The 55,726-nt window shown below is 66.9% G+C and carries 55 protein-coding genes and 1 pseudogene (2 of these 56 cut by a window edge); 34 read left to right on the top strand and 22 right to left on the bottom strand.

What is annotated here, in order from left to right:
* From QE389_RS06745 to QE389_RS06735, 3 genes are all read right to left on the bottom strand, one after another.
* A protein-coding gene (locus tag QE389_RS06745) for a pilus assembly protein (RefSeq protein WP_307365673.1) crosses the window boundary here: on the bottom strand, nt 1-2 show a 2-nt sliver of it. It extends 1,429 nt beyond the left edge of the window; only 2 of the gene's 1,431 nt are visible here; the start codon is cut by the window's left edge — 2 of its three bases fall inside, at nt 1-2; its stop codon lies off the left edge, out of view.
* Between the two features lie 79 nt (nt 3-81).
* Entirely contained in the window at nt 82-1,245 is a 1,164-nt protein-coding gene (locus QE389_RS06740) for a glycosyltransferase family 4 protein (RefSeq protein ID WP_307365671.1), read from the bottom strand.
* A gap of 137 nt (nt 1,246-1,382) precedes the next feature.
* Nucleotides 1,383-2,477 carry a site-specific DNA-methyltransferase gene (locus tag QE389_RS06735; RefSeq protein ID WP_307365669.1) on the bottom strand — a complete coding sequence of 365 codons (1,095 nt, stop codon included), beginning with the start codon at nt 2,475-2,477 and terminating at the stop codon, nt 1,383-1,385.
* A gap of 210 nt (nt 2,478-2,687) precedes the next feature.
* Here QE389_RS06735 and murC point away from each other — a divergent pair, with 210 nt between their 5' ends.
* The 6 genes from murC to ftsA all read left to right on the top strand — a co-directional run bounded on the left by murC (nt 2,688) and on the right by ftsA (nt 9,618).
* Nucleotides 2,688-4,100: a UDP-N-acetylmuramate--L-alanine ligase gene (murC, locus tag QE389_RS06730; protein WP_307365666.1), complete on the top strand. Its 1,413-nt coding sequence runs from the start codon at nt 2,688-2,690 to the stop codon at nt 4,098-4,100.
* Nucleotides 4,097-5,002: a UDP-N-acetylmuramate dehydrogenase gene (gene murB / locus QE389_RS06725; RefSeq protein WP_307365664.1), complete on the top strand. Its 906-nt coding sequence runs from the start codon at nt 4,097-4,099 to the stop codon at nt 5,000-5,002. The genes murC and murB overlap by 4 nt, the downstream gene beginning before the upstream one ends.
* A 65-nt stretch (nt 5,003-5,067) precedes the next feature.
* Nucleotides 5,068-6,378, top strand: a complete 1,311-nt coding sequence (locus QE389_RS06720; protein WP_307365662.1) for a hypothetical protein — start codon at nt 5,068-5,070, stop codon at nt 6,376-6,378.
* A gap of 69 nt (nt 6,379-6,447) precedes the next feature.
* Nucleotides 6,448-7,389, top strand: a complete 942-nt coding sequence (locus tag QE389_RS06715; protein WP_307365661.1) for a D-alanine--D-alanine ligase — start codon at nt 6,448-6,450, stop codon at nt 7,387-7,389.
* Entirely contained in the window at nt 7,377-8,267 is an 891-nt protein-coding gene (locus QE389_RS06710; protein WP_307365659.1) for a cell division protein FtsQ/DivIB, read from the top strand. The genes QE389_RS06715 and QE389_RS06710 overlap by 13 nt, the downstream gene beginning before the upstream one ends.
* Nucleotides 8,268-8,280: 13 nt before the next feature.
* Nucleotides 8,281-9,618 carry a cell division protein FtsA gene (gene ftsA / locus QE389_RS06705; protein WP_307365658.1) on the top strand — a complete coding sequence of 446 codons (1,338 nt, stop codon included), beginning with the start codon at nt 8,281-8,283 and terminating at the stop codon, nt 9,616-9,618.
* A gap of 168 nt (nt 9,619-9,786) precedes the next feature.
* Here the strand turns inward: ftsA and QE389_RS06700 are convergent, their stop codons facing one another.
* Entirely contained in the window at nt 9,787-10,572 is a 786-nt protein-coding gene (locus tag QE389_RS06700) for a TonB-dependent receptor (RefSeq protein ID WP_307368956.1), read from the bottom strand.
* Nucleotides 10,573-10,657: 85 nt separating this feature from the next.
* On the bottom strand, nt 10,658-12,823 hold the full coding sequence (locus QE389_RS06695) for a TonB-dependent receptor domain-containing protein (RefSeq protein ID WP_307365656.1): 2,166 nt from the start codon (nt 12,821-12,823) through the stop codon (nt 10,658-10,660).
* A 266-nt stretch (nt 12,824-13,089) separates the two neighbouring features.
* On the opposite strand from QE389_RS06695, the gene QE389_RS06690 reads away from it, so the two are divergent.
* The 3 genes from QE389_RS06690 (at nt 13,090) to lpxC (ending at nt 18,063) form a co-directional block, all read left to right on the top strand.
* Nucleotides 13,090-15,159, top strand: a complete 2,070-nt coding sequence (locus QE389_RS06690; RefSeq protein ID WP_307365654.1) for a S9 family peptidase — start codon at nt 13,090-13,092, stop codon at nt 15,157-15,159.
* Nucleotides 15,160-15,386: 227 nt separating this feature from the next.
* On the top strand, nt 15,387-16,973 hold the full coding sequence (gene ftsZ, locus QE389_RS06685; RefSeq protein WP_307365652.1) for a cell division protein FtsZ: 1,587 nt from the start codon (nt 15,387-15,389) through the stop codon (nt 16,971-16,973).
* 190 nt (nt 16,974-17,163) lie between these two features.
* On the top strand, nt 17,164-18,063 hold the full coding sequence (gene lpxC / locus QE389_RS06680) for a UDP-3-O-acyl-N-acetylglucosamine deacetylase (protein ID WP_307368953.1): 900 nt from the start codon (nt 17,164-17,166) through the stop codon (nt 18,061-18,063).
* Between the two features lie 23 nt (nt 18,064-18,086).
* Here lpxC and pgeF read toward each other — a convergent pair whose 3' ends face one another.
* From pgeF to lgt, 3 genes are read right to left on the bottom strand one after another with little or no spacing between them, the layout of a single operon-like run.
* Complete coding sequence (gene pgeF, locus QE389_RS06675) at nt 18,087-18,857, bottom strand: peptidoglycan editing factor PgeF (protein WP_307365650.1); 771 nt, start codon at nt 18,855-18,857, stop codon at nt 18,087-18,089.
* Between the two features lie 8 nt (nt 18,858-18,865).
* Nucleotides 18,866-19,978, bottom strand: a complete 1,113-nt coding sequence (locus tag QE389_RS06670; RefSeq protein ID WP_307365647.1) for a class I SAM-dependent methyltransferase — start codon at nt 19,976-19,978, stop codon at nt 18,866-18,868.
* Nucleotides 19,975-20,877: a prolipoprotein diacylglyceryl transferase gene (gene lgt / locus QE389_RS06665; protein WP_307365645.1), complete on the bottom strand. Its 903-nt coding sequence runs from the start codon at nt 20,875-20,877 to the stop codon at nt 19,975-19,977. The genes QE389_RS06670 and lgt overlap by 4 nt, the downstream gene beginning before the upstream one ends.
* A 175-nt stretch (nt 20,878-21,052) precedes the next feature.
* On the opposite strand from lgt, the gene QE389_RS06660 reads away from it, so the two are divergent.
* The 3 genes from QE389_RS06660 (at nt 21,053) to QE389_RS06650 (ending at nt 22,741) form a co-directional block, all read left to right on the top strand.
* Complete coding sequence (locus QE389_RS06660; RefSeq protein WP_307365643.1) at nt 21,053-21,352, top strand: accessory factor UbiK family protein; 300 nt, start codon at nt 21,053-21,055, stop codon at nt 21,350-21,352.
* A 76-nt stretch (nt 21,353-21,428) separates the two neighbouring features.
* Nucleotides 21,429-21,932 (top strand): YbjN domain-containing protein, encoded by a 504-nt coding sequence (locus tag QE389_RS06655; RefSeq protein WP_307365641.1) that lies wholly within the window; start codon nt 21,429-21,431, stop codon nt 21,930-21,932.
* Nucleotides 21,932-22,741, top strand: a complete 810-nt coding sequence (locus QE389_RS06650) for a pyrroline-5-carboxylate reductase (RefSeq protein ID WP_307365639.1) — start codon at nt 21,932-21,934, stop codon at nt 22,739-22,741. Before QE389_RS06655 ends, QE389_RS06650 begins: the two co-directional genes overlap by 1 nt.
* Nucleotides 22,742-22,747: 6 nt before the next feature.
* Here the strand turns inward: QE389_RS06650 and QE389_RS06645 are convergent, their stop codons facing one another.
* The 3 genes from QE389_RS06645 to QE389_RS06635 form a co-directional block, all read right to left on the bottom strand.
* Complete coding sequence (locus tag QE389_RS06645) at nt 22,748-23,221, bottom strand: hypothetical protein (RefSeq protein ID WP_307365637.1); 474 nt, start codon at nt 23,219-23,221, stop codon at nt 22,748-22,750.
* Nucleotides 23,222-23,298: 77 nt separating this feature from the next.
* Complete coding sequence (locus QE389_RS06640; RefSeq protein ID WP_307365635.1) at nt 23,299-24,681, bottom strand: ATP-binding protein; 1,383 nt, start codon at nt 24,679-24,681, stop codon at nt 23,299-23,301.
* A gap of 16 nt (nt 24,682-24,697) precedes the next feature.
* Nucleotides 24,698-25,429 carry a response regulator gene (locus QE389_RS06635; RefSeq protein WP_373458340.1) on the bottom strand — a complete coding sequence of 244 codons (732 nt, stop codon included), beginning with the start codon at nt 25,427-25,429 and terminating at the stop codon, nt 24,698-24,700.
* A gap of 88 nt (nt 25,430-25,517) precedes the next feature.
* Between QE389_RS06635 and QE389_RS06630 the strand changes: the two genes are divergently transcribed.
* The 3 genes from QE389_RS06630 to QE389_RS06620 all read left to right on the top strand — a co-directional run bounded on the left by QE389_RS06630 (nt 25,518) and on the right by QE389_RS06620 (nt 28,886).
* A complete protein-coding gene (locus tag QE389_RS06630; protein WP_307365631.1) occupies nt 25,518-26,396 on the top strand; it encodes a branched-chain amino acid aminotransferase in 879 nt (292 codons plus the stop codon).
* A gap of 558 nt (nt 26,397-26,954) precedes the next feature.
* The gene (locus tag QE389_RS06625) at nt 26,955-28,229 is read left to right on the top strand and encodes a NupC/NupG family nucleoside CNT transporter (protein ID WP_307365629.1); all 1,275 of its coding nucleotides are present in this window, start codon (nt 26,955-26,957) and stop codon (nt 28,227-28,229) included.
* An 18-nt stretch (nt 28,230-28,247) separates the two neighbouring features.
* On the top strand, nt 28,248-28,886 hold the full coding sequence (locus QE389_RS06620; RefSeq protein ID WP_307365627.1) for a YoaK family protein: 639 nt from the start codon (nt 28,248-28,250) through the stop codon (nt 28,884-28,886).
* Here the strand turns inward: QE389_RS06620 and QE389_RS06615 are convergent.
* Nucleotides 28,870-29,304: a PaaI family thioesterase gene (locus tag QE389_RS06615; protein ID WP_307365625.1), complete on the bottom strand. Its 435-nt coding sequence runs from the start codon at nt 29,302-29,304 to the stop codon at nt 28,870-28,872. The genes QE389_RS06620 and QE389_RS06615 overlap by 17 nt on opposite strands.
* Before the next feature lie 47 nt (nt 29,305-29,351).
* On the opposite strand from QE389_RS06615, the gene QE389_RS06610 reads away from it, so the two are divergent.
* The 14 genes from QE389_RS06610 (at nt 29,352) to QE389_RS06545 (ending at nt 42,644) form a co-directional block, all read left to right on the top strand.
* On the top strand, nt 29,352-29,657 hold the full coding sequence (locus tag QE389_RS06610; protein ID WP_307365623.1) for a DUF3253 domain-containing protein: 306 nt from the start codon (nt 29,352-29,354) through the stop codon (nt 29,655-29,657).
* A gap of 97 nt (nt 29,658-29,754) precedes the next feature.
* Nucleotides 29,755-30,363: a uracil-DNA glycosylase family protein gene (locus QE389_RS06605; RefSeq protein ID WP_307365622.1), complete on the top strand. Its 609-nt coding sequence runs from the start codon at nt 29,755-29,757 to the stop codon at nt 30,361-30,363.
* Nucleotides 30,360-31,448: an alpha/beta fold hydrolase gene (locus QE389_RS06600; RefSeq protein WP_307365619.1), complete on the top strand. Its 1,089-nt coding sequence runs from the start codon at nt 30,360-30,362 to the stop codon at nt 31,446-31,448. The genes QE389_RS06605 and QE389_RS06600 overlap by 4 nt, the downstream gene beginning before the upstream one ends.
* 77 nt (nt 31,449-31,525) lie before the next feature.
* Nucleotides 31,526-33,160, top strand: a complete 1,635-nt coding sequence (fliF, locus tag QE389_RS06595) for a flagellar basal-body MS-ring/collar protein FliF (RefSeq protein WP_307365618.1) — start codon at nt 31,526-31,528, stop codon at nt 33,158-33,160.
* On the top strand, nt 33,160-34,194 hold the full coding sequence (fliG, locus tag QE389_RS06590; protein ID WP_307365616.1) for a flagellar motor switch protein FliG: 1,035 nt from the start codon (nt 33,160-33,162) through the stop codon (nt 34,192-34,194). The genes fliF and fliG overlap by 1 nt, the downstream gene beginning before the upstream one ends.
* 1 nt (nt 34,195) lies before the next feature.
* The gene (locus QE389_RS06585; protein ID WP_307365614.1) at nt 34,196-34,858 is read left to right on the top strand and encodes a flagellar assembly protein FlbE; all 663 of its coding nucleotides are present in this window, start codon (nt 34,196-34,198) and stop codon (nt 34,856-34,858) included.
* A complete protein-coding gene (gene fliN, locus QE389_RS06580; RefSeq protein ID WP_307365612.1) occupies nt 34,858-35,190 on the top strand; it encodes a flagellar motor switch protein FliN in 333 nt (110 codons plus the stop codon). The genes QE389_RS06585 and fliN overlap by 1 nt, the downstream gene beginning before the upstream one ends.
* 74 nt (nt 35,191-35,264) lie before the next feature.
* Nucleotides 35,265-36,683: a sigma-54-dependent Fis family transcriptional regulator gene (locus QE389_RS06575; RefSeq protein ID WP_307365610.1), complete on the top strand. Its 1,419-nt coding sequence runs from the start codon at nt 35,265-35,267 to the stop codon at nt 36,681-36,683.
* 95 nt (nt 36,684-36,778) lie between these two features.
* Entirely contained in the window at nt 36,779-38,869 is a 2,091-nt protein-coding gene (gene flhA / locus QE389_RS06570) for a flagellar biosynthesis protein FlhA (protein WP_307368949.1), read from the top strand.
* A 62-nt stretch (nt 38,870-38,931) separates the two neighbouring features.
* The gene (locus tag QE389_RS06565; protein ID WP_307365608.1) at nt 38,932-40,455 is read left to right on the top strand and encodes a CHASE3 domain-containing protein; all 1,524 of its coding nucleotides are present in this window, start codon (nt 38,932-38,934) and stop codon (nt 40,453-40,455) included.
* The gene (locus QE389_RS06560; RefSeq protein ID WP_307365606.1) at nt 40,452-40,877 is read left to right on the top strand and encodes a response regulator; all 426 of its coding nucleotides are present in this window, start codon (nt 40,452-40,454) and stop codon (nt 40,875-40,877) included. The genes QE389_RS06565 and QE389_RS06560 overlap by 4 nt, the downstream gene beginning before the upstream one ends.
* Nucleotides 40,874-41,914, top strand: coding sequence for a sensor histidine kinase (locus tag QE389_RS06555; protein ID WP_307365603.1), 1,041 nt, complete (start codon nt 40,874-40,876; stop codon nt 41,912-41,914). The genes QE389_RS06560 and QE389_RS06555 overlap by 4 nt, the downstream gene beginning before the upstream one ends.
* 11 nt (nt 41,915-41,925) lie before the next feature.
* A complete protein-coding gene (locus tag QE389_RS06550; protein WP_307365601.1) occupies nt 41,926-42,369 on the top strand; it encodes an NUDIX domain-containing protein in 444 nt (147 codons plus the stop codon).
* Between the two features lie 95 nt (nt 42,370-42,464).
* Nucleotides 42,465-42,644, top strand: coding sequence for a CsbD family protein (locus QE389_RS06545; RefSeq protein WP_307365599.1), 180 nt, complete (start codon nt 42,465-42,467; stop codon nt 42,642-42,644).
* 58 nt (nt 42,645-42,702) lie between these two features.
* Here the strand turns inward: QE389_RS06545 and QE389_RS06540 are convergent.
* From QE389_RS06540 to QE389_RS06530, 3 genes and pseudogenes are all read right to left on the bottom strand, one after another.
* Nucleotides 42,703-43,882: pseudogene (locus QE389_RS06540) on the bottom strand (VWA domain-containing protein).
* Nucleotides 43,882-44,562: a hypothetical protein gene (locus tag QE389_RS06535; protein WP_307365598.1), complete on the bottom strand. Its 681-nt coding sequence runs from the start codon at nt 44,560-44,562 to the stop codon at nt 43,882-43,884. The pseudogene QE389_RS06540 and the gene QE389_RS06535 overlap by 1 nt, the downstream one beginning before the upstream one ends.
* A gap of 62 nt (nt 44,563-44,624) precedes the next feature.
* The gene (locus QE389_RS06530) at nt 44,625-45,152 is read right to left on the bottom strand and encodes a GNAT family N-acetyltransferase (protein ID WP_307365597.1); all 528 of its coding nucleotides are present in this window, start codon (nt 45,150-45,152) and stop codon (nt 44,625-44,627) included.
* Between the two features lie 185 nt (nt 45,153-45,337).
* Between QE389_RS06530 and QE389_RS06525 the strand changes: the two genes are divergently transcribed.
* The 4 genes from QE389_RS06525 (at nt 45,338) to dxs (ending at nt 49,275) form a co-directional block, all read left to right on the top strand.
* Nucleotides 45,338-46,012: a histidine phosphatase family protein gene (locus QE389_RS06525; RefSeq protein WP_307365595.1), complete on the top strand. Its 675-nt coding sequence runs from the start codon at nt 45,338-45,340 to the stop codon at nt 46,010-46,012.
* A gap of 48 nt (nt 46,013-46,060) precedes the next feature.
* Nucleotides 46,061-46,312 carry an exodeoxyribonuclease VII small subunit gene (locus QE389_RS06520; RefSeq protein ID WP_054766482.1) on the top strand — a complete coding sequence of 84 codons (252 nt, stop codon included), beginning with the start codon at nt 46,061-46,063 and terminating at the stop codon, nt 46,310-46,312.
* A gap of 79 nt (nt 46,313-46,391) precedes the next feature.
* Nucleotides 46,392-47,267 (top strand): polyprenyl synthetase family protein, encoded by an 876-nt coding sequence (locus QE389_RS06515; protein WP_307368947.1) that lies wholly within the window; start codon nt 46,392-46,394, stop codon nt 47,265-47,267.
* 97 nt (nt 47,268-47,364) lie between these two features.
* Complete coding sequence (dxs, locus tag QE389_RS06510) at nt 47,365-49,275, top strand: 1-deoxy-D-xylulose-5-phosphate synthase (protein WP_307365593.1); 1,911 nt, start codon at nt 47,365-47,367, stop codon at nt 49,273-49,275.
* A gap of 10 nt (nt 49,276-49,285) precedes the next feature.
* Here dxs and QE389_RS06505 read toward each other — a convergent pair whose 3' ends face one another.
* Both QE389_RS06505 and gcvA read right to left on the bottom strand, forming a co-directional pair.
* A complete protein-coding gene (locus tag QE389_RS06505; RefSeq protein WP_307365591.1) occupies nt 49,286-50,020 on the bottom strand; it encodes an NYN domain-containing protein in 735 nt (244 codons plus the stop codon).
* 20 nt (nt 50,021-50,040) lie between these two features.
* A complete protein-coding gene (gene gcvA / locus QE389_RS06500) occupies nt 50,041-50,970 on the bottom strand; it encodes a transcriptional regulator GcvA (RefSeq protein ID WP_307365589.1) in 930 nt (309 codons plus the stop codon).
* A gap of 119 nt (nt 50,971-51,089) precedes the next feature.
* Here gcvA and QE389_RS06495 point away from each other — a divergent pair, with 119 nt between their 5' ends.
* Entirely contained in the window at nt 51,090-52,088 is a 999-nt protein-coding gene (locus tag QE389_RS06495) for a cysteine synthase A (RefSeq protein WP_307365587.1), read from the top strand.
* Between the two features lie 3 nt (nt 52,089-52,091).
* Here QE389_RS06495 and QE389_RS06490 read toward each other — a convergent pair whose 3' ends face one another.
* From QE389_RS06490 to flgH, 5 genes are all read right to left on the bottom strand, one after another.
* Nucleotides 52,092-53,216 (bottom strand): DUF885 family protein, encoded by a 1,125-nt coding sequence (locus tag QE389_RS06490; RefSeq protein WP_307365585.1) that lies wholly within the window; start codon nt 53,214-53,216, stop codon nt 52,092-52,094.
* On the bottom strand, nt 53,188-53,886 hold the full coding sequence (locus QE389_RS06485) for a DUF885 family protein (protein WP_307365583.1): 699 nt from the start codon (nt 53,884-53,886) through the stop codon (nt 53,188-53,190). Before QE389_RS06485 ends, QE389_RS06490 begins: the two co-directional genes overlap by 29 nt.
* Nucleotides 53,887-53,942: 56 nt before the next feature.
* Nucleotides 53,943-54,467, bottom strand: coding sequence for a hypothetical protein (locus tag QE389_RS06480; protein ID WP_307365581.1), 525 nt, complete (start codon nt 54,465-54,467; stop codon nt 53,943-53,945).
* Nucleotides 54,468-54,477: 10 nt separating this feature from the next.
* Entirely contained in the window at nt 54,478-54,921 is a 444-nt protein-coding gene (locus QE389_RS06475) for a hypothetical protein (RefSeq protein ID WP_307365579.1), read from the bottom strand.
* Nucleotides 54,922-55,024: 103 nt separating this feature from the next.
* A protein-coding gene (gene flgH, locus QE389_RS06470; RefSeq protein ID WP_307365577.1) for a flagellar basal body L-ring protein FlgH crosses the window boundary here: on the bottom strand, nt 55,025-55,726 show its 3' portion. It continues 27 nt past the right edge of the window; 702 of the gene's 729 nt are visible here — the last part of the coding sequence; its start codon lies off the right edge, out of view; its stop codon occupies nt 55,025-55,027.

Below are 55,726 nucleotides of genomic sequence, written 5' to 3'. Positions count from 1 at the left end.
ATCGCCGTCCATGCTCCCCGCGAGGAGATTAGACGACAGAGTTAACCAACCCGTGAATTCCTGGACCCGGACATCGATCGATCAGGCGCCCAAACCAAGGCCCCGGCCCGAGCCCAGGCCCGAACCCACGCCCGAACCCAGGGCGAAGCTGCGGTGTTCGTCCATCGGTCGCAGGGGCGTGACGCGGTCGGGCAGGGGGCTTTCGGCGAACGGGCGGCGGACCAGCAGGTCGCCATAGACGTCCAGATAGCGCCGGGCCATGGCCGTGGCCGAGAAGCGCAGATCGAATCTGTCGCGGATGGCGGCCCGGTCCAGAAGGCGCGCCCGGCCGGCGGCGGCGACGGCCTGTTCCAGCGTATCGACCAGGAAGCCGGTGGCGCCGTCCTCGACCACCTCGGGGGTCGAGCCGCAGCGGAAGGCGACGACCGGCGTGCCGCAGGCCATGGCCTCGATCATCACAAGGCCGAAAGGCTCGGGCCAATCGATGGGGAACAGCAGAGCTTCGGCGCCGCCCAGGAAGGCGGATTTCTGATGGTCGCCGATCTCGCCGATGAACTCGACCAGCGGATTGGCCTCGACCATCGGACGGATGGTTTCCTCCCAATAGATCTTGTCCGCTGCATCGACCTTGGCCGCCATCTTCAGCGGCTTGCCCAGCTTGGTGGCGATTTCGATGGCGCGGTCGGGGCGTTTCTCGGGCGAGATGCGGCCCAGGAAGGCCAGATAGCCCTGCGACCGGGGCGAGAAGACATACTGGTCGCCCCGCATCCCGTGATGCACCGTCGCCTTCCAGTTGGCGAAGGGCAGGGCCGTGCGCTGATCGTCGGAGATCGACACGAGGCCGAATTCGGTCCAGCGCGCATAGACCTGAGGCAGGTCCTTCATGTCCAGCCGGCCGTGCAGGGTGGTGATGGTCTTGTCCGCCAACCGCCGGAACATGGGGAAATGGATCATGTCGGTGTGGAAGTGGATCACGTCGAACTCTTCGGCGCGGTCCAGCACCTCGCCCAGCAGGGTCAGGTGGGCGGCCAGGTCGGACTTCAGGGGCGCGGGGTCCAGGCGGATCGCCTGGTCGCGCACGGGGGCCAGACGCGCCTTGGTCTGGGCGTCGGCGCTGGCGAACAGGGTCACGTCATGGCCCAGATCGACCAGGGCGTCGGTCAAATGGGCGACCACACGCTCGGTCCCGCCATACAGCCTGGGCGGCACGGCTTCATACAGCGGGGTGACTTGGGCGATTTTCATGGGGCGCGGCTCCGACCCCGGGGGAGGGTCAGAGGCGTTAATGGACGCCCCGCGCCGAAGTTCCGCGAGCGGTGGTTTTTGCCTAGGTTTTCGGTCGCTTAAGGCGAAGCTGAGACGATTTTAGAGTACGAATCCGCTCATTGCATGCCGGCGCGGATTTCGGCGCGCAGGGCGTCGATGGACTTCAGCCCCTGGTCGGTCTTGAAGCGCCAGTAGGTCCAGCCGTTGCAGGCGGGGGCGTTCTCCAGGAGGGCGCCCAGTTTGTGGATCGAGCCGGTCAGGGCGCCCGACACCAGGGAGCCGTCGGCGCGGACGCGGGCCTCGCGCTCGCCCTTGGGGCAATAGAGGCGGTCGCCGGGGTTCAGCAGGCCGGCCTCCACCAGGGCGCCGAACGGCACCTTGGGCTCGGCGCGCTTGGAGCCCATGACGGCCAGGTCTTCCGGATTGGCGGGAATGACGGCGGCGATGCGGGTCTCGGCGACCTGGGCATAGGTCTCGTCACGCTCGATACCGATGTAATGGCGACCCAGACGCTTGGCGGCGGCGCCCGTGGTTCCGGTGCCGAAGAAAGGGTCCAGGATCACGTCGCCGGGTCGGGTCGCCGACAGTAGCACGCGGTGCAGCAGGGCCTCGGGCTTTTGCGTCGGATGGGCCTTCCTGCCCTCGGCGTCCTTGATCCGCTCCTCGCCAGTGCACAGGGCGAAGGTCCAGTCCGAACGCATCTGGGTGTCTTCGTTGAACGCCTTCAGGGCGTCGTAGTTGAAGGTGTAGCGCTTCTGATCGCGGCTGCGCGCGGCCCAGATCAGGGTCTCGTGGGCGTTGGTGAAGCGGGTGCCCTTGAAGTTCGGCATCGGGTTGGACTTGCGCCAGATGATGTCGTTCAGCACCCAGAAACCCAGGTCCTGGATCGCCGCGCCCAGGCGGAAGACGTTGTGATAGGAGCCGATCACCCAGATCGAGCCTTCCGGCTTCAGCACGCGGCGGCATTCGGCAAGCCAGGCGCGGGTGAAGGCGTCGTATTCGGCGAAACTGCCGAACTTGTCCCAGTCGTCGTCGACCGCGTCGACCTTGGAGTTGTCCGGCCGCAGCAGGTCTCCGCCCAGCTGCAGATTATAGGGGGGATCGGCGAAGACCATGTCCACCGAGGCGTCGGGCAGGGACCGCAGCACTTCGATGCAGTCGCCGCGATGGACGACGTCCTTGGAGAGGATAGGGGTCTTCAGATCGGACATGGAAGCGCGGCCCCGAAACAGTGAGAAGGCCGATGGTGAATCCTTGTGGTTAAGGCAGTGTTGAAATCGGCCGCGTCGCGTCATCCCCGCCGGACGGGCGAGAAGACGGAAGATCAATAGGGAAGTCGCGCAGAGGGGGCGGCGCAGAAAAGTTCGCTCCGTAGGCGGCGCGCCCTTCGCAGGACGCGAGGCGGCGTTTATGACGCGACGATGATCGCACGCCTTCGCCCCGTTCCGTTCGACCTCGGTCCCGTCCATTTCGTCGGCATAGGCGGCATCGGCATGAGCGGCATCGCCGAGATCATGCTGAAGATCGGCTATTCGGTGCAGGGCTCGGACGCCAAGGCCAGCGCCAATACCGAACGGCTGGAGCAACTGGGCGCCAGGATCTTCATCGGCCATGACGCCGCCCATGTGGGCGAAGGGGTCTCGGCCGTGGTCTATTCGACGGCGGTGAAGGCCGAGAACCCCGAGATGAAGACGGCGCGGGAACGGCGCATCCCGCTGGTGCGGCGGGCCGAAATGCTGGCCGAGCTGATGCGGCTGCAGTTCTCGATCGCTGTGGGCGGCACCCACGGCAAGACGACGACGACCTCGATGGTGGCGGCCCTGCTGGATGCGGCGGGCCTGGACCCCACGGTGGTCAACGGCGGCATCATCAACGCCTATGGCACCAACGCCAAGGTCGGCGACGGCGACTGGATCGTGGTCGAGGCGGACGAGTCGGACGGCAGCTTCCTGCGCCTGAAATCGACGGTGGCCATCGTCACCAACATCGACCCCGAGCACCTGGACCATTACGGCGACTTCGACGGGGTGCGGAAGGCCTTCGTGGACTTCGTCGAGAACATTCCCTTCTACGGCTTCGCCGCCGTCTGTCTGGACCACCCCGAGGTGCAGAAGCTGGTCGCCGCCATCGATAACCGACGGCTGGTGACATACGGCGTCAATCCGCAGGCCATGGTGCGGGCCGACAATGTCGAGATGGGGCCGGACGGATGCCGGTTCGACGTGGTCATCCAGAATGGCGAAACCCATGTGATCGCGGGCGTCCACCTGCCCATGGCGGGCTGGCACAATGTGTCGAACGCCCTGGCCGCCATCGCCGTGGCGCGCGAACTGGACGTCTCGGACGAGGCGATCCGGACGGGTCTGGCAGGCTTCGGCGGGGTCAAGCGCCGGTTCACCACCACGGGCGTGGTGAACGGGGTGCGGATCGTCGACGACTATGGCCACCATCCGGTCGAGATCGCCGCCGTGCTGAAGGCCGCGCGCCAGGTGACGGACGGACGGGTGATCGCCGTGGTCCAGCCGCACCGCTACACCCGACTGCGCGACCTGATGGACGAGTTCTCGACCTGCTTCTCCGACGCCGACAGCGTGATCGTGGCCGACGTCTATCCGGCGGGCGAACAGCCGATCGAGGGCGTGGACAAGCACGCCCTGGCCGACGGGGTGCGCCGATACGGCCACCGCCATGTCCAGGCGCTGGAAAACGCCGCCGTCCTGCCGTGCCTGATCAAGGACGAGGCCAAATCCGGCGACGTGGTCGTGCTTCTGGGCGCCGGCGACATCACCAGCTGGGCCTATGGCCTGCCGGCGCAGCTGGAGACGCTGTCGTGATCGCTCTGCCCGAAGTGCGTGGCAAGCTGCTGCGCGACGAGCCGCTGGCCCCCTACACCTGGTTTCGCGTCGGCGGGTCGGCGGACGCCCTGTTCATTCCGGCCGACGCGGATGATCTGGCCGACTTCCTGAAGGCGCTGGACCCTGCGGTTCCGGTTACGGTGCTGGGCGTCGGCTCCAACGTCATCGTGCGCGACGGCGGGGTCGAGGGGGTGGTGATCCGCCTGGCCGGACGGCCCTGGGCGCAGATCGCGGCCGACGGCGACACGATCACGGCCGGCGCGGGCGCGCTGGATTCCATGGTCGCCAAGGCCAGCGCCAAGGCGGGGATCGCCGGGCTGGAATTCTACGCCGGCATTCCGGGCACGATCGGCGGCGCCCTGACCATGAACGCCGGCTGCTATGGATCCGAGACAAAGGACGTGCTGGTCTCGGCCTGGGGGCTGAACCGTCGGGGCGAACGGGTGGATTATGCGCTGGCCGACTTCGGCTACACCTATCGCCATTCCCGGGCGCCGGCGGACATCATCTGGGTCGAGGCGACGTATCGCGGGGCGCCCGATGCGCCGGACGCCGTCGCCGCCCGGATCGCCGAGATCACCCGCCGCCGCGAAACGACCCAGCCGATCCGCGAGAAGACCGGCGGCTCCACCTTCAAGAACCCGCCCGGCCATTCGTCGTGGAAGCTGGTGGATGAGGCCGGCTGGCGCGGCAAGCTGCACGCAGAAACCGGCGGCGGGGCCATGTTCAGCGAGTTGCATTCCAACTTCATGATCAACCCCGGCGGGGCGACAGCCGCCGACATCGAAGGGTTGGGCGAGGCGGTGCGCGTCGATGTCCTGGACAAGACCGGCGTTCAGCTGGAGTGGGAGATCAAGCGGATCGGACGGGCGTTGTCATAAATCCGAGGTTGCCGTCCTTCTTGGCGGCGGCTAGGGCCAGGATTCTCTTGGGGAAGAGTTCCGTCATGAAACACCGCATCGTCGCGCTGGCGGGCCTGATGGCCCTGGGCGTCCAGCCCTTTCAGGCTCAGGCTCAGGCTCAGGCGGCCACGGCTTCAGGGGCTGCGGAGGCGGTCGCGCCGATCCGGGTCGATCTGACGCGGTCCAGCGCCGGCTACAACTATTTCAACCGGCCGGGCGCCAGCCTGGATCAGCACGATGCGGCGGTGCGCGCCTGCCTGGCCGAGGCCCGCAAGATGAGCCAGCCCGACGACAACGGCGCGGCCGCCGCCGGCGCGGCGGGCGGTCTGCTGGGCGCCCTGGTGGTCGGCGTGATCCAGGGCGCCGTGAACGGCATGCAGGAACGGCGAGGCGTCACGGCCAATCTGGAGAACTGCATGGTCGTGGAGGGTTGGCGCGTGGTTCGGCTGGACGAGGCCGAGGGCAAGCTCCTGGACGCCCTGGAACAGGCCGAACTGCGCGCCGCCCTGGCCGACAAGGTCGGGGTCGAGACGCCGGCCGGCCAGGTGGTTCGCGTGTTCGACAACGACGCGGCGCGCGGAGATACGGTGGTGATCGGCCGGGCCGGCGACCTGGACAAGGTGTCGCTGAGCCTGCAGGCCCTGCCTGAAACCGACGCCAAGCCCGAGCCGGCCCGCAAGGGGCCGCAGCCGCCCCGCACCGCCCGTCCGCCGCGTGCGCTGAAACCCGAAGAGGTCGCCGTGAACCCGGGCGACGCCCTGATCACGGTGCGTCTGACCGGCATGGCCGAACAGGGCGGCCAGTCCCTGATCTTCACCCGGCAGGGGCCTGCGCCGGACATCCAGCCGTGGGAAAGCGACGGCCGCCCGGCCCTTTTCGCCGTCACCCTGCCGACGCGCGGCGCGGCGCGGGGCGACCGGACGCGGGCCGTGACCCAGACCTTCGCCGTTCCGCCCGGCCGCTGGCGGCTCAGCGCGATCAACGCAGGCCCTTACTTCACCCATTTCTGCCTGGGCTCTTCCGGCTTCGAGGCCAGGGACGGGGAGGCGATCTATGCCGGGGCCATCGACCTGTCGGGCCCGGATCGCCGGCCGGACCTGACGCCGCGCGACGACCTTCTGTCGCCTGCCTCGCCTGCCGCCCAGGCGGGCGTCGTCCATCGAATCGCCGACTGGACCTATGGCGACAAGGAACAGTGCCAGGGCGCCTATCTGTATGCGCTGGACCTGGCCCCCGCCGTTGGGGCGGCGGCAGAAACGCCGGCGACGGTCGTGGAGCCGACGGCCACGCCGGTCGAGGCGCCGGCTTCATCCCCGACGGCGCCCGAAACGACGACGGCGCCCACACCTCATTGACGTCGAGAAGGGTTTGGTTGACGCGCTGTTAACGACATGCGCGGCATCCAGCAGGTTCTGGAGCCGCCCATGAACCGCCCCTTCGCATCCCTTCATGTCGCCGTCCTGATGGGCGGTCTTTCCGCCGAGAGGGAGGTTTCGCTCTCGTCGGGCGAGCAGTGCGCGCGGGCGCTGGAGCGGCAGGGCGTGCGGGTCAGCCGCGTGGACGCCGGGCGCGACCTGGCGAATGTCCTGTCCGGCCTGATCAAGCCCGACGTGGTGCTGAACTGCCTGCACGGCGCCTGGGGCGAGGACGGCTGCGTCCAGGGCGTGCTGGAGACGTTGCGGATTCCCTATACCCATTCCGGCGTCCTGGCCTCGGCCCTGGCGATGGACAAGGACAAGTCCAAGGCCGTGCTGAGGATGGCGGGCGTCAAGGTGCCGGGCGGCGGCCTGTACGACCGCCACGAGGTCGCCAGCCGACACGTCATGGACCCGCCCTATGTGGTCAAGCCGAACGCGGAAGGATCGTCCGTCGGCGTCTTCCTGGTGCGCGAGGGCGCCAATCGTCCGGTCGCCGAGGTCGGCGAACCCGACTGGGCCTATGGGGAGAAGGTCGTCGTCGAACCCTATATCGCGGGCAAGGAGCTGTGCGTCACCGTGCTGGGCGAAGCGGCCGGCCCGCGCGCCCTGACCGTGACCGACATCACCCCGACCAAGGGCTTTTACGACTACGAGGCCAAATATGCGCCGGGCGGGTCGGTGCATGTCCTGCCGGCCGTCCTGCCGCCGCACGTCTTCGAGGCGGCCCTGCGCCAGGCCGAGGCCGCGCACGCCGCCATGGGTTGCCGAGGCGTTTCCCGATCCGACTTCCGTTATGACGATGTTAAGGACGATCTGGTCCTGTTGGAGGTCAACACCCAGCCCGGCATGACGCCGACCTCGCTCGCGCCCGAGCAGGCCGCCCATGCCGGAATGAGTTACGACGATCTGGTTCGGTGGATGGTGGAGGACGCCTCATGCCCGCGGTAGTTCGCGGCGGTCGGCGACAGGGCAGTCAGGCCCCCCAACGCGGTCCGGCGCCTCGTGGCGGCGGACGGTCACGCGGCGGGGCCGCCCCGCGCAACGCCTCGCCCATTCCCGGCAAGATGGCCGCCATCGGCCGCATCGACATTTCGCCCCGCTCGGCCCTGATCGCCCTGGGCGCGGGCGCGCTTCTGGTCGTGGGCGTCTTGGCCACAGGCGCGCGCGCCGAGCGGATCGGCGCCTCCGTGTCCCAGGGGGTCGGCAAGATGACCGCCGGCATGGGGCTGAAGCTCAATCGGGTTCACATAGCCGGCGCCTCGGCCGAGGCCGAGCCGGCCATCCGTCAGGCGCTGGGCGTCTATGCCGGTCAGCCCATCACCAGCCTGGATCTGGGCGCCATCCGGGACCGGGTGCAGGCCGTGGGCTGGATCAAGGAGGCGCGGGTCGTTCGCCTGCTGCCCGACACCCTGGTCGTCGAGGTCAAGGAGCATGACCGCCTGGCCGTCTGGCAGGTGGCGGGTCAGATCAAGGTCATCGACGCGCGCGGCCAGGTCATTACGGGCGCGGACGCGCGCCGCTATCCCAATCTGCCGCTGGTGGTGGGCAAGGGCGCCGATGCCGCGGCCGGAGAAATCCTGCCGCTCCTGAACCAGCGGCCGCGTCTGATGGGCCGGATCGACGCCCTGGTGCGGGTCGATGAACGCCGCTGGGACCTGCGTTTGAAGGACGGCAGCCTGATTCAGCTTCCGGCCGTCGACCAGGAGGCGGCGCTGATCCGCCTGGACGCGCTGGACCAACGCGAGCGCCTGCTGGACCTGGGCTTCGCCCGTGTGGACTTGAGAACCCCCGACGAGGTCGCCGTGCGGCCCGCTGGCGAGGCGTGAGGATGTGGCGTAAATGACGACGAAGCAGCGCGGCGCGGCGAACGATCAGGGCCGGGGTCTGGACCCCCGCGCCGGGCGCGCGCCCGTGGTCGCCGCTCTGGACCTGGGCCAGTCCAAGGTCTCCTGCTTCATCATGAAGCCCGACGGAGTGCGCCACGCCGACCGCACCATCCGCGTCGCGGGCGCCAGCCACGTCCAGTCCAAAGGCGTGAAGGGCGGCGCCATCATCAATATGGACGAGGCCGCCCAGGCCATCGGCCACGCCGTCGAACGCGCCGAGCGCGCGGCCCAGAGCCCCGTCTCCGGCGTCGTCGTCACCACCGCCATCGGCCAGATGGCCAGCCACCGGGTGCAGGCGCGCGTTTCGCTGGGCGCCAATCCGGTCGGGGACGCCGATCTTGCGCGCGCCATCGGCATGGCCCTGGCCCAGATCCGTCTGCCCAACCGCCGCCCGATCCACGTCCTGCCCATCGCCTGGTCGGTGGACGGCGCGCGCGGCGTCCACGATCCGCGCGCGATGCGCGGCGGGTCGCTGGGGCTGGACCTGCTGGTCGTGTCGATGGCCGAGAACGTCTTCACGACCCTGAGCCATTGTCTGGAGCTGGCGCACCTGGACCTGCAGGGCGTCGCCGCAGCCCCCGTCGTCTCCTCGCTGGCCGCGCTGGAAGAGGACGAGATGGACTTGGGCGCCGTCTGCATCGACATGGGAGGCGGCTCGACCAGCGCGGCCGTGTGGGGCGGGCGGTCCCTGTTGCATATCGAGAGCCTGAACGTCGGCGGCGACCACGTCACCTCCGACATCGCGCGGGGCCTGTCCACGTCGAAGGCCGGCGCGGAACGGCTGAAGACCCTGCACGGCTCGGCCATGGCCAGCGCCAACGAGGACCGCGAGATGCTGGAGGCCCCGCCGCGCGGCGAGGACGCCTCGGCCGGCCCCGTCATCGTGCCCCGCGCCATGCTGAAGACGGTGATCGCCCCGCGCGTAGAAGAAACCCTGGAACTGCTCCGCGACCGGCTGAAGACCGCCGGCGTGGGCCTCGAACCCGGCGCGGGTCTGGTCCTGACGGGCGGCGCCAGTCAACTGAACGGCGTGCGCGAACTGGCCGTGCGCGTCTTCGACCGCCCCGTCCGCCTCGGAAAACCCCAACGCGCGCCACATTTGGCCGACGCCGCCTCCGGCCCCGCCTTCTGCGCCACGGCGGGGGTGTTGTTGCGCGCCGCCTACGGCCCGCGCGAGGCCGTGTCCGCCCGCAAGCTGATGGCGCGTCAGATCACGGCCGCAGACGCGCCCAAAGTCCATCGCGGCAATGTGGTGGGGCGCGTGGCGGGGTGGTTGCGGGAGAATCTTTAGCAGAAATACTCTTCGGTTTTTTTGCTTCCGAGTTGACAGCTTGAAGCTTTCAACATGCACCGTTTGGTGTGGAAGCTCACCCAAACTTGTGATGCAGAGCAAAACAACTCGAAGAAAAAGGGCGGTGGGTTTCTCCACCGCCCTTCTGCTTTTGGCACGTCTCCGATTTTACCAGGTACGCGTCAGGCTGATAAAGCCGCGACGACCTAGATAGTCGTATTGCGACGATAGCGGCACATTACCGGCACCGCGACCGCCCCCCGATGCCGACGTCATGGTCGCGCCTTCGTCAAACAGGTTGCGGATACCTGCTTGAACTTGCCACTTGTCAATGTTCTTACGCAACGACACGCTATGCACAATGTATGTATCCACGGTGCGTTGATAATAAACCGGCTGTCCCAGGAAAGTTCCAGAGTTGCTGGTATAGAAGCGGTCGTTGTTTACAGTGTCCACGATATCGGTGTTCCAGAATGCCGTCCAATCGCCTTTGTCAAAACGAGCAGAGATACTGGCGACCCAATCAGGCGAACCGATTTGGTCGAGGTTGTTCGACGGAATTGAAGCTGTACGCAGCTGGCTCTCCCATTTCAGGATGTAGCTGGCGCGTGCGTTAAGTGTCAGATCACCAAAGCTGAACTCCTTGCGATAGCGAGCATTCAGATCAATGCCTTCGTTGTATTGACGAGCAATGTTGACATAGCTGCTGTTAACAGCCGTGATTTCATACGGATTTTGCGCCGTGTTGCCATTACGCGTGAACAGGCTGCACAGCGGGTCGTTCGGGAAGTTTTCCGAGAGGTAGCAGCCATTGACGATGCTAGCGGCCGTCAGAGCTTGGACTTGATCCTGAATCTCGACTTCGAAGTAGTCGAGAGCGATGTTCAGATCCACGAAAGAGGGGGTCCAGATAAAGCCGACGCTAAGAGAATCAGCGGTCTCCGGTTGAAGAATGCCTAGGCCGCCGCCTGTTGTGATCAGGGCGCTGTTCGAGACGGTAGTGCCGTGGTTGTCCGGTATGCCTGCGGCGGCGCAGTTCTTACGCAGGGTTTCGTTGGTTGAGAGCCCCCAACTGCGGCAGGGATCGATCGATGCCTGACCCTAAAAAGCCGGTCTGGTTGGCTAGGTAAAGTTCGTACAGGGCCGGAGCGCGGAACGAAGTGCCCTTTGAAGCACGAAGGCGGTACTCTGGAGTGATCGCCCAGTTCAGACCGACTTTATAAGTCGAATTCTCGCCGTACGATTTGTAGTCCGAATAACGGCCCGACAAGTTGACGCTGAGGTTATTGAAGAGAGGCAGGTTCTTGAGGACCGGCAACTCGATTTCGGCGAAGGCTTCGTTGATCCGATCCTTGCCGACGGTATGGCCGGCGGCCGTTTGGCCCCAGTAGTTGCCGGTACGCTCTTGAAGACCGGGCAGATCGTCCAGCGATTCTTCGCGCAGTTGGAAGCCTAGGGCTAAGCCTACGGGACCAGCAGGTAGGTCGAACACTTCGCCGGAGATCAGGCCTTCGACATACTTATGCTCGTACACGGTTCGGCCAGTCTCATAGCCGAATAGGAAATCACGGTCTTCCTGGCGCATTTCGCCATTGGCGACGACGTTGGGCGAGAAGAAATCGACACCGCCGGTAGGGCAGGCGGTGGCCGTCGTGAGGCGAGCCGTGTTGCACCCCGCAGCCAGTTGTGTCGCCGTGGTAAAGGATGTCGCGGCCAGGAAGCGGTCGTTGTAAACGAACGTCGAGCCATATTCGGCTTCCGAGCGGCTGTATTGCGCAGTCAAATCCCAATCCCAGCCGCGACCCACCGACAGGGTGCCGCGGATGCCGGCGACGCCACGGTAGTAGTCAACCTGTTGTTCTTGCTTCGAATCGATCAACAAGGTCGGTTCGACGTGGCTGATGGCAACGCCGTTCACCGTGCGCAGGGCGGCCGGAACGCGCGGGTGGGCCGACGGAATGGCAGCCCAGATTTGACGCCAGGAATCCTGATTCGATTCACGACGGTTCAGCAGAAGTTCGCCATAAACTTCGGTGGTCGGGGTCAGGTCGAAGCCGCCGAAGGCGCTGATGCTGGTGCGCGTCACGCCCGAAACCGCCGTGCGACTGTTGTAACGGCTCGAGTGCAGCGGGCTACGCGCATAGTAGTTGCGGAGGAGGTCGCTCCACTGAGCCGCCGTGCCAGTGTAGTTCGCCGGACGGGCGGTAGGCAGGGCACAGGCGCCGAAGCCGGTGGCGAAAACCCGAACCTGTTCCCAGCCAGCCAAGTCACAGCCACGCAGGCCGCCGCCGGCAGGGGCTCCAGGGACGGGGTGATAGTCGATGGTGCCGCCAGCCCCACCGTTCACATACAGAGTGACCAGTTCCGCAGCGGTGGACGTACACTTGTACTGGCCCGTCGCCGGGTCAGTCACATCAGCGCGAATGTTCAGCTCCGGATCCCAATAGGCGGCGAGTTGTGGGCACGAGAAGGATTCGCGGTCGCCGAATCGGAGCGCTTTGCGATCATAATAGTCGGCGCCGATCGAGAAGTAGCCACGATCAAACGTCCGGCCATAGTTAACGTTAGCCTGGTATTCCTCACCGCCGCTTTTGAACGGCTGGCTGACATATACATTGGCGGATCCGCCATCGAAGTTCTTCTTGGTGATAATGTTCACAACACCTGCGATGGCGTCGGAACCGTAGATCGACGAGGCCCCGTCCGTCAGGATTTCGACGCGCTCAATCAGCGAACTCGGGATAACGTTAAGGTCCGTGGGACCGACGGTTCCGCGAGCGCCGGCGGGACCGGCGCGACGGCCGTTAAGAAGCACTAAGGTGCGGTTGGCGCCCAGGCCACGTAGCGAAATAGTGTTTACGCCCGGTCCGCCGGTCGTGACGTAACCGGTGTAATAATTGTTAATCTGAGTCGCGGTGTTTGCGATCGTGGAACCCTGCAGAATTTCTGTCGTATCCACCAGACCTTCCAGCGTCGCCTCTTCTGAGGTGATAATTTGGACCGGCTGAGTGCTGGAATATTCGCTCCGGCGGATACGCGACCCCGTAACTACCACTTCGTCGACATGGGCAGCCTCTTCTTCTTCGTTCTTCTGCTGCCGCTGTGTCTGACCGCTTTGAGCTTGAGCGAAGGCAAGCGACGGAGCCATCACAGCCAGACCGGCAACGACGGTGGTGGCAAGCAGGGCTTTCCTACTGAGCTTCATGTTTAAATTCCCAAATAAGTGTCGACGCACATAAGAGCCGGCTGGAGATCAAAAGCTCCTTGCCCTTAAAGCGCCCTCGAACCAAGCCAAATGTGGCGCAAGGGTGTCAAGTCGATGACGAATGTTACATCTAGAACACGCGCTCCGTCAGACACCAACGCGCAAACTACCTTCGTTCTTCGAGCGCTGTGATGGGCGACGCTGCGTCTTGCACTGAAGGTGCGTCAGATGCTTGGATGGGAGGGTTCACAAGGGAGGCGTAGGGCGTGACAAGCGGTATCAGGTTTAGCGGCAGCAGGGTGGTGACGTGCGTGGCAGCGGTCCTTCTTGCATTTGGCGGGGCGGCCGCGCCCAGCTTGGCCGGCTCCGTTGATCGAACTGTTGCTCCGCCTCCGGCAAGCGCCTTCGCTCGTCGTCCGGCGATTGCCTCGGTCGATGTGTCGCCTGACGGCAAGCATGTTGTCGCCGTAATTTCACCGGACGGCAAAAAGCGCGTCGTCGCGTTATGGACGACGGCCGAAATGGCTAAGCCTCCGTTCATCATCGGGTCAGACGACGAGCGCGCAGAGGTGGTCAGCGCGCAGTTCATCAAGAACGACCGTCTGTTTGTGACCACGCAGCAGTTGCGGGATTTCAACCCTTTCAGCGGCGAGCGGGAGCGCAGTTTCCTCCAGCGTTCGGTCGTTCTTACCCTTGAGGGGGAGCCGGCCCGTAATTCGCTTCGCTTCGACGGGCTGGACGACACGCAACAGGCGATCGTCGGCGTCGGACGTTTGGTCAGCGAACTGCCTCGCGACCCGGAAAGCATCATCGTCAGCGATCCGATGCGAGGCGACAAATATAGGCTTAATCTCTACACTGGTCGGGCTGAACGCATCGAGCGGGGCTCGGATCGCTTTAGCGGCGAGCAGGCTGACTTGAATGGGGAAATCCGGGCTAAGTCGCGTTTCGATTTCGATAACGGCGCCGCCTACGTTGGGCAGTGGTTGAAGCATCCCGATACGGGCGAATGGTCCGAGCATTTTAGGTACTATGCTCGGGACCGGCAGCCTGTCGAAATCGTAGGATTCTCGAATGACCCGAACATTGTCTTCGTCAGTAAGACGGAAGGGCGGGACCGCGCAGCGATTTACGAATACAAGATCCGCGAGCGACAGTTCGGCGAGATCGCTTTCGCGCACCCACTTTTCGACGCCGAAGGCGTGATCCGTTCACGCGCGCCTTCTGATTTCGGTGAAGTTGTGGGCTTCACTTACGATGGCGAGCGCCAGAGAAGGTTCTACACTGATCCTAACCTCGATCAGGCATTCAAAGACCTGCGTCAGGCGCTGAACATCACGACAGTGCCGGTCTCCTGGACGGATATCGAGACGGGGACGCGCAGCCGTTTCTCAGTCGGCGATGGGGCGGACATTTCTCTTGCGGTCACGTCGGATGATCGATCGACCATCATCATCAGCAAGTCTGGGCCTCGTGTTCCGCCGGAATATTACATTTTGCACGGGGGGCGCGTGCGCCTTCTCGGGCGGGCCTATCCGGAACTCCAGGGCGCACCCTTGGGTGAAACGACCCTGATCCAGTACGAGGCGCGTGACGGCCTGATGATTCCGGCGTTCCTCACCAAGCCCGATCCGGCAATTTATGGCCCTGGACCTTATCCGACCATCATCACCCCGCATGGCGGTCCGTGGTCGCGTGACGACCTGTCCTGGGATGTGACGGGTTGGACCCAGTATTTCGCCAGTCGGGGCTACGCTGTGCTTCAACCTCAGTTCCGGGGTTCACAAGGCTGGGGGGAGCGTCTGTGGCGCGCCGGCGACCGTGAATGGGGTCGCAAGATGCAGGATGATAACGACGATGGTGCGCGGTATCTGATCGCCCAAGGTGTCGCTGCGCCCGACCGGATCGCCATGCACGGCTATTCATATGGCGGCTATGCCTCGATGATGGCGGCTGTGCGATCCAATGGCATTTACCAATGCGCCGCCGCTGGTGCAGGACCGGCGAGCATCGCTTTGTTCAAGAAAGGCACTTACAACAGTCGTTTTCTGCGCGAGTTTCAGCATCCCACTGCAGACGGCGAGGATCCTATCCGTCGCGTGAACGAGATCAGTGTTCCCTTGTTCCTTTATACGGGAGACCGTGATACCCGCGTTCTACCGTCAGAATCCGAAGGCATGGCAGGGGCGATGCGTGCTGCCGGCAAGTCGGTCAAACTGACCATTCTGCCCGATATGGAGCACACACTGAACACCTGGACGCCGGAGAATTTCGTCAACATCCTCACTAGTGTCGAAGATTTCTTCAAGAACGACTGCGGACCTGGCGGTCTCTGATTTTCAAGGCCGAGCTAAGCAATGGGACGGAGCAATCCGTCCCATTTTTTCGTGGGCGTTCTGCAGCTAAGCTTAAGGTTTTCGGTTGGTTTCGCCCCGACTCACATTATCGCCGTAACCTTCTCTTAACCCTCGTGGGCGCAATCCTTAACGCGCTCATAACCAAAGCGATTCGGCGGGGCGGTCGGTTGGTTTGAAGGGGCGGGTCAGCAGGTCGGAAACAGAAAATGTCGCTCTCATTGGTCAAGCCGCAACACACGGAACTGAAGCCCCGCATCGTCGTGTTCGGCGTCGGCGGCGCCGGCGGCAACGCCGTCAACAACATGATCGACGCCGGGCTTGAGGGCGTCGAGTTCGTGGTGGCCAACACAGACGCGCAGCATCTGAGCTTCGCCAAGACCGATCGCCGCATCCAGCTGGGCGAGACCATCACGCAAGGTCTGGGCGCTGGCGCTCACCCCGAAGTCGGCATGAACGCCGCCGAGGAATCGGCCGATGAGATTCATCAGCACCTCGAAGGCGCGCACATGGTGTTCATCACCTGCGGCATGGGCGGCGGCACCGGCACGGGCGCGGCGCCCGTCATCGCCAAATGCGCGCGTGATCGCGGCATCCTGACCGTCGGCGTCGTGACCAAGCCCTTCACCTTCGAAGGCCGCCACCGCATGCGCCTGGCCGACGCGGGCGTCGCCGAGCTGCAACGCTATGTCGACACCCTGATTGTCATTCCGAACCAGAACCTGTTCCGCGTCGCCAACGAACGCACGACCTTCGCCGACGCCTTTGGCATGGCCGACCAGGTCCTGCACTCGGGCGTCCGCTCGATCACCGACCTGATGATCCTGCCCGGCCTGATCAATCTGGACTTCGCCGACGTGCGCGCCGTCATGTCCGAAATGGGTAAGGCGATGATGGGCACGGGCGAGGCCACGGGCGACGACCGCGCCTTGCTGGCGGCCCAGAACGCCATCGCCAATCCGCTGTTGGACGAGACCAGCCTGAAGGGCGCCAAGGCCGTGTTGGTGAACATCACCGGCGGTCTGGACATGACCCTGCTGGAAGTCGACGAGGCGGCCAACGCCATTTCGGCCGAGGTGGACGGCGACGCCAACATCATCTTCGGCGCGGCCTTCGACCCGGCGCTGGACGGCAAGATCCGCGTCTCGGTGGTGGCCACCGGCATGGACGAGGGCGAGGTCCGTCGCATCGAGCCGATCGCCCCGACCAGCACCCTGTCAGGCCATGACGCCCGCCGTTCGGCCGGCGGAACGTATGGCGCCGCTTCGACCCGCGCGCCCGACCCGACGCGCGACGCCTATCGCGAGCCGATCCGCGCCGAGCGCGCGCCCGAGCCGCGCCCGGAGCCCCGCATCGAACCGGCTCCCGTCGTCCCGACCTTTCAGGCCCGCGAGCCGGAACCGCGCCCCGAGCCGGTGATCCGTGTCGCCGAGCCTCAGCCCCAGGCGCATGCTCGCACACTGGAGCCCATCGTCGATCCGTGGGTCGAGGAGTACGAGACCCGCGCGCCCGCCGCGGCCCAGCGCACCCGCGCCGAACCGCAGGAAGACCTCTACGCCAGCCGCGCGCCCGAACCGGCGGTCGACGACTATGACGACCGCGATCATCGCCGCAGCGGTTGGAGCCTGTTCGGTCGCGGCAAGCGCGCCCAGCCGCAGCCCGAGCCGGGCTATGGCGCCCGTCCGGCCCCGCAGATGCGGTCGTCGGCCCAGGCGGCGCCGCAGCCGCAGCAGGAGGCGGGACAGGCCGATGACGACCTGGAAATCCCGTCCTTTCTTCGGCGGCTCGCGAACTGATCGGACCTGGTCCTGAGATCGCGCCCCGGAGCTTCGGCTCCGGGGCGTTTTTCATTTGCGGGCGGGGATGTTCCGGAACGAAACAATCCGAAACCCGACTTTCATTTCGCACTTGCAGCGAAGCCGCTACATCCAGCGCAAGGCGCAATCCGCACACAGAGGCGACGCGCGTAGAGAAGCGAGTTTGAGTTTGCCGGTCAGCCACGACCATCACGAACGCACCATCGTCGCCCCGGCCATCATCGCCGGGGTGGGTGTGCACACCGGCCGTCGCGTGCGGCTGGCGGTTCGTCCTGCGCCGGCCGGCAGCGGGATCGTGTTCGTGCGCACCGATGTGAACGACCGCGACAACCGCATCCCGGTCTCGGGCGAGGCGGTGGTGGACGCGCGCCTGAACACCATGATCGCCAACGCCGCCGACGTGCGCCTGTCGACCATCGAACATCTGATGTCGGCCTTTGCCGCCCTTGGGGTTTCGAACGCCGTGGTCGAGGTGGACGGGCCGGAGCTGCCGATTCTGGACGGTTCGGCGCTGGAGTTCGTCAGGCTGCTTGATCGCGCGGGCTTTCGGCCTCAATCGACGCCGCAAACCTATATCGAGATCCTTGAGCCGGTCCATGTGGTCGAGGGCGACAAACACGCCGCCCTGATGCCCTGCGACCGCTATGAGATGCGCATGGAGATCGACTTTGCGTCGGCCGCCATCGGCAATCAGGTGATCGACTTCGTCGTCGATGAGGCGACCTTCCGTTCGGACATCATGGCCGCCCGAACCTTCGGCTTCGCCCATGAGGTCGAAGCCCTGCGTCAGGCCGGTCTGGCGCGCGGCGGCTCGCTGGAGAACGCCGTGGTCATCGACGGCGACGACATCCTGAACCCCGGCGGCCTGCGGATGGAGCGGGAGTTCGTGCGCCACAAGGCGCTGGACGCCATCGGCGACCTTTATGTGCTGGGCGCGCCGCTGCTGGGCCGGTACGAAGGCTACAAGGCCGGCCACGCCCTGAACAACAAGCTGGTCCGCCAACTGCTGGCCACGCCCAGCGCCTGGCGCGAAGTCACCCGCGTGCCGGAACTGGCCCAGGCCGGCTGACCCAGGCGGACGGACTGTGGCTGTCAGGCCGCGATCACGCTGATCAATCGACCGAAATCCGGTTCGCTGCGCTGGAAGGCGCGGCGGTTGGAGAAGAAGCGCGTCTCGTCCGCGCAGGTGTCGTGTCCGGTCCAGACGGCCCGATCCACCCCCGCCTGCTGCAAGCGCCACAGGACGAAGCCGGGCAGGTCGAACAGGCGTTTGTCCGCGCTCGCGCCCGGCTTGAAGAAGCGGGCGCTGCCGGGGTCGTGATGGGCGAACCGGTCCTGGAAATCTAGGCCGACCTCGTAGCTGGCCTGGGCGATGCAGGGGCCGACGACGGCCAGGATGCGGCGCGGCTGGGCGCCCAGGGCCTCCATCGCCGTGACGGCCGAGTGGACGACGCCGCCCAGGGCGCCCTTCCAGCCGGCGTGGACGGCGGCCACGGCGCGGGTCTCGGGATCGGCCAGCAGAACCGGGGCGCAGTCGGCCGTCAGGATGGAGCACAGAAGGCCGGGTTCGACCGAGACGATGGCGTCGCCTTCGGGCCGGTCGCCGCCCCAGGGGCCTTCCGCGACGCGGGCCACGGCGGAATGAATCTGATAGCAGCCGTTCAGGTGATCGGCGTCGGCGCCGAAGCGGGCGGCGACGCGGCGACGGTTCTCGGCCACGGCGGCGGGATCGTCCTTGGAGCCGACGCCGGCGTTCAGCCCGGCGTAGATCCCGGTCGATACGCCGCCCGCGCGGGTGAAGAAACCGTGGTCGAAGCCGGCGGCGGTCAGCAGCGGATGGGTGATGGGGGCCAGATCGGTCATCGGGTCGCTCACACGTCCCATCCGGGCACGATCAGGGTGCGGGGCGAGAAGATGGCGGCGGCCTTGAACAGGGTTCCCATCTGGTCCTCGGCGGTCAGGCGGTTCAGTTGGCGGTCGATGACGGCGGCGGCCTGGGGCCGGCCCGACTTCAGCCGGCCCTCCTTCAAGGCGTGAGCTCGCGCTTCGATCCCCAGGCGACGCAGGAAGTCGCCCTGAGGCAGGCAGCCGGTGACGTCGGCGCCGGCGCGGAGCGCCGCCTCCAGCACCAGGGGGAAGTCGGCCCACTGGGTCAGGTCGGCCTGGCCCGGCGCGTCCAGCGGATCGACCTTCTGGTGCCGACGCAGGGCCTGGAGGGTGTCGCCCGCCTCGGGCCGCGCGCGGCCGTAGTCGATCAACAGGGCGGCGCCCGAGGCGGCCTTGACGAGGGCGCCCAGGTCGCGGCCGAAGGCGGTCTGCTGTTCGGAAATCTCGAAGACCTGGCCGGGTTCGATGGGAAAGTCGGGCTTGTCGAAGCCGCCGGAAATGGCGGTCAGGCCGAAGATCAGGTCGTTCTCGTCGGTGACGCCGATGCGCCGCTCGGCCCAGCCGCCGTCGGTGCGGACGAACTGGCGCGCGGGCAGGCAGTCCAGAACCTCGTTGGCGATCAGGATGATGGGGGCGTCGGTCTCGATCCGCGCCAGGTCGCGCACCCAGCGCGGCGACAGGTCGGCGTCGGCCAGGGCCCGGGCCTGCAGATCGCGTAAAGGGCCGCTAGGCTCGATCAGGATAAGGTCGCAGGCTTCGAGGAAGCCCGGAACCAGGCGCGCGGCCCCCCTGCTCGCCATTAGGGCGTCGCTCATCAGCGTGCCGTCGCCGGGACCGACCTCGACCAGGCGGAACCTTTCTGGCGCGCCCAGCCGGCTCCAGGTCTCGACCGCCCACAGGCCGATCAGTTCGCCGAACATCTGGCTGACCAGGGGTGCGGTGATGAAGTCGCCTCCTTCGCCCAGCGCGGGGCGCGAGGCGTAGTAGCCGTCCCTGGGATCGTGCAGGCAGCGGGTCACATAGTCGGCCACCGTCATCGGCCCGGTCAGGGCGATCTCCCTCGCCAGACGGGCCTTCAGCGTCTCCTGGCCGCTCATGCTGCGACGGGGGGCCGGTTCCAGGCGCGCCAGATCAGCCAGGCGCCGATCAGGATCATCGGGGTCGACAGCATCATTCCCATGGTCAGGCCCAGCGGGAAGTGGGGCATGCCGACATCGGGTTCACGCACATTCTCCAGAGCGGCGCGGCAGACGCCGTAGCCGACCAGGAACAGGCCGGTGACATAGCCGGGCTTCTTCAGCAGGCCGCCCTTCCATACCGCCAGCGCCAGCAGGGTGCAGAGAACCAGACCCTCCAGCCCGGCTTCGTACAGCTGGCTGGCGTGGCGCACCATGTCGCCGGGGCCCTGAACATGACCCGCCCGATCCACGAACTCGCAGGTCGGGCCGTAGAATTCGCGGACCCTGGCGTTGCAGAAGTTCACGCCCCACGGAACCGTCGTTTGCCGGCCCCAGAGTTCGCCATTGATGAAGTTGGCCAGGCGTCCGAAAAACAGGCCGATGGGGGCGGTGGCCAGGGCCATGTCGCCGATGCTGAGCGTGTTCAGCTTCTTGGCTCGGGCATAGAGGACGACGGCCAAGGTGGTGCCGATCATGCCGCCGTGGAAACTCATGCCGCCGGTCCACAGCTGGAACAGTTCGAACCGTTCGCCCAGGGACTGGCCGGTGAACAGCTGGGCGTACATGACCGGCTTGTAGAACAGGGCGTAGCCCAGCCGGCCGCCCAGGATGACGCCCAGCACGATCCACAGCACCAAGTCGTCCAATTGCGTGGTCGTCAGCGGCGGCTTGCCCGGCGCCCACAGGCGCTGGGTCTTGATCAGACGCGCGGCGTACCACCAGCCCAGAACGATGCCCGCCACATAGGCCAGGGCGTACCAGCGGATCGGAAGCGGTCCCAGATGGATCAGGACCGGATCGAATTCGGGAAAGGGCAAGGGGCGTTCCTGTTCAAGCCTGTGCTGCTGCTTGCGGTCTAGCAAGCGTCGCGGCCTTCGTCGCCTGCGAAGACGCATCACGACGCCTTGATGGCGCCTCCGAAGCAGCGGAAAGAAAGGTTTCGTTCACCATAGTAGGTGAACCTTCGTTAACCCTGATCGGTGGGAGCCCGCCATGCAGACCCGCAATCCTCTTCTGGACGAGTTCGCCAAACTGACCACGGGCGCGATGGGCCTGGCCCAGGCCGCCGGTGAAGAGGCCAAGACCGCCTGGCGCGCCCAGACCGACCGGATCGTAGCCGAGATGGATCTGGTCCGCCGCGACGAATTCGACGTGCTGAAAGACGAGATCGCCGCCCTGCGCGCCGAGATCGCGGCGCTGAAAGCCGGCGCGACCGCGCCCAAGAAGGCCGCCGACAAGCCTCTCAAGGGAACGTCCACAGATGGAACTCAACCCGGGGACGCAGCCGGTTGAGCCGAATCCGCGAACAGGCTTACCGTCCCGTTAACGGTCGTGATTCACACGGCCGCAGTTCGAATCGAGACCATTGATGGATATCGCCCGGCCCGAAGAAACGGACGTGCCCTTCGACCCGCTGGAGGTCGTGGAGCATGTTCTCACGGCCGAGAACCTGCCGTTCGACCGCACCGACGACGGCGACCTGGCCTTCGCCCTGGCCGGGGATTGGAAGGACTATGAGCTGTGGTTCGCCTGGCGGCCGGAAGGGGATTGCCTGCAACTGTGCTGCGCCCTGGACCTGCGCGTCGCCAAGAGCCGCAAGACGGCCGCCTATGAGTTGGTCGGCCTGATCAATCAGCGCACCTGGATGGGCCATTTCGAGGTCTGGGCCGAGGACGGGGAGATCGTCTTCCGTCACTCCCTGGCCCTGCCGATGGGCGAACGTCCGACCCTGGCGCAGGCGGCGTCGATGATCGACGCGGCCATCGAGGCGGCGGATCGCTACTATCCCGCCTTCGACTTCATGGTTCGGGGCAACAAGAAGCCGCAGGAGGCGATCGACGCCTGCCTGTTCGAAACGGTCGGCAACGCCTGATGCCAGAATCGGCGTTGGCCGATGGGCCGGTCGTCCTGGTTGGCTGCGGCCGTCTGGGCGCGGCCATTCTGGAGGGGTGGCTGCTGACCGGCGCGGTCGCGCCGTCCGATCTGATGATCCTCAGTCCTTCCCGGAAGCCGGCCGCCGAGGCGGCCCGGGCAAAGGGCGCGCGGGTCAATCCGCCGCTGGAGGCGCTGACGGCCGCGCGGGCGGTGGTGCTGGCGGTCAAGCCGGCCTTGTGGCGACAGGTCATGGCGCCGCTGACGCCCTTCCTGCATGACCAGGCCGTGATCGTTTCCGTCATGGCGGGAGTGACGGCGCCGACCCTGGCCGAGGGGTTGGGCGGCTGGCCCATCGTGCGGGTGATGCCGACGACAGGCGTGGCGCGCGGCCGGGGCGTGGCCTCGGTCTGGGCGGCCGATGCGGCGGCGCGCGCCCTGGGACGCGCCCTGTTCGAACCGATGGCGGAGACGGTCGATCTGGCGGACGAAGACCTGATGGACGCGGCCACCGCCGTCGCCGGGTCGGGAGCGGCCTATTTTTACGCCTTCACGCAGGCGCTGGCCGAGGCGGGCGCCAAGGCCGGTCTGGACGCCGCCACGGCCGAGACCCTGGCGCGCGCGACGCTGAAATCCGCCGCCGACGCCATGGGCGACGAGGCGCTGGACGCCCTGATCGCCCGCATCGCCTCTCCGGGCGGTTCGACACGCGCGGGCTTGGAGTCGATGCAGAGCGACGGGCGCCTGACCGCCATGCTGGAAGACACGGTCGCGGCGGCCGTGCGCCGCAACCGTGAAATGGGCGCGTGACGCTTTCTAGAAGCGGCGCTGCTCGATCTGATCGCCCAGGCGATCGAAGGCGCGCCGGGCGTCCTGCCAAGTGGCGAAGCCCCAGACGTCGGCGATGCTCGGCGTATAGTAGGAGAACTTCACCGGCAGGGTCCGGCCGTCGGCGGTGACGATCTGGCCTTCGACCGCCGCCCCGCCAACAGAGATGCTGCGGATCGGATCCAGGCCCGGCGTATCGCGCACCTGCTGAAAGGTGGGACGATTGGGCTTCAGGTCGGTCAGCACCAGATCGGCGGTCGCGCCGGGATAAGCCTGTTCCAGCGCCTTGGACACTTCCGTCCGAAGGTCGGAAACCTGCTGGTCGACATCGCGGTCGCCCAGCTTCTTGACTTCGCGGGTCAGGTCGGGGCCGACGGTCACATTGACGACCGGCTGCGCCTGGGCGGCCGCCGCGACGGCCAGCGTCACGGCCAGAGGTGCGATAAAGGCGAGTTTACGCATCGAATTCATCTCCAAACCCTGTCGGACTGAAGATGCGCCCGCGACGCCCCTTTCGAAAGGGGCGCGGCCATGAATTTTCAGCCAGGCCTGGGTTCGGAAGGCGGAGACGCGGTGACGGGCGCGGGCAGGCGGATCAGGGCCTTCAGCCCCCCCATGTCGCTGCGGTCCAGGACGACGTCGCCGCCATGGCCGCGCGCCACGTCACGCGCGATGGCCAGGCCCAGACCCACGCCCTTGCGGTTCTGGTTGCGCGAGGCGTCCAGGCGGGAAAAGGGCCGGAAGGCCTCTTCATACATATCCTCGGGGATTCCGGGGCCGTCGTCCTCGACCGCGATTTCCAGACCGCCGGACGCCAGGGCGCGGCCGGACAGGCGGACCCGCTCGCCATGCGCGGCGGCGTTGCCCGCCAGGTTCACCAGGGCGCGCTTGAAGGCCAGGGGACGCAGGGAGGCGGCGAGGCCGGCGGGAACCAGCACCTGGACCTCGGCCCCGGCGCGCCGGGCGTCGTCGCCTGCGGCTTCCAGCAGGTCGGGGATGGAGACGGGCTGGGGCGGTTCTCCGGCCTCGCCGCGCGCGAAGTCCAGATATTCGTCAATCATATGCTCCATCTCGTCCAGGTCGCCGCGCATGGCGTCCTGACGCTTGAAGGGCGGGGCCAGGGCCAGTTCCAGACGAAGCCGCGTCAGGGGCGTTCGCAGATCGTGGCTGACGGAGGCCAGGAGGGCGGTGCGCTGGTCGATGTGGCGCTGGATTCGGTCGCGCATGGCCAGGAAGGCGGTGGCCGCCGCCCGCACCTCGCGCGCGCCGTGGGGTTTGAAGCGGGGCACGGTCTCGCCCCGGCCGAAGGCCTCGGCCGCATCGGCGAGGCGCTCGATGGCGCGGACCTGATTGCGGATGAACAGGATCGCCACCCCCATCAGCAGCACCGTGGCGATGGTCAGCCACAGGACGAAGATATGGGCCTGGGTCGCCACGGCCCGTTCGCGCGGGGCGATGATGCGCAGCACGCCTTGCGGCTCCTGCACCTGGATGTCGACATAGGCCGGGTAGCGGGTGGTGTCGAACCAGTAGGGACGGTCCAGACGCGCATCCAGCGCGCGGTCCAGCACCCGGTCCACCACGCCGATGGGGCCGCGCCGGGTCTCGGTCGGCAGGGTGCGGCCGTCCTGAAGCGCGATGGACAGGGACATGGATCGCTCGGCCCGGTCGGCGATCCGCGCCAGATTGGCGGGGGAGGGGTCGTCCTCATAGGACTGGACCGCCCAGGCGATGTCGCCGGCCAGGCCCTCGGACAGGCGCGCGGTCACGGTCTGCCAGTGGGCGTCGAAGAACACCCAGGTCACGGCCACCTGCATGACCAGCACGGGCAGGACGATGATCAGCAGCGACCGGCCCCAGAGCGAGGTCGGCAGGCGTCGCTTCAGGAAGCGCGGCCACAGATAGGCGGGCAACAGCCGCATCGCGTTCGTCGCCGGCTCAGTCGGGGGCCAGCATATAGCCCACGCCCCGCACGGTCTGCAGATAGCGCGGGTTCTTGGGGTCTGCCTCCAGCTTGCGGCGCAGGCGCGTGACCTGAACGTCGACGGCCCGGCCGGTGATGTCGGCGGTGTCGGGCGACAGGCTCATCCGCTCGACCGGCGCATGGGCGTGCAGGGCCAGGGTCTTCAGCAGTTGCGCCTCGGCCTCGGTCAGGCGCTGGGGCGCGCCGTCGCGGGTCAGCTCCAGCCGCTCCATGTCGAAGACCGCGCCGCCCAGCTTGATCTCGCGCGGGCCGATGGGCTTGCCGCCCGTGCGGCGCAGGATGGCCTCGATCCGAAGCACCAGTTCGCGCGGCTCGAAGGGTTTGGACATGTAGTCGTCGGCGCCGCGCGCCAGACCCTCGATCCGATCCTCGGCGTCGCCCTTGGCGGTCAGCAGAAGCACCGGGGTCTTGGAGGTCTCGGCCTTGTTGCGAACCCAGGTCGTCAGATCGAAGCCGCTTTCGCCCGGCATCATGACGTCCAGCACGACCAGGTCAAACTCGATCAATTCCATCATCCGTTTGGCGGCGGCGGCGTGGGCGGCTCCGGTGACGCGATAGCCTTCGCGCGCCAGAAACTCCTTCAGCAACTCGCGGATGCGGTCGTCGTCGTCGACGATCAGCAGATGGCGACCCACGCCAGGGCCGGCGATAGGCCCCGAACGGCCATAGGCGCGCGATTCCGTCATGCTCATGTGACGTTCTCGGCGTTCAAGGCGTTGACCTGAACGATTCGGGAAGCTCTAACACCCTCAGTTCTGCGGGAGACGTGTTTCAATGGCCTTCGTTCCTTTCGACGATCGTGATGGATGGATCTGGTTTGATGGCGAATTCGTGCCTTGGCGCGAGACGAAAACGCATATTCTGACCCATGCCCTCCACTATGGCTCGTCGGTATTCGAGGGTGAGCGTATGTACGGCGGCGAAATCTTCAAGCTGACGCCGCATTCGGAGCGCCTGAAGCGGTCCGCGAACCTGCTCGATTTCGAAATACCCTACAGCGTCGCCGAAATCGACGCCATCTGTAACGAAACCTGCGCCAAGAACGGTCTGACGGACTGTTATGTGCGTCCGGTCGCCTATCTGGGGCCGGAACAGACCAGCGTCTCGGCCCTGAACAACAAGGTTCACCTGGCGGTCGCCGTGTGGGACTGGCCCAGCTATTTCGACCCCGAGGTCAAGGCGCGCGGGCTGAAGCTGGAATGGTCCAAGTGGCGTAGGCCCGATCCGGCGACGGCGCCGACGACGGCCAAGGCGGCCGGTCTGTACATGATCTGCACGATGTCCAAGAACACGGCCGAGCGGCGCGGCTTTGCCGACGCCCTGATGCTGGACTGGCGCGGCTATGTCGCTGAGGCGACCGGCGCCAATGTCTTCTTCGTCAAGGACGGCGTCCTGCACACGCCCAAGGTGGATCACATCCTGGACGGCATCACCCGCCAGACGGTTATCGAGATCGCCCGCGAAAAGGGGATCGAGGTCGTGGTGCGCGACATCAAGCCGGAAGAACTGACGGACTTCACCGAATGCTTCCTGACCGGCACGGCCGTCGAGGTGACGCCGGTGGCCGAGGTCGGCGACTATCGCTTCACCCCCGGCGCCCTGTCGCTGGACCTGATGGACCACTACGGAAAGCTGGTGCGCCGCCAGTCGTAAGGACAGGCGCCGGTCAGGGGCTTTCGACCTTGACCGGCGCAAGCCCCTCGGCGCCCCTGGCCAGTCGATGGTCGAAGGTGAGAAACGCCGCGCAGTCCGCCGCTTGGCCTGGGCGGGATCGTCCCCGGTCAGGAAACGGACCACCACATTGGTGTCAATCGCGCGCACGGCGTCGCACCTCGGCGGCGACGGCGGCGTCCATCTGCCTGATCGTCGGGGCAGGACCGTCATGCGCCAGGCTTGCGAACACCGCGTCCACTGTCGTCGCGGAGAAGGACGCCGCCGGCCTGAGGAGGACGCCCCGGGGCGTGTCCTCCACCGTCAGCCGCGTCCCCGCGGGCCAGCGCAGATGGTCGCGGAGGGACTATGGGCAGGATGATCTGCCCCTTTGTGGAGACCACGGCGGTCAGAACCGCGTTGGGGGCGCCATGAAGATGTCCGGTAAGATCGGAATAAGATAGTCGCCTGTCTGCCATGCAAGGGAAAATCCTTGCGGGATGCGACATCTTGCCTTTCAAGCGAAACAAGACCGGCGCGGGCCGGCAGGGGACCGTTTTCATGTTCAGCCTTCAGAACCTCCAGAGCCTCTTGGGTCTGGTCGTCATCGTCGTGGTGTGCTGGGCGATCTCGGAGAACCGGCGCGCCTTTCCCTGGCGGCTGACCCTGGGCGCCATCGCGGTTCAGGCGGCGCTGGTGCTGGGGTTGTTCGCCATTCCGGGATCGCAGGTGGTGCTGGCGGCGGTGACGGGGGCGGTGGACGGTCTGGCCGTGGCGACGACCGAAGGCACCAAGTTCGTGTTCGGCTATCTGGCCGGGGGGGACCAGCCCTATGCGGTGCAGAACCAGGGGGCCCTGTTCACCTTCGCCTTCCAGGTGCTGCCGCTGATCCTGGTGATCTCGGCCCTGTCGGCCCTCTTGTGGCATTGGAAGATCCTGAAATGGATCACCCTGGGCTTTGGCTTCCTGTTCCAGAAGACCATGGGCCTGGGCGGCGCCTCGGCCCTGGCGGTCGCGGCCAACATATTCCTGGGCATGATCGAGAGCCCCATCGTCATCCGCGCCTATCTGGACAAGCTGACCCGATCGGAAATCTTCCTGATGATGGTGGTGGGCCTGGCGACGGTCGCCGGTTCGACCATGGTGGCCTATGCGACCATCCTGGCGCCGGTCCTGCCCAATGCGGCCGGCCATGTGCTGGTCGCCTCCATCGTCTCGGCGCCGGCCGGGGTGCTGTTGGCGCGGATCATCATTCCCGAGAAGGAAGGCATGGGCGGCGCGGTCGCCGACTACGATTCGGCGCTGAAGTACGACAGCGCCATCGACGCCATCGTGAAGGGCGCCTCCGACGGCCTGATGGTGGTGCTGAACATTTCGGCAGTGCTGATCGTGTTCGTGGCCCTGGTGGCCCTGATCAACGTCATGCTGGGCGGCTTCGTTGTGTTCGACGCGCCGCTGACCGTGGAGCGGATGCTGGGCTGGATCTTCGCGCCCGTCGCCTGGCTGATCGGGGTGGAGTGGAAGGACGCCGATGTCGCCGGCTGGCTGCTGGGCGTCAAGCTGACCCTGACCGAGTTCGTGGCCTTCATCGACCTGGGCAAGGTTCCAGCGGGCGAGATGACCGAGCGGACGCGGATGCTGATGACCTATGCCCTGTGCGGTTTCGCCAATATCGGGTCGGTCGGCATCACGGTGACGGGCCTGTCGGTCCTGATGCCGGAGCGGCGCGAGGAGGTGCTGGGCATGGTGTGGAAGGCGCTGTTCGCCGGCTTCCTGGCCACGCTGATGACGGCCTCCATCGTCGGCGCCATGCCGGCCGCCGTCTTCGGCCGCTGAGCGGGCGGAGAGAGACCGATGCGCGCCCTGGCCCCGCTGGACCGCGGATTGGCGCTGCTGCTGGCGGGCCTGGCCGGCTATGTCGACAGCCTGGGCTTTTTGCAGCTGGGCGGGGTGTTCGTCTCGTTCATGAGCGGCAATTCCACGCGCCTGGCCGCCAGCCTGGCGTCGGGGCGTTGGCTTGCGGCGGGGCGGCTGGCGGCCATTCTGGCGGTCTTCGTCCTGGGCGCCTTTCTCGGGGCCATGATCGCGGGCGGGGAGGGCGCGCGGTCGCGCAGCCGGGTTTTGCTGTTCGAGGGGCTGTTGCTGGCCTGCGCGGCGCTGGCGGCGGCCTTCGGCCTGACGCCCCTGGCCATATTGCTGATGGTCATGGCCATGGGGGCCGAGAATTCGGTCTTCCTGAGGAACGGCGAGGTGGGCGTCAGCCTGACCTACATGACCGGCACGCTGGTCAAGCTGGGCCAGGCCCTGGCCGCCGCCGTGACCGGGCGCGACCGCACGGCCTATCGCCCCTATCTGGCGCTGTGGGCCGGACTGACGGCGGGCGCGGTGCTGGGCGCCCTGACCTATGGCGTCCTGGGGCTGGCGGCTTTGTGGCCGGCCGCCGCCCTGGCCCTGATCCTGTCGCTGGTCGCGCGGTTCAGCCGCGCGACGTGAATTTGCGGATGACGCCGGAGAAGGTCATCAACAGGCGCTCGCCCGTGGTGATCTGGCCCCGCACGAAGATCAGGCTCTTGCCCGCCTTGGTCACTTGGCCCGTGGCCTCGATCAATTCGCCGACATAGCCGCCGTCGATGAAGGTGGAGTCCAGTTGCACCGTCACGCCCGAGGCGCCCTCCATCTCCTGATAGGCGATCTGGAACATGGCGATGTCGGCGAAGGTCATCAGACAGCCGCCGTGCATCCGGCCGCCGGCGTTCATGTGTTTTTGCTCGGCGCGGAAGGCGCAACGCATGTGCCCGTCCGGGTCGGGGCGGCCGTAGAAGGGGCCGACCACGGTGTCGAACGTGTCGTGCAGGTCGTAGGTCTGCCAGCCGGCGAATTCGCCTTCGGTGATGGTGATTTTCTTCGGCATGCAGACTCGGCCTTACTTCTGGACGTGCGGTGCAGCATATTGGCGCAATGAGCGATCCTGTCGAAACCGCAATCCTGAACAAAATCGCCGCGCTTGAGCCCGGCAAGAGCATCGAGCCCGCCGAAGTGGCCAAAGAGCTACAGCCGGAGCAGTGGCAGCGGATGCTGCCAAAGGTTCGCGCCGTTGCGCTGCATCTGATGCGGCAGGGCAGACTGACCATCACCAAGAAGGGCAAGCCGGTCGATCCGGACAATTTCCGCGGCGTGACGCGCCTGCGCCAGGCGACCGAGGAAGAAACGGCCTTGGCCCTGAGCCGCCGGCCGCCGGTAGCGAACAGTGAGGACGAGGATTAAGCCCTCCCTTCATCCCCGCTTTCGCAGGGATGAGGGGGGCGCGGGAAATCTCGAAGAGGTTCTGAGCGACATCCGCGCCTGTCGCGCCTGCGCCGGCGTGCTGCCGCACGCGCCGCGTCCGGTGGTGCGCGTCTTTCCCGAGACGCGGCTGCTGATCTGCGGCCAGGCGCCGGGGCGGCGGGTGCATGAAAGCGGCCTGCCGTTCACCGATCCGTCGGGCGACCGACTGCGCGACTGGATGGGCGTGGACTATGAGACCTTCTATGCCGACCGCCGCGTCGGGGTGGCGGCCCAGGCGTTCTGCTATCCGGGCACGGCGCCCCAAAGAAACGGAAGGAGCGGCGGCGACTATCCCCCGCCTTCCCGCTGCGCCGACCTCTGGCGGCCGCAGTTGATGGCGGCCCTGCCCGAGATGGAACTGACGCTGCTGGTCGGCGGCTACGCCCAGGCCTGGGCGCTGGGCGACCGGGTCGGGCGCACCCTGACCGAAACGGTGCGGGCCTGGCGCGATTACGCCCCGCGTTTTCTGGTGCTGCCGCATCCGTCGTGGCGCAACACGGCCTGGTTGAGAAAGAATCCCTGGTTCGAGGCGGAGGTCGTGCCCTATCTGCGGGAACGGGTACGGGCCATACTGGATTATCGGCAAGAGATCGGCGCCCGTTCGGGGCAGGCGCGTCAGGGCCACGCATGTTTGGAGCAGGCATGAGGCGCGGCGTACTCAGACGGATCGGATCGCTGGCGGGCCTTCTGACCCTTTCGGCCTGCGCCACGCCCCATATCCAGCCCGCCCAGACCCCGCTGCCGGACTTCGTCGGGCCGCACGTCGAGGCGGGCGCCCTGGTCATGTCGGACGGCGCCAGCCTGCCGCTGATGCGCTGGACGCCGCAAGGGCAGGCGCCGTGGGCCGTCATCGTGGCACTGCACGGCATGAACGACCACGCCTCCAGCTTCCGCCTGGCCGGTCCGTGGTGGGCCGAGCACGGGATAGAGACCTGGGCCTATGACCAGCGCGGTTTCGGCGCGGCGCCCGGCCGGGGCGTCTGGGCTGGACAGAAGCGCATGACCGACGACCTGCGCGAAGCGGTCGCCATGGCCCGCGCGCGTCATCCGCACGCCGTGATCGCGGTGGTCGGCGAAAGCATGGGCGGGTCGGTGGCCGCCGCCGCCTTCGGTTCGGACGATCCTCCGGCGGCGGACCGGGTGGTCCTGTTGGCGCCCGGCGTCTGGGGCTGGTCGGCGCAGGGGCCGCTGAACACGGCGGCCATCAATCTGGCGGCGCGGCTGGCGGGCGGCGTGGCGGTGGAGCCGCCCGCCTTCATCACGCGCGACATTCACGCCTCGTCCAACACGCTGGAGCTGGTCCGCAACACCCGCGATCCCTTGAGCATTCTGGCGACCCGGTTCGACACCATCTACGGCCTAGTCGATCTGATGCAGACGGCATCGGTCAACCTGGGCCGCATCCGGGGCGATGCGCTTCTGATGTACGGCGCGCACGACGAGATCGTGAAGCGGGGGGAGATGCGAGGGGCGTTGCAGGCCGTGCAGCGGCAGGGCGGCGCGCTGCAGACCGCCTGGTATCCCGACAGCTGGCACCTGTTGAACCGCGATCTGGACGCCGAGGTCGTCTATCGCGACGTGACCGCCTGGCTGCGCGATCCCCGCGCGGCCCTGCCGTCGGGTGCGCCGCCCGTCATGCCGGAACTGCTGAAGCCCGACCGGAAACAGGCCGCCGTCGCTCGTCAAGGGGCCTCGGGCGGCGGGGCGGCCGCCGTTCTCGGCGTCTCTTAACGGCCCGTTTACCAACCAGGCGGCATTTTCTGCCTAGCGGGGCGTGAGTGTCTCCCGCGAGTTTGGGGCGGGATCGCGTGGGCGGCTTCACGGCGGCGTTGCAGAAGTTCGGGATCGGTCGTCTGGCCGCTGTCCTCGGCGTCGCCGCCGGCGTGGCCGCCGTGCTTGTCGCCGTCATGCTGCGGATGGGCCAGGCGCCGGACGCCCTGCTCTATTCCAACCTGGACCTGCGCGAGGCCGGAGAGATCACGGCCGCCCTGGATCAGGCCAATATCAAATATACGTCCAAGGGCGACGGCTCGACCATCATGGTCAACCGCGACGAGGTCGGCGCGGCCCGGATGCTGGTCGCGGGCAAGGGCCTGGTGACGTCGGGGTCGGTCGGCTACGAGCTGTTCGACAACCAGTCGGTCCTGGGCCAGACCGAGTTCCAGCAGCAGCTGAACGAACAGCGCGCCCTGCAGGGCGAACTGTCGCGCACCATCATGTCGATGCGTGGCATCACCGCCGCCCGCGTCCACATCACCATGCCGCGCCGCGAGATGTTCACCAGCGCCGCCGGAGAACCGACGGCCGCCGTCCTGGTCGGCCTGGGCGGGCGCGACCTGACCGGCGACCAGGTGCGGGCGATCCGCAATCTGGTGGCCTCGTCCGTGCCGAACCTGAAACCCGACCGCGTCACGGTGGCGGATCAGAACAACCGCACCCTGGCTGCGGGCGGCGAGGACGGCTTCACCTCCGCCTCGGCCGAAGAGGCCAAGGGCAATACCGAGGCCCAGCTTCAGGCCCGCATCAAGGACATCGTCGAGGGCGTCGTCGGCGTCGGCGCCGCGCGCGTCCAGGTGACGGCCGACATCGATCACAGCCGCTCCACCACCCAGGAGCAGAAGTTCGATCCGGACGGCCAGGTGGTGCGCTCGACTTCGACCAACGGCTCGCAGTCTTCCGATACGACGGCTCGGCCGGACGGGGGCGTGACCGCGACCAACAACATTCCCGGCGGCGCGGCGCCAGGCGCTACCAACGCCGGCTCGACCAAATCCGACAACACCGAAACGACCAACTACGAGATTTCGAACTCCACCACCACGACGACCAAGGAGCCGGGCGAGGTCAAGAAGCTGGCCGTCGCCGTCGCGGTCGACGGCAAGTGGACGCCGGCCAAGGATGGCAAGGGCGAGCCGACCTATGCGCCGCGCACCGCCGAGGAAATCGCCCAGATCAAGTCGCTGGTCGCCGCCGCCGCCGGCATCGACGAAAACCGCGGCGACAAGATCGAGGTCATCAACGTCCGCTTCAACCACGACACCGGCATCGCCGGCGGCCTGGACGGAAAGTCGTCGCTGCTGGACTTCTCCAAGAACGACATCATGCGGTTCGTCGAGCTGGGCATACTGATGCTGGTCGCCCTGCTGCTGATCTTCTTCGTCCTGCGGCCGCTGCTGAAGACGGCGTCGGGGGGAACGAACCTGCCGGCTCTGACCGATCAGGGCGGTCTGCCGGTGACGCCTCTCACGACCACGATCATCGGCCCCGACGGCCAGCCGCATCTGGCCCAGCTGCCTCCGCCCAGCGAGATGGAGCAGAAGATCGACATCGCCCGCATCGAGGGCCAGGTGAAAGCGTCTTCGGTCAAGAAGGTCGCTGACTTCGTCCAGTCCTATCCTGAAGAGGCGACGGGCATCCTGCGGACCTGGGTGGCGGAAGGCTGATGGCCAAGCCGCCGACAAAGAAGCAGGTCGTCGACGATCCCAACAAGCTGTCGGGACCGGAAAAGGCGGCCGTCATCCTGCTGGCGCTGGGCGAGGAGCACACCGCTCTTTGGGAACGTCTGGACGACGAGGAGATCAAGGAAATCTCCCAGGCCATGGCCACCCTGGGCAATGTCACGGCCGAGGCGGTCGAGGCCCTGATGATCGACTTCGTGTCTGGCATGGCGGGGTCGGGGTCTGTCTCCGGCAGCTACGAGCAGACGCAGAAGCTGCTCAGCGCTTTCCTGCCCGTCGATCGGGTCGAGGCCCTGATGGAGGAAATCCGGGGTCCGGCCGGTCGGACCATGTGGGACAAGCTGGGCAATGTGAACGAGGCGGTTCTCGCCAACTATCTGAAGAACGAATACCCCCAGACCGTCGCCGTCATCCTGTCCAAGGTGCGTTCGGATCATGCCGCGCGCGTGCTGACCAGCCTGCCCGAGGATTTCGCCCTGGAGTGCGTCCAGCGGATGCTGCGCATGGAGCCGGTGCAACGCGAGATTCTGGACAAGATCGAGGCCACTCTGCGCAACGAATTCATGTCCAACCTGGCGCGCACCTCCAAGCGCGACAGCCACGAGATGATGGCCGAAATTTTCAACAGTTTCGATCGCCAGACCGAGTCCCGCTTCATCGGCGCTCTGGAAGAGCGCAGCCGCGAGTCCGCCGAACGCATCCGCGCCCTGATGTTCGTGTTCGAGGATCTGTCCAAGCTGGATCCGGGCGGGGTGCAGACCCTGTTGCGCGCCGTGGACAAGGACTCCCTGGCCCTGGCCATGAAGGGCGCCTCGGAAGACCTGCGCGAGATGTTCTTCTCGAACATGTCCGAGCGGGCCTCCAAGATCATGCGCGAGGACATGAACTCCATGGGGCCGGTGCGCCTGAAGGATGTCGACGCCGCGCAGATGGCGATGGTCCAGGTCGCCAAGGATCTGGCGGCCAAGGGCGACATCATACTGGCCGGCCAGGGCGCCGACGACGAGCTGATCTACTGACATGACCCAGCCCGCCGGCCCCGCCCGCCCCTTCGTCTTCGACACCGAGTTCGACGCCAACGGCGCCGTTGTGCGTCCCAGCACCTGGACGCCGATCAAGCGCGCCTATGCTCCGGCCGAGGTCGAGGCCCTGTTGGCCCAGGCGCGGCTGGAGGCCCGCCAGCAGGCGCTGTCGGAAGTCGAGCATCTGCGCGCCGTGGCCCTGAGCAACATCGCCCAGGCGGTCGCCCAGGCCGTGCCGAGCCTGCGCACCGTCGCCCAGGCCCACCGCGAGCAGTCCGCCGACCTGGCGCTGGCCGCCGCACGGGCCATCGGCGGCGCGGCGCTGGAGCGGTTCCCGCAGGCGCCGCTGCGTGCGGCGCTGGAACTGCTGGCCCAGGAGATCGACGCCTCGCCGCGCTTGGTGATCCGGTCGTCGGGCCTGGACGACGCGGCGCGCGCCGCCATCGAACAGGCTTGCGCCGACAGCGGTTTCACCGGAACGGTGGCCTTCCGCGACGATCCGGCGATGGCCCTGTCCGCCTTCCAGCTGGAATGGGCGGACGGCCGCGCCGATCACGATCCGCAGCTTTCGGCCGAGCGGGTGGTCGAGGCCCTGACAGCCGCCCTGGCCGCCGAGGCGGGCCACGCCGAATCTTTTTTCGTCGACAGGAGTGATGTCTGATGGACGCCGAAGACCTGGCTCTCGAAGAGTTTTCCGACGCCGCTGGCCTGGATCAGGGCGACGATGCGGGCGAGAAGACCGCCGCCGACCTGGCCACCGTCTTCGACGTGCCGGTCAACATCTCGGCCGTTCTGGGCAAGTCGCACATGTCGGTGGCCCAGCTGCTGAAACTGAACAAGGGATCGGTGCTGGAGCTGGACCGCAAGGTCGGCGAGGCCATCGACATCTTCGTCAACAACCGTCTGATCGCGCGCGGGGAGGTCGTCGTCGTCGAAGACCGGCTGGGCGTGACCATGACGGAAATCATCAAGGCCGAGGACGGCGGCGCCTAAGCGATTTCGAAGAAATCGCGTCTTGCCGCAAGGCGAGGCGACGGGTCGCACAGAGAGATTGAAGGAGAAGAACGATGCGTCTTCTGGTGGTAGGCAGGCTGAGCGGGCAACTGGCTTCGGCGGTGAAGATGGCCATGGCGCACGGCGCCAAGGTCAGTCACGTCGAGCGCGCGGATCAGGCCACGGAGCAACTGCGACGCGGGCAGGGCGCGGACCTGCTGATGGTCGACTATCAGTTGGACATCGCCGCCCTGATCGCCGCCAACGAGGCCGAGCGGATCACCATTCCGGTGGTGGCCTTCGGCGTCGACGCCGATGCGCGCGAGGCGGCCGCCGCCATCAAGGCGGGCGCCAAGGAGTTCATCCCCCTGCCGCCGGACGCCGAGCTGATCGCCGCCGTCCTGTCGGCCGTCGCCGACGACGAAAAGCCGATGATCTCGGCCGATCCGGCCATGAAGGCGGTGCTGCAGCTGGCCGATCAGGTGGCGCGGTCCGAAGCCTCCATCCTGATCACCGGCGAAAGCGGCGTCGGCAAGGAGGTGATGGCCCGCTATCTGCACGAGAATTCGCGCCGGTCGGAAAAGCCGTTCATCAGCGTCAACTGCGCCGCAATTCCCGACAACCTGCTGGAATCCGAGCTGTTCGGGCACGAGAAGGGCGCCTTCACCGGCGCCGTGGCCCGCCGGATCGGCAAGTTCGAGGAGGCCGATGGCGGCACCCTGCTGCTGGACGAAATCTCGGAGATGGACGCCCGGCTTCAGGCCAAGCTGCTGCGCGCCATCCAGGAACGGGTCATCGACCGGGTCGGCGGCTCCAAGCCCGTGCCGGTCAATATCCGCATCATCGCCACCTCCAACCGCGACCTGGCCAAGGCCGTGGCGGAAGGCGTGTTCCGCGAGGACCTGCTGTACCGTCTGAATGTGGTGAACCTGCGCCTGCCGTCCTTGCGTGAACGGCCCGGCGACATCGGCGTTCTGGCGGATCATTTCATCAAGAAATACGCCGCCGCCAACGGCGTGCCAGAGCGTCCGATGTCGGCCGCCGCGCGCCGGGCCATCGCCGCCCATCGCTGGCCCGGCAACGTGCGCGAGCTGGAAAACGCCATGCACCGCGCCGTGCTGCTGGCGGTCGGCGCCGAAATCGACGTGGACGCCATCCGCCTGCCCGACGGCCAGCCCCTGATGAGCGACGCCTTGGGCGCTGCGCCGCAGACGGGCGGCTATGACAGCGCCTATGGCGGGGGCGTGGCGGCCCGCGCGGCCCAGGCGGCCGACGCCGTGACCCGCAGCTTTGTCGGCCAGACGGTGGCGGCGATGGAGAAGACGCTGATCCTGGACACACTGAGCCACTGCCTGGGCAACCGGACCCATGCGGCCAACATCCTGGGCATCTCGATCCGCACCCTGCGCAACAAGCTGAACGAATACGCCGACGAGGGCGCCGCCATCCCGGCGCCCCAGAGCGGGGTTGCCGCCTCGGGCTACGCGGCCTGAGCATTTGTCGATGTCGGTCGCGCGCAGACAGGTTCTGACCCCGTGTGGTCGTCCCATCGGGAAGGCGACAGGACGTGGTTGACGCTCCGCTCCTGATGAGGGACGGCATGGCGCGCCCGACCGGGCGCGATGTGCTGAGCTGGGTCAACCGCGGCGAAGTGCTGATGGCGGTCGGCGTGATCGGCGTGATCATGCTGCTGATCCTGCCGGTGCCGAAGTTCCTGCTGGACGTGTTGCTGGCCCTGTCGCTGGTGTCCAGCGTGCTGATCCTGATGACGGCCGTGATGATGAAGCGGCCGCTGGATTTCGCCATCTTCCCGACGGTGCTGCTGGTCTCGACCCTGTTCCGCCTGGGTCTGAACCTGGCCTCGACGCGCCTGATCCTGACCCACGGCCAGGAAGGCCACGATGCGGCGGGTCAGGTCATCAACGCCTTCGGCCAGCTGATGATGGGGGGCAACTTCATCATCGGGGTGATCATCTTCGCCATCATCCTGGTGGTGAACTTCGTGGTCATCACCAAGGGTTCGACCCGGATCGCCGAAGTGTCGGCCCGCTTCACCCTGGATTCCATGCCCGGCAAGCAGATGGCCATCGACGCAGATCTGTCGTCCGGCCTGATCACTGAGGACCAGGCCAAGACCCGCCGCAAGGAGCTTGAGCAGGAATCGACCTTCTTCGGCGCCATGGACGGCGCCTCCAAATTCGTGCGCGGCGACGCTGTCGCCGGCCTGATCATCACCTTCATCAATGTGATCGGCGGCATCCTGATCGGCACGCTGCAGCATAAGATGGCTCTGCCGGACGCGGCCAACACCTATGTGCAGCTGACCATCGGCGACGGCCTGGTGACGCAGGTGCCGGCCATCATCATCTCCATCGCCGCGGGCTTTCTGGTGTCGAAGGCGGGCGTCGAGGGCACGGCGGACAAGGCCCTGGTCACGCAACTGGCCACCAACCCCGTGTCGCTGGGCGTGGTGTCGGGGGCGGCGGGCCTGATCGGCCTGATCCCCGGCATGCCGCTGATCCCGTTTGCGGCCCTGGCCATCGGCTCGGGCTTCATGGCCTGGAGGCTGGGTCGGGATCGGCTGAAACCCCGACCGACCGAGGCCGAACTGGCCGCCGCCTCCGCCGCGCCCAAGGAGGATGTCGAAGAGCCCATCGCCAACATCCTGACCATCGACGAGGTGAAGATCGAGCTGGGCTATTCGCTGCTCAGCCTGATCAACGATCTGGAGGGGCGGCGCCTGACCGACCAGATCCGCGCCCTGCGCCGTTCGCTGGCCCAGGAATACGGCTTCGTCATTCCCCAGGTCCGCATCCTGGACAATATGCGCCTGCCGACCCAGGGCTACGCCATTCGCATCAAGGAGATGGAGAGCGGGTCGGGCGAGGTGCGACTGGGCCATCTGATGGCGATGGACCCGTCTGGACGCCAGGTGGAACTGCCCGGCGAACATATGCGCGAACCCGCCTTCGGCCTGCCCGCCACCTGGATCGAGGAAAGCCTGCGCGAGGAGGCGACCTTCCGGGGCTATACGCTGGTCGATCCGTCCACCGTCCTGACCACGCACCTGACGGAGATCCTGAAGGAGAACATGGCGGACCTGCTCTCCTACGGCGAGGTGCAGAAGCTGCTGAAGGAACTGGGCCCCGAAGAGAAGAAGCTGGTAGAGGAACTGGTGCCCAGCGTGGTCACGGTCACGACCCTGCAGCGCGTGCTGCAGGCCCTGCTGCGCGAGAAGGTCTCGATCCGCGACCTGCCGGCGATCCTGGAAGGTCTGGCCGAGGCCGCGCCGCACAGCTCCAGCGTCACCACCCTGGTCGAGCACGTTCGTGGACGGCTGGCGCGCCAGCTATGCTGGCAGCATCAGGCCCCCGACGCCGCCCTGCCGATCGTCACCCTGTCGCCCGACTGGGAGGCCGCCTTCGCCGAGAGCCTGGTCGGCGCGGGCGAGGACAAGCAGCTGGCCATGGCGCCCTCGCGCCTGCAGGACTTCATCCGCTCGGTCCGGGACACCTTCGAACGCATCGCCATGACGGGCGAGAATCCGGTCCTGCTGACCAGTCCGCTGATCCGGCCCTACGTCCGCTCGATCATCGAACGGTTCCGGGGCCAGACCGTTGTGATGAGCCAGAACGAGGTTCACCCCAAGGCCCGGCTGCGCACGCTGGGTCAGGTCTGACCACGGCCGACGCCTTTGCGGTTTGACGTGCGGGCAGGTGCGGCTAAAGCTCGGCCATCATGATGCTCGGCTCGCAAACCTCCTGGTCCCGTTTTCGCGATTTCGCGCGGACGCCGTCGCTGGGGCGGTCGGTCGCCGTCATGCTGTCGGTGGCCTTCGTTTCGCTGATCCTGGTCAATGTGACCACCTTCGTGATGATGCAGCGCACGGCGGTGGTGAACCGCACCATCGAACACGCCCAGCAGATGCGGCGCGCGTCCCGCACCATCATGATCGCCATGCTGGACGCCGAGACGGCGCAGCGCGGCTTCTTGCTGACGGGACGCCGCGACTTTCTGCAACCGTTCCTGGATGCGGAAAAAAAGATGGATCCGGCGGTGGCCTTTCTGGATGACGGGGCGGCGCGCGACCCGACGCTGAGGGCGCCGATCGAACGAATCCACACCTTGGCAGACAAGAAGTGGGTCGAGATGGAGACCACCCTGACCTTGGCGCGCCAGGGGCGGATCGGCCAGGCCATTCAGTCCGTGCGTTCCGGCGAAGGCAAGCGCTACATGGACGAGCTTCGCGTCGCGGTGGACGACTTCGACGCCGTCAAATCCGCCCGGATCGCCGAGCGCACGCGCCGGATGGAGGCGTTCGGGGCCCTGACCTTCGTGATGAACGCGATCACCGGCGTCCTGTTGATCGTGCTGGCCCTGCTGTCGGCCTGGATGGTGCGTCGCTACATTGGCGAGGTGCAGGCGGCGCGAGAGGAGGTTCATGCCCTGAACGTCGGGCTGGAGGCCACGGTGCAGGAGCGCACCGCCGATCTGATGCGTGCGAACGAGGAGATTCAGCGGTTCGCCTATATCGTCAGCCACGACCTGCGCGCGCCCCTGGTCAACGTCATGGGCTATACGTCCGAACTGGAGCAGGCCGGCAAGGTCGTCGACAAGGCCATCATCGAAGCCGAAAAGACCCGCGCCGTCGATTCCGAGGTCGTCGTGGCCGTGCGCGAGGACATGCCCGAGGCGATCGGCTTCATCCGCGCCTCCACGGCCAAGATGGACCGGCTGATCAACGCCATCCTGAAGTTGTCGCGCGAGGGGCGGCGCAATCTGTCGCCAGAGACGCTGGACATGACGGTCATGACCCAGGCCATCGCCGACAGCGTCCACCACCAGACCGAAGCCTCCGGCGCCTATATCGAGGTTCAGGCCCTGCCTGAAATCGAGAGCGACCGTCTGTCGATGGAGCAGGTGCTGGGCAATCTGATCGACAACGCCGTCAAATATCTGGACGCCGACCGTCCCGGTCGGATCGTGGTGTCGGGTGAAGAGGTCGCGGGCGGCTGGGTCGTCTATCGCATCGCCGACAACGGGCGCGGGATCGCGCCGCGCGATCACGAACGGATATTCGAGCTGTTCCGGCGATCCGGCAAGCAGGACCGCGCGGGCGAGGGGCTGGGCCTGGCCTTCGTGCGCAACAGCGTCCGTCGTCTGGGCGGCACGATCGATGTGGAGTCGGAACCGGGCCAGGGCTCGACTTTCGTGCTTAAATTCCCCAAACGACTGATCCTTCCGGAATCTGGAGCTTCCCTGTGACGCAACCCGTCAAAATCATCATGGTCGAGGACGACCATGGCCATGCGAAGCTGATCGAAAAGAACATCCGCCGCGCCAACATCAACAACGAGATCAAGCATTTCGACGAAGGCACGGCGGCGCTGGACTATCTGTTCAGCGACGAGGTCCTGGCCAACGGGCCGCTGCTGATCCTTCTGGACCTCAATCTTCCGGATATGTCGGGTACGGACATTCTGGAGAAGGTGAAGGGCAACGAGCGCCTGCGCCGCGCGCCGGTCGTGGTTCTGACCACCACCGACGACAAGGTCGAGATCAAGCGCTGCTACGACCTGGGCTGCAACGTCTATATCACCAAGCCGGTGGACTATGAGTCCTTCGCCGGGGCGATCCGTCAGCTGGGCCTGTTCCTGTCCGTCATTCAGGCGCCCGACATCCAGTGATTGAGTCGTCGGGGCCTGTTCGCCTGCTCTATATCGACGACGACCGGGGGCTGGCCCGGCTGGTCGAGAAAGAGCTGGGCCGCCACGGCTTTGCCGTGACCACCGCGCCGGACGGCGACGCGGGGCTGGATTTGTTACGCGGGGAAACCTACGACATCTGCGCCCTGGACCACTATATGCCGTCGCGCGACGGCTTGGACGTCCTGCCCGAGATCATGGCCCTGCCCGAGCCGCCGCCCGTCGTCTATGTGACCGGGGCGCAGGATGGGCGCATCGCCGTGGCGGCCCTGCGCGCCGGCGCCGCCGACTATGTCATCAAGGACGTGTCCGAAGATTTCACCGCCCTGCTGCGCTCGGCGCTTGAGGACGCCCTGACCCGTCGCCGGCTTCAGCGCGAGAACGAAGCCGCCCACGAGCAGATTCGCCTGGCCCGCGACCGCGCCGAAGCCATGCTGCGCGAGGTGAACCACCGCGTCGGCAATTCGCTGCAACTGGTGTCCAGCTTCATGTCGCTGCAGATGCGCCACATCGCCGACGAATCCGCCAGGGAGGCGCTGCGCGAATCCCAGGCGCGGATCGAGGCGGTGGCCCACGTCCACCGGCGGCTTTATACCTCGGGCGACGTCAGCCAGGTGGCGATGGACGATTACCTGGCGGGTCTGTTGGACGAACTGTCCAAGTCGATCGGTCCGGACACGGGATCGCCGCGCCTGGTTCTGGAGGCTGCGCCCATGTCCGTCTCCACCGACCAGGCTGTGTCCCTGGGCGTGATCGTCACCGAACTGGTCACGAACGCGGTCAAATACGCCTATGCGCCGGGGCAGGGGGGCGAGATTCGCATCGCCCTGCGCCCGTCCGACGACGGACGGGCGATCCTGACGGTGGAGGATGACGGCCCCGGCCTGGGCGACGGCTCGCCCAAGGGCACGGGCCTGGGCTCCAAGATCATTTCGGCCATGGCTTCGGGCCTGCGGTCGTCGGTCGATTTCGATCCGGGCCACAAGGGCGTGCGCGCCCAAATGGCCTTCGACCTTTAAGCCGGCGTCCCATGCTGCAGTTCGGCGTCCGCAATCCCGCTCTCGACTATCGCCGTCGGGCCACGGCCTTCGGCATCGCCGAGCGTGACGGCCTGATCGCCTGTGTGCGGGTGGAGCGGTCGGGCGGCGCCTATTTCGATCTGCCCGGCGGCGGCGTCGACGGCGAGGAGAGCGAAGTCCAGGCCCTGGTGCGCGAGTTCGTCGAAGAAACGGGCCTCTCCATCGCCCCCCTGAACCGCATCGCCGAAGCCAGCCAGTTCTTTCGCCGCTCCACCGACGAGCCGGTCAACAATGTCGGGGGCTTCTGGACCGCGACGATCACGGCCGAAAATCCCGAGTCCAAACAAGAGGAAGACCACACCCTGGTGTGGTTGGACCCGACCTTCGCGGTCTCGCGGCTGCGTCACGATTCCCATGCCTGGGCCGTTGCGGTCTGGCTGCGTCGTCCTCGCTGAAAGCAAGCGTGGCCTTACGGAACGGCCAACTGGCGTCACCGTTCTTCTCCCGACAGATCGGACCCTTCCGGTCCGACGCAGACAGGAGAGTGACCATGGCTGATCACGACCGCATCGAAGGCGCCGCCAAGAACATCGGCGGCAAGATCAAGGAAGCCGTCGGCAAGGTGACGGGCGACACCAAACTTCAGGCCGAAGGCAAGACCGATCAGGTCGAAGGCAAGGTCCAGAACGCCGTCGGCGGCGCCAAGGACAGTCTGCGCGACAAGCACTGACCGTCCCCTGACGACAGGATGAAAAGCGCCGCCTGCGACCGCAGGCGGCGTCTTTCGTTTAGCGGGTCAGCGCCCGCCATCGCCCCGTCCAGCCCTTCCAGCGTCAGCGGATACATCGACCGATCCATGACCTCGCGGACCAGACCGACTGAGGCGGCATAGCTCCAGTGGCGTTCCGGCACGGGGTTCAGCCACACCGACTTCTCCCACTGCTGGCGCGCCCTTTTCAGCCAGACGGCGCCGGCCTCCTCGTTCCAGTGCTCCACCGAGCCGCCGGGCATGGTGATCTCATAGGGGCTCATGGTCGCGTCCCCGACGAAGATGACGCGCCAGTCGCCGGAATATTTGTGCAGCAGGTCCCAGGTCGGGATACGCTCGGCATGGCGGCGGCGATTGTCCTTCCAGACGCCCTCGTACAAGCAGTTGTGGAAGTAAAAGAACTCCAGATTCTTGAACTCTGTCCGCGCGGCCGAGAACAGTTCCTCCACCAGTTTGATATGGCCGTCCATCGAGCCACCGACGTCCAGAAACAGCAGGACCTTGATCGTGTTGCGCCGCTCGGGCCGCATCTGGATGTCCAGCCAGCCCTGGCGCGCCGTGCCGTCGATGGTGCCGTCGATGTCCAGTTCGTCCGGCGCGCCCTGACGGGCGAAGCGGCGCAGGCGACGCAAGGCGACCTTGATGTTGCGCGTGCCCAGTTCGACCGTGTCGTCCAGGTTTCTGAACTCGCGCTTCTCCCAAACCTTGACCGCGCGGCCGTGCTTGCTCGGCCCGCCAATCCGCACGCCCTCGGGATTGTACCCGCCGTGACCGAACGGGCTGGTTCCGCCTGTGCCGATCCACCTGTTTCCGCCCGAGTGGCGTTCCTTCTGCTCTTCCAGACGCTGTTTCAGCGTCTCTATCAGCTTGTCGAAGCCGCCCAAGGACTCGATCTGGGCCTTTTCTTCCTCGGTCAGGTATTTTTCGTTCAGCAGACGCAGCCAGTCCTCGGGGATGTCGGTGGTCGGGTCTTCGCCCGCGCCCACCGTCTCGATCCCCTTGAACACCGTGCCGAACACCTGATCGAAGCGGTCGTAGTGTTTCTCGTCCTTGACCAGAACGGCGCGCGACAGGTGATAGAATGCCTCGACCTGACGCCCGGCGACATCGCGGTCCATGGCCTCCATCAGATGGAGCCATTCCTTCATCGACACCGGAACCTTGGCGTCGCGCAGGGCTGAGAAGAAGGGCAGGAGCATCAGTCGCTGTTTCGCCCAATCGCATTGGGTTCGGTCGCTGCGTTTGCTTGGGCGGCTTTGCGCGCCGCGAGTTCAGGTTCCAAGACGGTCGTGATCCAAAAGCTGTCGAAGACGCCGCTCCTGCCCGCTGTGCCCGGAGGAGAGGAGAAGCGATATTTGACGGCCCAGCCGTTCACAATGCCGACGGTCACTTGCTCGTAGCTGTTGGGCGTTTCGAAACCGACCGTCTTGTGCTCGGGGATTGTTCGGCCCGGAAGTTCGAACATTGAACGATTGCCGGACAGGTCCGCAGGACGCGCGCCTTGATAACGCGCCTGGATCGCGAGCGTGGCGCTCGCCGCTTCCTGCGCCGTCGTTCCTGTACTGCGCGTCAGATACAGGGTGCGAATATCGCTAATGGTTTGCGTCGAACAGCCGACATCGTCCCCGCGCGGCAGGCCGGGATAGACATGGACGGCGTTTACCGCCCGGCCGGGATTGAGCACGCACCGATATCCACTGGCCTTGTGGCGCAGAATGATGGCGCCGCCAGCGGTTGCGCTTTCATTTGCGAACAGGTCGGCGGCATCGGCCGCTGCGAGCAACCGATCGCCTTCCGCGACGGCGGTTTGAGTGGCGACCGCGTCGTCAGCAGGTGCGGTTTGTAAGGCAAGCAGCAACGAAAGTGCGACGGTCTGCATCGAGCCTGACCCAGCTGTTGAAACGGGAGTTCACCCAAACATTTACGATGGCCGCCGTCCACCTATCCGCGCCGCAAGATGAACTCGTGGTCCGTCCAGGCGCCGACGGGATAGTCGTACTCTCCCGCCTTCTCGAAACCGTAGGCGGCGTAAAGGCGCTGGGCCTTTTCATTGCCGCTCCAGACGCCGATCCACAGCGGGCCGTCGCTGTGGGCCTCCATCCAGTCCAGCGACAGCGTCAGCAGCGTCGTGCCCAGACCCAGTCCTTGCGCGTCCTTGGCCACATAGAGGCGACGCAGCTCCATATGGCTGGGTTGCGCCTCGGAGTGGGGCAGGGCGCAGGGGCCGGCGTTGGCGAAGGCCAGCAGTTCGCCGTCGCGCTCGGCCACCCACCAGGCGGCGCCGGACTCGGCCAGTTTTTTCCGTGTCGGCTCGGGATCGAAGTTGGCGTCCAGAAAGGCGTTCAAGTCCGCCTCGGGATAGGGAATGCCGAAGCCGGTCACGAAGGTGTCGACGAAGGTTCGGCGTCCCAGGGCGCCCAGGGCGATGGCGTCTTCGGGGCGGGCCAGGCGGATCACGGCGTCGGTCATGCCGCTGTCCTTAGCGCCCCCCGGCAGGGGACGCGAGCGGGCTGCCGATCATGGCGAGGTTGTGTCGGCGCGCGAGGGCGTTTACGACCTTGAAGGATTGGATCGCCTTGGCGGTCGCGCCCAGTTTGCGTCGGGGAGGACAGAGGACCGTCAAGCCTTGGATTTTCAAGGTCCGTCCGCGCGTCATGTCGATCTCCGCCCCGCTTCCGCCCCTGTCCGCCGCCCTGTCGCCCGAGTCGTCGCAGCCCGAATCCGCGGCCGCCCCGGATGCGGCTGCGCGCGCGCCCCGCCCCGGCGCCATCATCCTGACCCGTCACGGGGAGCCGGCCCTGTCGCGCAAATGCCTGATCTCGGCGCGCCAGTACGGCGACTGGTGGGCGAAATACGAGATCGGCGGCCTTCTGGCCGGTCAGACTCCGCCGCCGGAACTGGTCGCCGCCGGGCAAGGGGCCGGCGCCATCTACGCCTCCACCCGCCAGCGAGCCCAGGAAACAGCTGCGGCCGTAGTCGCGGGGCGGGAGGTTCTGTCGGACGTGCTGTTCATCGAGGCGCCCCTGCCGCCGCCGCCGTTTCCCGACTGGTTCAAGCTGTCGCCAAAATGGTGGGGCGTGGTGTCGCGCTTCTGGTGGCACGCCTTCGACCACCACGGCGGCCAGGAAACCCGGGCCGAGGCGGAACGCCGGGCCGAACAGGCGGCGCAGAAGCTGATTGCGCGCGCCGAAACCGGCCAGGACGTGCTGGTCTTCGCCCATGGCTATTTCAACCACATGGTCGGCGGCCGGCTGAAGGCCGACGGTTGGAAGCTGGTGCAGAACCAGGGCTTCAAATACTGGTCGCAGCGTCGCTACGAGAAGCGATGACGCATCGGGCGTTGATGCGAAGCGGTCGGGTCTTTAGGGTCGCCCGCCATGACTGACGCCGCCCCCGCCATTCCCGCCGACCTCAGCTTCGAAGACGCCCTGCAGCGCCTGGAGACCATCGTTTCGCGCCTGGAATCCGGCCAGGCGCCGCTGGAGGAGTCCATCGCCCTTTACGAGGAGGGGGCCCGGCTGAAAGCCCATTGCGAGGCGCGCCTGAAGGCCGCCCAGTTGCGCGTCGAGAAGATCGTGGTCGGCCCGGACGGCCAGGCCAAGGGCGTCGAGGCGGCGTCGTTCGAATGATGCCCCGTCGTCCGGTCACGGCGAAGGGCGGACGCGCGTCTTGAACCGGGTCATCGCCGCCAATTCGCCCGAACAGGCCGTGATCGACCGGGTCGCCGAGGTCGCAGACCTCGTGACCGTGGCGCTGGACGAACTGCTGCCGCGCGCCGAGGGGCCGGAATCGCGCCTGACCGAGGCGATGCGTTACGCCGCCCTGGGGCCCGGCAAGCGTCTGCGGCCCTTCTTTGCGCTGGAGGCGGCGCGGCTGTTCGACATCGACGACCGCTCGGTGCTGCGCGCCGCCTGCGCCCTGGAATGCGTCCACGCCTACAGCCTGGTGCACGACGACCTGCCCTGCATGGACGACGACGACGTGCGGCGCGGCCGCCCGACCGTCCACCGCGCCTATGACGAGGCCACGGCTGTGCTGGCCGGCGATGCGCTGCAGACCGCCGCCTTCGACATCATCCTGCATGAGGATACGCACGAGGAGGCGGCCGTGCGCTGTGAATTGGCGGCGCGGTTGTCCCTGGCCTCGGGCGCGCGGGGCATGGCGGGCGGCCAGATGATCGACCTGCTGGGCGTGCGCGACGACCTGGGCGGGGTCGCACGGATGCAGCGGCTGAAGACCGGCGCCCTGTTCGCCTACGCTTTTGAAATCCCCCTGATCATCGCCGACGCCTCGGCCCAGCATCGCCAGGCCCTGACCAGTTTCGCCCACGACGTCGGCCTGGCCTATCAGATCGTCGACGACATTCTGGACGCCGAAGGTTCGGCCGAGGAGATGGGCAAGGCGGCCGGCGGCAAGGACGCGGCCCTGGGCAAGACCAACTTCGTGACTCTGCTGGGTTTGGACGAGGCGCGGCAAAGAGTCTCGCATCTGGCCGATCAGGCCCGTTCGCACCTGGAGCCGTTTGGCGACGAGGCCGAAATCCTCAAGGCCAGCGTGGATTTTGTGCTAAGGCGCCGGTCATAAGTAACCAGGATCGTCATCGAGCGTATGGATCCTCGGGACAAGCCTGAGGATGACGACTAGAACAGGCGGCTAAGTCCGCGAAGAGACGCCCTTTTCAATGCCCGACACCCCCCTGCTCGACACCGTCAAGTTTCCCGCCGACATGCGGAACTTCGACATCGCCCAGCTGAAACAGCTGGCCGAAGAGGTGCGGGCGGAGACCATCGACGCCGTCTCCGTGACCGGCGGGCACCTGGGGGCGGGACTGGGGGTGGTCGAACTGACCACGGCCCTGCACCATGTGTTCGAGACGCCCAAGGATATCCTGATCTGGGACGTCGGGCATCAGTGCTATCCGCACAAGATCCTGACCGGGCGGCGCGACCGCATTCGTACCCTGCGCCAGGGCGGCGGCCTGTCCGGCTTCACCAAGCGCAGCGAGAGCGAATACGACCCGTTCGGCGCAGCCCATGCCTCGACCTCGATCAGCGCCGCCCTGGGCTTCGCCGCCGCGCGTGACCAGAAAGGCGAGAAGAACCGCGTCGTGGCCGTCATCGGCGACGGCTCCATGTCCGCCGGCATGGCCTATGAGGCGATGAACAACGCCGCCGAGGCGACCAGCGGCCAGCTGATGGTCGTCCTGAACGACAACGACATGTCCATCGCCCCGCCGGTCGGGGGGATGAGCGCCTATCTGGCCGGGCTGGTGTCGGGCGGCGCCTATCAGAACGTGCGGCGGTTGGGCAAGTCGGTGGCGCAGCACCTGCCGCGCCCCTTCCGCCAGGCGGCAAAGAAGGCCGAGGAATACGCCCGCGGCATGGTCACGGGCGGCACCTTCTTCGAGGAGCTGGGCTTCTACTACGTCGGTCCTATCGACGGGCACGACATGGACAATCTTGTGCCCATTCTGAAGAAGGCGGCGGCGATCGAGGATCGGCCCGTGCTGGTTCACGTCGTGACGCAGAAGGGCAAGGGTTACGCCCCCGCCGAGAGCAGCGCCGACAAACTCCATGCGGTGGTCAAGTTCGACGTAGTGTCGGGCAAACAGGCCAAGGCCGTGTCCAACGCCCCAAGCTACACCAAGGTGTTCGGGACCGAGCTGATCAAGCACGCCAAGGTCGATCCCACCGTGGTGGCCATCACCGCCGCCATGCCGTCCGGCACGGGGCTGGACCTGTTCGGCCAGGTTTTCCCCGAACGGACCTATGACGTCGGCATCGCCGAACAGCACGCCGTCACCTTCGCCGCCGGTCTGGCGGCGGATGGAATGAAGCCGGTCTGCGCCATCTATTCCACCTTTCTGCAACGCGGCTACGACCAGGTGGTCCATGACGTGGCCATCCAGTCCCTGCCGGTGCGGTTCGCCATGGACCGGGCCGGTCTGGTCGGGGCGGACGGGGCCACCCACGCCGGATCGTTCGACATCGGCTTCATGGGGGCGCTGCCCGGCATGGTGCTGATGGCCGCCGCCGACGAGGCGGAACTGGCGGCGATGATCGCGACGTCCCTAGCCATCGACGACCGCCCCAGCGCCTTCCGCTATCCGCGCGGCGATGGCGTGGGGGTGGACATCCCCGAACTGGCCGCCCCGCTGGAGATCGGCAAGGGCCGCATCGTGCGCGAAGGCGCATCCGTCGCCATCCTGAGCCTGGGCACGCGCCTGCAGGAATCGCTGAAGGCCGCCGACCTTCTGGCGGCCAAAGGCGTGTCGGCCACCGTCGCCGACGCCCGCTTCGCCAAGCCTCTGGACGCCGATCTGATCCTGCGCCTTGCGCGCGAGCATGAGGCCCTGATTACGGTGGAAGAGGGCGCCATGGGCGGTTTCGGCGCCTTCGTCCTGCAATTGCTGGCGGAAAAGGGCGCGCTGGACGGCGGGTTGAAGGTTCGCACCCTGCACCTGCCCGACATCTTTCAGGATCAGGACGCTCCGGCCGCCATGTACGCCCAGGCCGGGCTGAACGCCGACCATATCGCGGCCTCGGCCCTTCAGGCTCTGGGCGCGTCGGTCAGTCGCGCGGCGCGCGCCTGACCGACGCTTCTCAGGCCCGGTCGCGGATTCGCATGCCTCCCGGCCCCTTGCTGTCGACCTCGAACCGTCCGGTGGCGCGGATCAGGTCGGACAGTTTGGCGTAGCCATAGGTGCGCTGATCGAAGTCGGGATAGGCGTTACGCAGCCGATTGCCGATGGCCCCCGCGGCGACCCAACCGTCGCCGTCCTCGTCCATGTCGGCGATGATGGAGGCGATCAGGCGCGTCGCCTCTGCGGGTTTGCGCTTGGCGGGCGCAGGTTCGGCGGCGGCCTTCTTGCCGATGTCGCCCTCCGGTTCGGACGGGGTGGTCAGGTTCTCGGTGTAGATGAAGCGGGTGCAGGCCTGGCGGAAGCTTTCGGGCGTCTTCTGTTCGCCGAAGCCATAGACGTCCACGCCTTCCTCGCGGATGCGGGCGGCCAGGCGGGTGAAGTCGGAATCGGACGACACCAGGCAGAAGCCGTCGAACCGGCCCGAGTGCAGCAGGTCCATCGCGTCGATCACCAGGGCGATGTCGCCCGAATTCTTGCCCTTGGTGTTGGCGAAATTCTGCTGCGGCTGGATCGCCCAGCGCGCCAGAACCTTGGTCCAGCCGGCGATCTGGGCGCTGGAGAAGTCGCCGTAGACGCGCCGCGCCGACGCCTCGCCCAGGGTCGCGATTTCGGTGAACAGCGCCTCGGCGATGCGGGGCGAGGCGTTCTCGGCGTCGATCAGCACGGCGAGGCGTGCGGGCTTTCCATTGGCCATGACGACCTCCTTTCGGGGATTTAGAGTTGGCCCATGGTGTTGTCGTGGTCGATGGCCTGTTTCTTCAGCCAGGCCACGAAGGCGGTGGCGCTGGGCGAAGGCGGACGGTCGCGCGGCTGGACCACGAAATAGGCGAAGCCCACCGCTTCCGATCCGTCGGTGAAGGGCGCCACCAGGCGGCCGGCGTTCAGATCGGCCTGGGCCAGGGTGCGCTTGGCCAGGGCGACGCCGCGCCCGGCCATGGCCGCCTCGATCAACAGGCCGGACTGGTTGAAGCGCGAACCGCGACGGGGATCGGGATGGCGCACGCCCCGCGCCTTCAGCCACATGGCCCAGTCGGGCCGGCTGGGGTCGCCGTCGTTGGACATATCGTGCAGCAGGGTGTGGCGCGCCAGATCGGCGGGCGTGCGCAGGGGCGGCTCCGCGTCCATCAGGGCCGGGGCGCAGACCGGCAGCACGGTCTCGGTCATCAACCGCTGGACCGTCAGGCCCGGATAGTCGCCGGGACCATAGCGAACGGCCAGATCGACCTTGCCCTCGGACAGGTCGGCCGGTTCCATGTCGGCGGAAATCCACAGCTCGATCTCGGGATGGGCGGCGTGGAAGTCGTCCATGCGCGGCATCAGCCATTTGGAGGCGAAGCTGGGCGCGACGCTGATCGACACCTGGCGACGACGCGGCGGCTCGCGCAACAGGGCCGAGGCGTCCATCAGCCGCTCGAACCCCTCGCGCAGCAAGGGGACCGAGGACCGGCCCAGGTCGGTCAACTGCAGGCCCCGCGCCTCGCGCACGAACAGCGAGCCGCCCACCATGTCCTCCAGCAGGCGGATCTGCTGGCTGACCGCGCCGGGCGTGACCGACAGTTCGTCGGCCGCGCGCGAGAAGTTCAGGTGCCGGGCGGCCGCCTCGAAGGCGCGCAGGGCGTTGAGCGGAAGCATGGGACGGGCCATCGGCGTTAGAAATCCTATCGACGCGGCGATGGCAATGCACTTGACGCCGGCCATAGACAAGCGGGTGCGGCGGCGTCACTTAAGGCCGCCTTCGATCCTCATCGCCAGAAAGCCTCGCCTTGTCCGTTACGCCGTCCGTCATCGACCTGATCGGGAACACGCCCTTGGTGCGGCTGAACCGCCTGTCGAACCAGACGGGGTGCGAAATCCTGGGCAAGGCCGAGTTCATGAACCCCGGCGGCTCGATCAAGGACCGGGCGGCCCTGTCCATCGTGCGCGCTGCGCGGGCCTCTGGCGCGCTGAAGCCCGGCGGGACCATTGTGGAAGGCACGGCCGGGAACACCGGCATCGGCCTGGCCCTGGTCGGGGCGGCGCTGGGCCATCCGGTCGTCATCGTCATGCCCCGCACCCAGTCGGAGGAGAAGAAGTCCGCCATCCGCTCGCTGGGCGCGCGCCTGATGGAGGTGGACGCCGCTCCGTTTTCCAGCCCCAACCATTTCGTCCACTATTCGGCCCGTCTGGCGGCCGAGTTGAACGACAGCGAAGAGGCGGGCGCGATCTGGGCCAATCAGTTCGACAACACCGCCAACCGCGACGCCCATTACTACGGCACCGGCCCGGAAATCTGGGACCAGACGGGCGGCAGGGTCGACGCCTTCGTTTCGGCCGTGGGATCGGGCGGCACCCTGGCGGGCGTCTCGGCCTATCTGCGCGAACGCAAGCCCGAGGTGACGACAGCCCTGGCCGATCCGGCGGGCGCGGCCCTGTTCAACTGGTACACCGAGGGTCGCATGGCCGGAGAAGGCTCGTCCATCACCGAGGGGATCGGCGTGGCGCGCATCACCGGCAATCTGGAAGGCTTCCGGCCCGACCGCGCCTATCGGATCGAGGACGCGGAGTTCCTGCCCCTCCTGTTCGACCTGGTGCAGCACGAGGGGCTGTCGCTGGGCGGATCGGCGGGGGTCAATATCGCCGGGGCCGTGCGACTGGCGCGCGACATCGGGCCGGGCAAGACCATCGTGACCTGCCTGTGCGATCCGGGGTCGCGCTATGCGTCCAAGCTGTTCAACCCCGAATTCCTGCGGTCCAAGGGCCTGCCCGCACCCGACTGGATGTAGGGCCTATTTCGCCTTCTGCTCCGCGATCCAGGCGTCCATTCGGCGGTCCAGCAGGTCCAGGGGCAGCGGGCCTTCGGTCAGAATCGCGTCGTGGAAGGTGCGGACGTTGAACTTGGGCCCCAACTCGCGTTCGGCCCGCAGGCGGATTTCGCGCAGTCGGATTTCCCCGATCTTGTAGGCCGTCGCCTGACCGGGCCAGCCGATGTAGCGTTGCAGTTCAGTCTCGATATTGTGGGGCGCCAGAGCGGTGTTGTCGCGGAAACAGGCGCGGGCCTGATCCTGGGACCAGCCCAGCCAATGCAGGCCGGTGTCGGCCACCAGGCGGCAGGCGCGCCACATCTCATAGGACAGGCGGCCGAACCGTTCGTAGGGGGTGCGATAGAAGCCCATCTCCTCGCCCAGGAACTCGGAATACAGGCCCCAGCCTTCGGTGAAGGCCGTGACATTGGCCTGACGCCGGAAATAGGGCTGGCCCGCCGCCTCCTGTTGCAGGGCGATCTGCAGATGGTGGCCGGGCACAGCCTCGTGCAGGGTCAGGGCCGGCAGTTCGTACAGCGGCCGCTGGTCCAGTTTGGACGTGTTGACGACATAGTGGCCCGGCAGGCCGTTCTGCATCGAGCCGGGATTGTAGCGGCCGGTGGTGTAGTTGGCCTCGATCTGCGCCGGAACCGGCTGCACGTCATAGGTCAGGCGGGGCAGGGTGGCGAACAGGGGCGGCAGGCCGCCGTCGGCCCGCTTGGCCATTTCCGACGCCTTCTCCAGCAGCTCCTCGCGGCTGTGGGCGTAGAACTGCGGGTCGGTGCGCAGGAAGTTCAGGAAACCCGCGAAATCGCCGGTCCAGCCGGCGGCGCGCATCTCGGTCTCCATGCGGGCGCGGATGCGGGCCACCTCGTCCAGGCCGATCTGATGAATCTGATCGGGGGTCAGGTCGGTGGTGGTGTGGCCGCGCACCAGATAGGCGTACATGGCCTTGCCGCCGGGTCGTTGACCCAGGCCCGGTTCGATCGGCGCTTTGGGCAGATAGTCGCTTTCCAGGAACGCCAGCCAGGCGCGCCGCGCCGGCGCGATGACCGAGGCGACGGCCTCGGCTCCCTGGGCCTCAAGGCGCGCCTTCTCGGCGGCGGGCACGCTGGGCCGGCAGGGTGGCGAAGGGCTTCATCAGGGGTTCTGCGTCGGGCGCGGTCGCCACGTCGTTGCGGGCCAACTGGATGGCGCTTTCGGTCACGGAGCGGGCCTGGACCATGCCGGTGCGAAGACCACGCCGCGCGTTCTCGGTCGCCTGAGCGTACAGGGTCCCGAAGCCCCGGATGCGCTGGATATAGGCTTCGGCCTCGGCCGCAGAATTCAGGCGGGTGGAGGTTCCGGTGTAGAGGGCCCAGGCGCCCGGTCCGCCCTCGCTGTCGAAGGCCAGCCGTCCGGTGTCGTAGTCCAGCCCCTCCAGGCTGCGGTTCAGGGTGTAGAGCAGGAAGTCGCGGTTGACCGTTCCGGCGTGGGAAAGACTTGCCGGGTCGATGGCCTTCAGCCGGGCGACGAAGGCTTCCAGCGGCGCGCGCTGGGCCAGTTCGAACGATCGGCTGATATCCGGCGTCCGCGCCATGGCCGCCAGGTCGCCCTCGCTGGAGGCGGTGAAGGGGTCGGTCGCCTTCAGATAGGTCTCATAGTCCGCGATCAGGCCGTTCAGGGCCGCGTCGGTCGGGCTGGCGGCGGCGGTCGGCGCGCCCTGCGTCTGGGCCATGACGACGACGGGCGCCGCCCCCGACAACAGGGCGGCCGCGACGGCCAGGTGCGACATCTTCATGGAAACCCCTCCCGAACAGTCCGCGCAGGCAACGCGACGGGGCGGGATGCGTCAAGTCATCCGCAGGCGGCGAAGAACCGTTCGACGTTGGACAGAGACCCCGGATGCGCCGCCAGGGTCTCGCGGTCGTCGCCCTGCCACAGGGCCAGCCAGCCCAGACGGCGGAACCGCTGGAACACGGGGTCCTTGGTCTGGGCGTCGGCGGTCACATACTGGCCTTCGTGGATGGCGGCCGGTTCCGAGCGGGCCGGGTAGCGTTCGTCGTCGCCGCCCGATTCGACGTGCAGAACCCGCGCGGGCTTGTCGAAAACCGCCGCCAGCTGAAGCCGCCCCGTGCCGCCCTGACAGATCAGCTGCAGCTTCAGATCGTCGCTGTTGGGCTGGCCATAGGCCAGTGTCACTTCCCGCCCGTCCTGATCGAGCAGCCAGTCGTAACCGGGCGTCGGCGACGGCACCCCTGTCGAGGCGGTCTGCGGGGCGGGCGTTGTCACGCCGCCGCTGGCGCAGGCCGACAGGCAGGCCGTCAGGGCCGCCAAGGCCAGCAGCGGCATGGTCGGCCGGGAGGGAGACGTCAGGCGCATGGAAAACTCCCTATCCGGCGCAACGGTCGGCGAAGCGACGCAGCTTGGCGAGGTGAGGCCGTTCGACCGTGACGGCGCTTTGGCTTTCCCCGACCGTGACGGTCATGCTGCCGCCGACGACGAAGGCGGCGAAGGCGGGGTGGTCGACCGGCAGTGCGGTCTCCAGCTTGCCGCCGCGTCCGGCCCGCGCCTCGGCCGTGGCGGTCGCCGAACCGGCGGTGATCCGCGCAAAGCCCGACGCCGGATCGGCGCCGTAGACCGAAACGGTGACGACGCCCGAGCCGGCTTGGCATTGCAGGGTGGTCTTCAGATCAGGGCTGTCCGGCCGTTCATTGGCCAGGACCAGCGGCCCCGATCCCTCGTACAGGGTCCAGGTCCAGCCCGCGGCGGGATTCGCCGCCGGAGCGGAGGCTTGCAGCGCCAGGGCCAGCAAGGCCGGGAGAAGGACACCCATGCGTCGGTTCCGCAGACGACGCGAAAGGCCGCGCCGCGCCGAATGTCGTCGGGCGCGGCGCGAACTGCAATAGGCCACGGCGGTCGTCGGCCGCCGCTCGGCGTCAGAAGGGGCTGAACCGCTCCACCAGGTTCTGGGCGGCCGGGGCGGACTGGATGCGGCTGATGTCGCCGCGCCCGCCGTAGGAGATGCGCGCCTCGGCGATCTGGGTGTGATTGATGGCGTTGGCCGAGGAAATGTCTTCGGGCCGCACGATGCCGGCGACGGTCAGTTCGCGCACCTCGCGGTTGGTGCGGACCTCCTGGCGACCCTGGATCACCAGATTGCCGTTGGCCAGCACGTCGGTGACGACGGCGGCGATGGTCAAGGACACCTTCTCGGCGCGGTTGACCGAGCCGGTTCCCGCCGACTTGGAGCCTCCCTCCAGGCCGATCATGTTGGACGGGTCGAAGGCGCCGGGCAGGACGCGGCCCAGGCTGCTTTCCAGTCCGAACAGGTGCGACACGCCGCCCGAAACTTCGTTGGAGCGGGACCGCTGGGTCGAGTTCTGCGTCTGGGCGCGGTCGTCGATGTCGATCTTCACGGTCAGGATGTCGCCGACGTGGCGGGCGCGCTGGTCCCCGAAGAAGGTGCGCGCGCCGACGCGCCACAGGCTGTTGGCGCTGGCGGGCGTGGCCTCGCGCGGGACGGGCGCAGGCAGATAGGCTTGCTGCGTCGGCACTAGGGCGGCCGGATAGCCGATGGGCGCCAGTTCGGGACCCCGCACGGCCTCCACGGCGGTGGAGCAGGCGGCCAGAGGAACGAA

It is taken from the genome of Brevundimonas sp. SORGH_AS_0993 (assembly GCF_030818545.1).
In the GTDB taxonomy this organism is placed as follows: Bacteria; Pseudomonadota; Alphaproteobacteria; order Caulobacterales; family Caulobacteraceae; genus Brevundimonas.
Note: the sequence above shows the minus strand (reverse complement) of the source record. Positions and strands in the feature narration are given on the sequence as shown.

What these genes read in the sequence shown, in the direction of transcription:
- QE389_RS06740 (WP_307365671.1), bottom strand. Translation starts at nt 1,245, where the DNA reads ATGAAAATCGCCCAAGTCACCCCGCTGTATGAAGCCGTGCCGCCCAGG.
- QE389_RS06735 (WP_307365669.1), bottom strand. Translation starts at nt 2,477, where the DNA reads ATGTCCGATCTGAAGACCCCTATCCTCTCCAAGGACGTCGTCCATCGC.
- murC (WP_307365666.1), top strand. Translation starts at nt 2,688, where the DNA reads ATGATCGCACGCCTTCGCCCCGTTCCGTTCGACCTCGGTCCCGTCCAT.
- QE389_RS06720 (WP_307365662.1), top strand. Translation starts at nt 5,068, where the DNA reads ATGAAACACCGCATCGTCGCGCTGGCGGGCCTGATGGCCCTGGGCGTC.
- QE389_RS06715 (WP_307365661.1), top strand. Translation starts at nt 6,448, where the DNA reads ATGAACCGCCCCTTCGCATCCCTTCATGTCGCCGTCCTGATGGGCGGT.
- QE389_RS06710 (WP_307365659.1), top strand. Translation starts at nt 7,377, where the DNA reads ATGCCCGCGGTAGTTCGCGGCGGTCGGCGACAGGGCAGTCAGGCCCCC.
- ftsA (WP_307365658.1), top strand. Translation starts at nt 8,281, where the DNA reads ATGACGACGAAGCAGCGCGGCGCGGCGAACGATCAGGGCCGGGGTCTG.
- QE389_RS06695 (WP_307365656.1), bottom strand. Translation starts at nt 12,823, where the DNA reads ATGAAGCTCAGTAGGAAAGCCCTGCTTGCCACCACCGTCGTTGCCGGT.
- ftsZ (WP_307365652.1), top strand. Translation starts at nt 15,387, where the DNA reads ATGTCGCTCTCATTGGTCAAGCCGCAACACACGGAACTGAAGCCCCGC.
- pgeF (WP_307365650.1), bottom strand. Translation starts at nt 18,857, where the DNA reads ATGACCGATCTGGCCCCCATCACCCATCCGCTGCTGACCGCCGCCGGC.
- QE389_RS06670 (WP_307365647.1), bottom strand. Translation starts at nt 19,978, where the DNA reads ATGAGCGGCCAGGAGACGCTGAAGGCCCGTCTGGCGAGGGAGATCGCC.
- QE389_RS06660 (WP_307365643.1), top strand. Translation starts at nt 21,053, where the DNA reads ATGCAGACCCGCAATCCTCTTCTGGACGAGTTCGCCAAACTGACCACG.
- QE389_RS06655 (WP_307365641.1), top strand. Translation starts at nt 21,429, where the DNA reads ATGGATATCGCCCGGCCCGAAGAAACGGACGTGCCCTTCGACCCGCTG.
- QE389_RS06650 (WP_307365639.1), top strand. Translation starts at nt 21,932, where the DNA reads ATGCCAGAATCGGCGTTGGCCGATGGGCCGGTCGTCCTGGTTGGCTGC.
- QE389_RS06645 (WP_307365637.1), bottom strand. Translation starts at nt 23,221, where the DNA reads ATGCGTAAACTCGCCTTTATCGCACCTCTGGCCGTGACGCTGGCCGTC.
- QE389_RS06640 (WP_307365635.1), bottom strand. Translation starts at nt 24,681, where the DNA reads ATGCGGCTGTTGCCCGCCTATCTGTGGCCGCGCTTCCTGAAGCGACGC.
- QE389_RS06635 (WP_373458340.1), bottom strand. Translation starts at nt 25,429, where the DNA reads ATGACGGAATCGCGCGCCTATGGCCGTTCGGGGCCTATCGCCGGCCCT.
- QE389_RS06630 (WP_307365631.1), top strand. Translation starts at nt 25,518, where the DNA reads ATGGCCTTCGTTCCTTTCGACGATCGTGATGGATGGATCTGGTTTGAT.
- QE389_RS06625 (WP_307365629.1), top strand. Translation starts at nt 26,955, where the DNA reads ATGTTCAGCCTTCAGAACCTCCAGAGCCTCTTGGGTCTGGTCGTCATC.
- QE389_RS06620 (WP_307365627.1), top strand. Translation starts at nt 28,248, where the DNA reads ATGCGCGCCCTGGCCCCGCTGGACCGCGGATTGGCGCTGCTGCTGGCG.
- QE389_RS06615 (WP_307365625.1), bottom strand. Translation starts at nt 29,304, where the DNA reads ATGCCGAAGAAAATCACCATCACCGAAGGCGAATTCGCCGGCTGGCAG.
- QE389_RS06610 (WP_307365623.1), top strand. Translation starts at nt 29,352, where the DNA reads ATGAGCGATCCTGTCGAAACCGCAATCCTGAACAAAATCGCCGCGCTT.
- QE389_RS06600 (WP_307365619.1), top strand. Translation starts at nt 30,360, where the DNA reads ATGAGGCGCGGCGTACTCAGACGGATCGGATCGCTGGCGGGCCTTCTG.
- fliG (WP_307365616.1), top strand. Translation starts at nt 33,160, where the DNA reads ATGGCCAAGCCGCCGACAAAGAAGCAGGTCGTCGACGATCCCAACAAG.
- QE389_RS06585 (WP_307365614.1), top strand. Translation starts at nt 34,196, where the DNA reads ATGACCCAGCCCGCCGGCCCCGCCCGCCCCTTCGTCTTCGACACCGAG.
- fliN (WP_307365612.1), top strand. Translation starts at nt 34,858, where the DNA reads ATGGACGCCGAAGACCTGGCTCTCGAAGAGTTTTCCGACGCCGCTGGC.
- QE389_RS06575 (WP_307365610.1), top strand. Translation starts at nt 35,265, where the DNA reads ATGCGTCTTCTGGTGGTAGGCAGGCTGAGCGGGCAACTGGCTTCGGCG.
- flhA (WP_307368949.1), top strand. Translation starts at nt 36,779, where the DNA reads ATGAGGGACGGCATGGCGCGCCCGACCGGGCGCGATGTGCTGAGCTGG.
- QE389_RS06565 (WP_307365608.1), top strand. Translation starts at nt 38,932, where the DNA reads ATGCTCGGCTCGCAAACCTCCTGGTCCCGTTTTCGCGATTTCGCGCGG.
- QE389_RS06550 (WP_307365601.1), top strand. Translation starts at nt 41,926, where the DNA reads ATGCTGCAGTTCGGCGTCCGCAATCCCGCTCTCGACTATCGCCGTCGG.
- QE389_RS06545 (WP_307365599.1), top strand. Translation starts at nt 42,465, where the DNA reads ATGGCTGATCACGACCGCATCGAAGGCGCCGCCAAGAACATCGGCGGC.
- QE389_RS06535 (WP_307365598.1), bottom strand. Translation starts at nt 44,562, where the DNA reads ATGCAGACCGTCGCACTTTCGTTGCTGCTTGCCTTACAAACCGCACCT.
- QE389_RS06530 (WP_307365597.1), bottom strand. Translation starts at nt 45,152, where the DNA reads ATGACCGACGCCGTGATCCGCCTGGCCCGCCCCGAAGACGCCATCGCC.
- QE389_RS06525 (WP_307365595.1), top strand. Translation starts at nt 45,338, where the DNA reads ATGTCGATCTCCGCCCCGCTTCCGCCCCTGTCCGCCGCCCTGTCGCCC.
- QE389_RS06520 (WP_054766482.1), top strand. Translation starts at nt 46,061, where the DNA reads ATGACTGACGCCGCCCCCGCCATTCCCGCCGACCTCAGCTTCGAAGAC.
- dxs (WP_307365593.1), top strand. Translation starts at nt 47,365, where the DNA reads ATGCCCGACACCCCCCTGCTCGACACCGTCAAGTTTCCCGCCGACATG.
- QE389_RS06505 (WP_307365591.1), bottom strand. Translation starts at nt 50,020, where the DNA reads ATGGCCAATGGAAAGCCCGCACGCCTCGCCGTGCTGATCGACGCCGAG.
- gcvA (WP_307365589.1), bottom strand. Translation starts at nt 50,970, where the DNA reads ATGGCCCGTCCCATGCTTCCGCTCAACGCCCTGCGCGCCTTCGAGGCG.
- QE389_RS06485 (WP_307365583.1), bottom strand. Translation starts at nt 53,886, where the DNA reads ATGAAGATGTCGCACCTGGCCGTCGCGGCCGCCCTGTTGTCGGGGGCG.
- QE389_RS06480 (WP_307365581.1), bottom strand. Translation starts at nt 54,467, where the DNA reads ATGCGCCTGACGTCTCCCTCCCGGCCGACCATGCCGCTGCTGGCCTTG.
- QE389_RS06475 (WP_307365579.1), bottom strand. Translation starts at nt 54,921, where the DNA reads ATGGGTGTCCTTCTCCCGGCCTTGCTGGCCCTGGCGCTGCAAGCCTCC.